Annotated in this window: 63 protein-coding genes (2 of these 63 running past the window's edge); 11 read left to right on the forward strand and 52 right to left on the reverse strand. The window is 66.8% G+C overall.

Annotated elements, in window-relative coordinates; translation table 11 throughout:
* Positions 1-932 carry the end of a transglycosylase domain-containing protein gene (locus ACFU9P_RS07435; protein ID WP_384078172.1) on the forward strand. It extends 1,312 nt beyond the left edge of the window, so 932 of the gene's 2,244 nt are visible here — the last part of the coding sequence; its start codon lies off the left edge, out of view; it ends in the stop codon at positions 930-932.
* Between the two features lie 111 nt (positions 933-1,043).
* On the opposite strand, the gene ACFU9P_RS07440 is transcribed toward ACFU9P_RS07435, so the two are convergent.
* From ACFU9P_RS07440 to ACFU9P_RS07460, 5 genes are all read right to left on the reverse strand, one after another.
* On the reverse strand, positions 1,044-2,507 hold the full coding sequence (locus tag ACFU9P_RS07440; RefSeq protein ID WP_384078173.1) for a catalase: 1,464 nt from the start codon (positions 2,505-2,507) through the stop codon (positions 1,044-1,046).
* A gap of 245 nt (positions 2,508-2,752) precedes the next feature.
* Complete coding sequence (locus ACFU9P_RS07445) at positions 2,753-4,627, reverse strand: SpoIIE family protein phosphatase (RefSeq protein WP_376378145.1); 1,875 nt, start codon at positions 4,625-4,627, stop codon at positions 2,753-2,755.
* Between the two features lie 593 nt (positions 4,628-5,220).
* A complete protein-coding gene (locus tag ACFU9P_RS07450; protein ID WP_384078174.1) occupies positions 5,221-5,895 on the reverse strand; it encodes a DUF402 domain-containing protein in 675 nt (224 codons plus the stop codon).
* Between the two features lie 72 nt (positions 5,896-5,967).
* A complete protein-coding gene (locus ACFU9P_RS07455; protein ID WP_376378151.1) occupies positions 5,968-7,371 on the reverse strand; it encodes a class II fumarate hydratase in 1,404 nt (467 codons plus the stop codon).
* A 187-nt stretch (positions 7,372-7,558) separates the two neighbouring features.
* Positions 7,559-9,226 carry a fumarate hydratase gene (locus tag ACFU9P_RS07460; protein WP_384078175.1) on the reverse strand — a complete coding sequence of 556 codons (1,668 nt, stop codon included), beginning with the start codon at positions 9,224-9,226 and terminating at the stop codon, positions 7,559-7,561.
* Between the two features lie 225 nt (positions 9,227-9,451).
* On the opposite strand from ACFU9P_RS07460, the gene ACFU9P_RS07465 reads away from it, so the two are divergent.
* Together ACFU9P_RS07465 and ACFU9P_RS07470 are read left to right on the forward strand one after the other, a co-directional pair.
* Positions 9,452-10,135, forward strand: coding sequence for a DUF1707 domain-containing protein (locus ACFU9P_RS07465; protein WP_384078176.1), 684 nt, complete (start codon positions 9,452-9,454; stop codon positions 10,133-10,135).
* Between the two features lie 185 nt (positions 10,136-10,320).
* Complete coding sequence (locus tag ACFU9P_RS07470) at positions 10,321-10,689, forward strand: WhiB family transcriptional regulator (protein ID WP_046507567.1); 369 nt, start codon at positions 10,321-10,323, stop codon at positions 10,687-10,689.
* 199 nt (positions 10,690-10,888) lie between these two features.
* On the opposite strand, the gene glpX is transcribed toward ACFU9P_RS07470, so the two are convergent.
* Positions 10,889-11,920: a class II fructose-bisphosphatase gene (gene glpX, locus ACFU9P_RS07475; protein WP_376378162.1), complete on the reverse strand. Its 1,032-nt coding sequence runs from the start codon at positions 11,918-11,920 to the stop codon at positions 10,889-10,891.
* Between the two features lie 132 nt (positions 11,921-12,052).
* Here glpX and ACFU9P_RS07480 point away from each other — a divergent pair, with 132 nt between their 5' ends.
* Entirely contained in the window at positions 12,053-12,583 is a 531-nt protein-coding gene (locus tag ACFU9P_RS07480) for a DUF4245 domain-containing protein (RefSeq protein WP_384078377.1), read from the forward strand.
* 285 nt (positions 12,584-12,868) lie between these two features.
* Here the strand turns inward: ACFU9P_RS07480 and ACFU9P_RS07485 are convergent, their stop codons facing one another.
* Both ACFU9P_RS07485 and xseA read right to left on the reverse strand, forming a co-directional pair.
* Positions 12,869-13,102, reverse strand: a complete 234-nt coding sequence (locus ACFU9P_RS07485; protein ID WP_384078177.1) for an exodeoxyribonuclease VII small subunit — start codon at positions 13,100-13,102, stop codon at positions 12,869-12,871.
* 75 nt (positions 13,103-13,177) lie between these two features.
* On the reverse strand, positions 13,178-14,386 hold the full coding sequence (gene xseA / locus ACFU9P_RS07490) for an exodeoxyribonuclease VII large subunit (RefSeq protein WP_384078178.1): 1,209 nt from the start codon (positions 14,384-14,386) through the stop codon (positions 13,178-13,180).
* Between the two features lie 219 nt (positions 14,387-14,605).
* Here xseA and ACFU9P_RS07495 point away from each other — a divergent pair, with 219 nt between their 5' ends.
* A complete protein-coding gene (locus tag ACFU9P_RS07495; RefSeq protein WP_384078179.1) occupies positions 14,606-15,652 on the forward strand; it encodes a 4-hydroxy-3-methylbut-2-enyl diphosphate reductase in 1,047 nt (348 codons plus the stop codon).
* 137 nt (positions 15,653-15,789) lie between these two features.
* The gene (ppgK, locus tag ACFU9P_RS07500) at positions 15,790-16,527 is read left to right on the forward strand and encodes a polyphosphate--glucose phosphotransferase (protein WP_376378177.1); all 738 of its coding nucleotides are present in this window, start codon (positions 15,790-15,792) and stop codon (positions 16,525-16,527) included.
* Positions 16,528-16,635: 108 nt separating this feature from the next.
* Here ppgK and ACFU9P_RS07505 read toward each other — a convergent pair whose 3' ends face one another.
* Entirely contained in the window at positions 16,636-17,154 is a 519-nt protein-coding gene (locus ACFU9P_RS07505; RefSeq protein ID WP_384078378.1) for a DUF6542 domain-containing protein, read from the reverse strand.
* A 544-nt stretch (positions 17,155-17,698) separates the two neighbouring features.
* On the opposite strand from ACFU9P_RS07505, the gene ychF reads away from it, so the two are divergent.
* On the forward strand, positions 17,699-18,787 hold the full coding sequence (gene ychF, locus ACFU9P_RS07510; RefSeq protein ID WP_376378180.1) for a redox-regulated ATPase YchF: 1,089 nt from the start codon (positions 17,699-17,701) through the stop codon (positions 18,785-18,787).
* Positions 18,788-19,801: 1,014 nt separating this feature from the next.
* On the opposite strand, the gene ACFU9P_RS07515 is transcribed toward ychF, so the two are convergent.
* The 10 genes from ACFU9P_RS07515 to ACFU9P_RS07560 all read right to left on the reverse strand — a co-directional run bounded on the left by ACFU9P_RS07515 (position 19,802) and on the right by ACFU9P_RS07560 (position 26,888).
* Positions 19,802-20,218, reverse strand: a complete 417-nt coding sequence (locus ACFU9P_RS07515) for an NUDIX domain-containing protein (protein ID WP_254407323.1) — start codon at positions 20,216-20,218, stop codon at positions 19,802-19,804.
* An 83-nt stretch (positions 20,219-20,301) separates the two neighbouring features.
* Positions 20,302-20,628 carry a hypothetical protein gene (locus ACFU9P_RS07520; RefSeq protein ID WP_384078180.1) on the reverse strand — a complete coding sequence of 109 codons (327 nt, stop codon included), beginning with the start codon at positions 20,626-20,628 and terminating at the stop codon, positions 20,302-20,304.
* Between the two features lie 51 nt (positions 20,629-20,679).
* A complete protein-coding gene (locus ACFU9P_RS07525; protein ID WP_384078181.1) occupies positions 20,680-22,014 on the reverse strand; it encodes a UDP-glucose dehydrogenase family protein in 1,335 nt (444 codons plus the stop codon).
* Between the two features lie 98 nt (positions 22,015-22,112).
* Entirely contained in the window at positions 22,113-23,339 is a 1,227-nt protein-coding gene (locus ACFU9P_RS07530) for a hypothetical protein (protein WP_384078182.1), read from the reverse strand.
* A 70-nt stretch (positions 23,340-23,409) separates the two neighbouring features.
* Complete coding sequence (locus ACFU9P_RS07535) at positions 23,410-23,913, reverse strand: NUDIX hydrolase (protein ID WP_384078183.1); 504 nt, start codon at positions 23,911-23,913, stop codon at positions 23,410-23,412.
* 86 nt (positions 23,914-23,999) lie between these two features.
* On the reverse strand, positions 24,000-24,539 hold the full coding sequence (locus ACFU9P_RS07540; RefSeq protein WP_217308854.1) for an NUDIX domain-containing protein: 540 nt from the start codon (positions 24,537-24,539) through the stop codon (positions 24,000-24,002).
* Between the two features lie 3 nt (positions 24,540-24,542).
* Entirely contained in the window at positions 24,543-25,007 is a 465-nt protein-coding gene (locus ACFU9P_RS07545) for an ATP-binding protein (RefSeq protein ID WP_384078184.1), read from the reverse strand.
* Between the two features lie 128 nt (positions 25,008-25,135).
* Complete coding sequence (locus tag ACFU9P_RS07550; RefSeq protein WP_217308856.1) at positions 25,136-25,984, reverse strand: helix-turn-helix transcriptional regulator; 849 nt, start codon at positions 25,982-25,984, stop codon at positions 25,136-25,138.
* A gap of 21 nt (positions 25,985-26,005) precedes the next feature.
* On the reverse strand, positions 26,006-26,530 hold the full coding sequence (locus tag ACFU9P_RS07555; RefSeq protein WP_384078185.1) for a DUF6879 family protein: 525 nt from the start codon (positions 26,528-26,530) through the stop codon (positions 26,006-26,008).
* Positions 26,511-26,888 (reverse strand): hypothetical protein, encoded by a 378-nt coding sequence (locus ACFU9P_RS07560; RefSeq protein WP_384078186.1) that lies wholly within the window; start codon positions 26,886-26,888, stop codon positions 26,511-26,513. Before ACFU9P_RS07560 ends, ACFU9P_RS07555 begins: the two co-directional genes overlap by 20 nt.
* Before the next feature lie 68 nt (positions 26,889-26,956).
* Here ACFU9P_RS07560 and ACFU9P_RS07565 point away from each other — a divergent pair, with 68 nt between their 5' ends.
* Positions 26,957-28,135 carry a helix-turn-helix domain-containing protein gene (locus tag ACFU9P_RS07565; protein WP_384078187.1) on the forward strand — a complete coding sequence of 393 codons (1,179 nt, stop codon included), beginning with the start codon at positions 26,957-26,959 and terminating at the stop codon, positions 28,133-28,135.
* On the opposite strand, the gene ACFU9P_RS07570 is transcribed toward ACFU9P_RS07565, so the two are convergent.
* From ACFU9P_RS07570 to ACFU9P_RS07580, 3 genes are read right to left on the reverse strand one after another with little or no spacing between them, the layout of a single operon-like run.
* Positions 28,125-28,553, reverse strand: a complete 429-nt coding sequence (locus tag ACFU9P_RS07570; RefSeq protein ID WP_217308860.1) for a hypothetical protein — start codon at positions 28,551-28,553, stop codon at positions 28,125-28,127. The genes ACFU9P_RS07565 and ACFU9P_RS07570 overlap by 11 nt on opposite strands.
* Complete coding sequence (locus ACFU9P_RS07575; RefSeq protein WP_384078188.1) at positions 28,550-28,897, reverse strand: hypothetical protein; 348 nt, start codon at positions 28,895-28,897, stop codon at positions 28,550-28,552. The genes ACFU9P_RS07570 and ACFU9P_RS07575 overlap by 4 nt, the downstream gene beginning before the upstream one ends.
* Positions 28,894-30,090, reverse strand: coding sequence for a hypothetical protein (locus ACFU9P_RS07580; RefSeq protein ID WP_384078189.1), 1,197 nt, complete (start codon positions 30,088-30,090; stop codon positions 28,894-28,896). The genes ACFU9P_RS07575 and ACFU9P_RS07580 overlap by 4 nt, the downstream gene beginning before the upstream one ends.
* Before the next feature lie 2 nt (positions 30,091-30,092).
* Here ACFU9P_RS07580 and ACFU9P_RS07585 point away from each other — a divergent pair, with 2 nt between their 5' ends.
* Positions 30,093-30,248: a hypothetical protein gene (locus ACFU9P_RS07585; protein ID WP_384078190.1), complete on the forward strand. Its 156-nt coding sequence runs from the start codon at positions 30,093-30,095 to the stop codon at positions 30,246-30,248.
* A 53-nt stretch (positions 30,249-30,301) separates the two neighbouring features.
* Here ACFU9P_RS07585 and ACFU9P_RS07590 read toward each other — a convergent pair whose 3' ends face one another.
* The 11 genes from ACFU9P_RS07590 to ACFU9P_RS07640 form a co-directional block, all read right to left on the reverse strand.
* Positions 30,302-30,652, reverse strand: a complete 351-nt coding sequence (locus ACFU9P_RS07590) for a hypothetical protein (RefSeq protein ID WP_384078191.1) — start codon at positions 30,650-30,652, stop codon at positions 30,302-30,304.
* Entirely contained in the window at positions 30,649-31,266 is a 618-nt protein-coding gene (locus ACFU9P_RS07595) for a topoisomerase (RefSeq protein WP_384078379.1), read from the reverse strand. The genes ACFU9P_RS07590 and ACFU9P_RS07595 overlap by 4 nt, the downstream gene beginning before the upstream one ends.
* A complete protein-coding gene (locus ACFU9P_RS07600; protein WP_217311321.1) occupies positions 31,148-31,453 on the reverse strand; it encodes a CHC2 zinc finger domain-containing protein in 306 nt (101 codons plus the stop codon). The genes ACFU9P_RS07595 and ACFU9P_RS07600 overlap by 119 nt, the downstream gene beginning before the upstream one ends.
* 199 nt (positions 31,454-31,652) lie before the next feature.
* Positions 31,653-31,799, reverse strand: a complete 147-nt coding sequence (locus tag ACFU9P_RS07605) for a hypothetical protein (RefSeq protein WP_217308866.1) — start codon at positions 31,797-31,799, stop codon at positions 31,653-31,655.
* Positions 31,796-32,176 carry a hypothetical protein gene (locus ACFU9P_RS07610; protein ID WP_384078192.1) on the reverse strand — a complete coding sequence of 127 codons (381 nt, stop codon included), beginning with the start codon at positions 32,174-32,176 and terminating at the stop codon, positions 31,796-31,798. The genes ACFU9P_RS07605 and ACFU9P_RS07610 overlap by 4 nt, the downstream gene beginning before the upstream one ends.
* Positions 32,177-32,188: 12 nt before the next feature.
* Positions 32,189-33,052, reverse strand: coding sequence for an AAA family ATPase (locus ACFU9P_RS07615; RefSeq protein WP_384078193.1), 864 nt, complete (start codon positions 33,050-33,052; stop codon positions 32,189-32,191).
* 69 nt (positions 33,053-33,121) lie between these two features.
* Positions 33,122-33,559 carry a hypothetical protein gene (locus ACFU9P_RS07620; protein ID WP_384078194.1) on the reverse strand — a complete coding sequence of 146 codons (438 nt, stop codon included), beginning with the start codon at positions 33,557-33,559 and terminating at the stop codon, positions 33,122-33,124.
* A 118-nt stretch (positions 33,560-33,677) separates the two neighbouring features.
* A complete protein-coding gene (locus ACFU9P_RS07625) occupies positions 33,678-34,127 on the reverse strand; it encodes a hypothetical protein (protein ID WP_384078195.1) in 450 nt (149 codons plus the stop codon).
* Positions 34,128-34,202: 75 nt separating this feature from the next.
* Positions 34,203-35,123 (reverse strand): hypothetical protein, encoded by a 921-nt coding sequence (locus ACFU9P_RS07630; RefSeq protein WP_384078196.1) that lies wholly within the window; start codon positions 35,121-35,123, stop codon positions 34,203-34,205.
* A gap of 19 nt (positions 35,124-35,142) precedes the next feature.
* Positions 35,143-35,409, reverse strand: a complete 267-nt coding sequence (locus tag ACFU9P_RS07635) for a hypothetical protein (RefSeq protein WP_217308871.1) — start codon at positions 35,407-35,409, stop codon at positions 35,143-35,145.
* A gap of 244 nt (positions 35,410-35,653) precedes the next feature.
* Positions 35,654-36,124 carry a hypothetical protein gene (locus ACFU9P_RS07640; RefSeq protein ID WP_384078197.1) on the reverse strand — a complete coding sequence of 157 codons (471 nt, stop codon included), beginning with the start codon at positions 36,122-36,124 and terminating at the stop codon, positions 35,654-35,656.
* 123 nt (positions 36,125-36,247) lie between these two features.
* Between ACFU9P_RS07640 and ACFU9P_RS07645 the strand changes: the two genes are divergently transcribed.
* Positions 36,248-36,601, forward strand: a complete 354-nt coding sequence (locus ACFU9P_RS07645) for a hypothetical protein (protein ID WP_384078198.1) — start codon at positions 36,248-36,250, stop codon at positions 36,599-36,601.
* A 46-nt stretch (positions 36,602-36,647) separates the two neighbouring features.
* Here ACFU9P_RS07645 and ACFU9P_RS07650 read toward each other — a convergent pair whose 3' ends face one another.
* From ACFU9P_RS07650 to ACFU9P_RS07740, 19 genes are all read right to left on the reverse strand, one after another.
* Positions 36,648-36,800, reverse strand: a complete 153-nt coding sequence (locus tag ACFU9P_RS07650; RefSeq protein WP_384078199.1) for a hypothetical protein — start codon at positions 36,798-36,800, stop codon at positions 36,648-36,650.
* A 62-nt stretch (positions 36,801-36,862) separates the two neighbouring features.
* Entirely contained in the window at positions 36,863-37,666 is an 804-nt protein-coding gene (locus ACFU9P_RS07655; protein WP_384078200.1) for a CHAP domain-containing protein, read from the reverse strand.
* 66 nt (positions 37,667-37,732) lie between these two features.
* A complete protein-coding gene (locus tag ACFU9P_RS07660; RefSeq protein ID WP_217308876.1) occupies positions 37,733-38,068 on the reverse strand; it encodes a DUF2746 domain-containing protein in 336 nt (111 codons plus the stop codon).
* Positions 38,065-39,174, reverse strand: a complete 1,110-nt coding sequence (locus tag ACFU9P_RS07665) for a tail fiber domain-containing protein (protein WP_384078201.1) — start codon at positions 39,172-39,174, stop codon at positions 38,065-38,067. The genes ACFU9P_RS07660 and ACFU9P_RS07665 overlap by 4 nt, the downstream gene beginning before the upstream one ends.
* Positions 39,175-39,393: 219 nt before the next feature.
* Positions 39,394-41,352, reverse strand: a complete 1,959-nt coding sequence (locus ACFU9P_RS07670; protein WP_384078380.1) for a siphovirus ReqiPepy6 Gp37-like family protein — start codon at positions 41,350-41,352, stop codon at positions 39,394-39,396.
* Position 41,353: 1 nt separating this feature from the next.
* Complete coding sequence (locus ACFU9P_RS07675) at positions 41,354-42,196, reverse strand: phage tail family protein (protein WP_384078202.1); 843 nt, start codon at positions 42,194-42,196, stop codon at positions 41,354-41,356.
* Entirely contained in the window at positions 42,197-45,511 is a 3,315-nt protein-coding gene (locus ACFU9P_RS07680; protein ID WP_384078203.1) for a hypothetical protein, read from the reverse strand.
* A gap of 3 nt (positions 45,512-45,514) precedes the next feature.
* The gene (locus ACFU9P_RS07685; RefSeq protein WP_384078204.1) at positions 45,515-45,823 is read right to left on the reverse strand and encodes a hypothetical protein; all 309 of its coding nucleotides are present in this window, start codon (positions 45,821-45,823) and stop codon (positions 45,515-45,517) included.
* Positions 45,824-45,888: 65 nt separating this feature from the next.
* On the reverse strand, positions 45,889-46,227 hold the full coding sequence (locus ACFU9P_RS07690) for a phage tail assembly protein (protein WP_384078205.1): 339 nt from the start codon (positions 46,225-46,227) through the stop codon (positions 45,889-45,891).
* Between the two features lie 51 nt (positions 46,228-46,278).
* Positions 46,279-47,019, reverse strand: coding sequence for a hypothetical protein (locus ACFU9P_RS07695; protein ID WP_384078206.1), 741 nt, complete (start codon positions 47,017-47,019; stop codon positions 46,279-46,281).
* 73 nt (positions 47,020-47,092) lie between these two features.
* Positions 47,093-47,593, reverse strand: a complete 501-nt coding sequence (locus ACFU9P_RS07700) for a hypothetical protein (RefSeq protein ID WP_384078207.1) — start codon at positions 47,591-47,593, stop codon at positions 47,093-47,095.
* Positions 47,593-47,961, reverse strand: a complete 369-nt coding sequence (locus ACFU9P_RS07705; protein WP_384078208.1) for a DUF5403 family protein — start codon at positions 47,959-47,961, stop codon at positions 47,593-47,595. The genes ACFU9P_RS07700 and ACFU9P_RS07705 overlap by 1 nt, the downstream gene beginning before the upstream one ends.
* Positions 47,961-48,296 (reverse strand): phage head-tail adapter protein, encoded by a 336-nt coding sequence (locus ACFU9P_RS07710; RefSeq protein WP_384078209.1) that lies wholly within the window; start codon positions 48,294-48,296, stop codon positions 47,961-47,963. Before ACFU9P_RS07710 ends, ACFU9P_RS07705 begins: the two co-directional genes overlap by 1 nt.
* The gene (locus tag ACFU9P_RS07715; RefSeq protein WP_384078210.1) at positions 48,293-48,748 is read right to left on the reverse strand and encodes a hypothetical protein; all 456 of its coding nucleotides are present in this window, start codon (positions 48,746-48,748) and stop codon (positions 48,293-48,295) included. The genes ACFU9P_RS07710 and ACFU9P_RS07715 overlap by 4 nt, the downstream gene beginning before the upstream one ends.
* Before the next feature lie 72 nt (positions 48,749-48,820).
* A complete protein-coding gene (locus tag ACFU9P_RS07720; RefSeq protein WP_384078211.1) occupies positions 48,821-49,822 on the reverse strand; it encodes a hypothetical protein in 1,002 nt (333 codons plus the stop codon).
* Positions 49,823-49,959: 137 nt separating this feature from the next.
* The gene (locus tag ACFU9P_RS07725; RefSeq protein ID WP_384078212.1) at positions 49,960-50,316 is read right to left on the reverse strand and encodes a hypothetical protein; all 357 of its coding nucleotides are present in this window, start codon (positions 50,314-50,316) and stop codon (positions 49,960-49,962) included.
* Between the two features lie 147 nt (positions 50,317-50,463).
* Entirely contained in the window at positions 50,464-51,582 is a 1,119-nt protein-coding gene (locus ACFU9P_RS07730; RefSeq protein ID WP_384078213.1) for a hypothetical protein, read from the reverse strand.
* Positions 51,579-53,012 carry a phage portal protein gene (locus tag ACFU9P_RS07735; RefSeq protein WP_384078214.1) on the reverse strand — a complete coding sequence of 478 codons (1,434 nt, stop codon included), beginning with the start codon at positions 53,010-53,012 and terminating at the stop codon, positions 51,579-51,581. Before ACFU9P_RS07735 ends, ACFU9P_RS07730 begins: the two co-directional genes overlap by 4 nt.
* A gap of 35 nt (positions 53,013-53,047) precedes the next feature.
* Positions 53,048-54,685, reverse strand: coding sequence for a terminase (locus tag ACFU9P_RS07740; RefSeq protein ID WP_384078215.1), 1,638 nt, complete (start codon positions 54,683-54,685; stop codon positions 53,048-53,050).
* A gap of 205 nt (positions 54,686-54,890) precedes the next feature.
* Between ACFU9P_RS07740 and ACFU9P_RS07745 the strand changes: the two genes are divergently transcribed.
* Positions 54,891-54,917: the start of an endonuclease domain-containing protein gene (locus tag ACFU9P_RS07745; protein ID WP_384078381.1), read on the forward strand. 348 nt of this gene lie beyond the right edge of the window; only the first 27 of its 375 coding nucleotides appear in the window; its start codon is at positions 54,891-54,893; the stop codon falls past the right edge of the window.

Here is a 54,917-nt window from a genome sequence, read left to right on the forward strand (position 1 = left end):
ACGAGGACGACCAGGACTACGGCCGGGTGACCGTCCAGACCGCCATGAACAAGTCCATCAACGCCGTCTTCGCACAGATGGTGGTCGATGTGACCCCGGCCAAGGCCAAGCGCACCGCGCTGGACCTCGGGATGCCGGACGGTGACGACTTCCCCGCGCGCCCGGCCATCTCCCTCGGCACGATGACCGCCTCCACGTGGGACATGGCCGGCGTGTACGCGACGCTCGACAACCACGGCAGGAAGGTCACGCCCACCATCGTGAAGGCCGCCTCGCACAAGGACCGTACGGTCGAGCTGCCCAACCCGGTCGGCAAGCAGGTCATCAGCCGCGAGACCGCCGACACCGTGACCCATGTGCTCCAGGGCGTCGTGGACCGCGGATCCGGCTTCGAGGCCGACAGCTCCGCCTATGACGCGGCGGGCAAGACCGGCACCTCGGAGGAGAACAGGTCCGCGTGGTTCGCCGCGTACACCCCCCAGCTCACCACGGTCGTCGCGCTCTTCGGCGAATCCCCCAAGCAGGGCGGCAAACAGGTCTCCCTCACCGGCACCGCCAACAGCGGCCGAGCCAACGGTGGCGGTTTCCCCGCCAGGATCTGGGCGGACTACACGCTCGGCGCGCTGAACGGCGGCTCGGACGCCCGGTTCGATCTGGAGATCCCCGAGCCGGTACGGGAGGAGCCGACGGTGCCACCCAGCGAGACGGCGCCGGAGGAGACCCCGACCACCGAGGCGCCGCCGCCCACGCCCACCCAGGTAGAGCCCCCGCCGACGGAGAGCCCGAGCGAGAGCCCTTCCGAGACGCCCGAGGAGAGCCCGCCGGCCACCGACCCGGGCCCGGGGGAGACGAGCAGCAGTGACCCCGGCGGCGCGGAGACCGGTATCCCCACCGCGGGGGCCGGCCATCCGGGAGGCCCGCCCACCCGCTGACGAAAGCCGACGCGCTGACAGCCGAGGGCGGCCCCACCGGGGCCGCCCTCGGAAACGCGCCAGGCGGACGTGCCAGGCGCACGCGCTGATCAGCAGCCTCAGCAGCTCTGATCAGCCGCCGTTCATGTTCTTCGCGATACGGTCGCCGATCACCTTGTCGATGTTGCGCCAGTACTGGAGCGCCCGGTCGAGCACCGGCCGGGACACGCCCTGCGCCAGATGCCCGCTGACGTTCGACACCAGCCGGTCGCGCGCCGCGTCGTCCAGGACCTCGCGCACCTGCGTGCCCGCCTGGCCCCAGTCGTCGTCCTCGCGGTGCAGCTTGTACGCCTCGCGCACCATCTCGCCCGCCGCGGCCCACCCCGCCGGGTCGCCGAAGCGCTCGGTGTCGGCCGCCGGACCGCCGTACGAGTTCGGCGCGTACGGCCTGGCCGTCGCCGACGGCTCGTACCGCATCGGTCCGTCCTTCGCGTACGAGCGCACCGGAGTCCGCGCCCGGTTCGGCGGGAGCTGGGTGTAGTTCGGGCCGATCCGGTACCGGTGGGTGTCCGGGTACGAGAACAGCCGGCCGAGCAGCATCTTGTCCGGCGACGGGCCGACGCCCGGGATCAGATTCGAGGGCTCGAACGCGGCCTGCTCGATATGGATGAAGTAATCTTCCGGATTCTTGTTGAGCGTCATCCGGCCGACATCGATCAGCGGATAGTCGCCGTGCGGCCACACCTTGGTCAGATCGAACGGATTGAACCGGTAGTCGGCCGCGTCCTCGAACGGCATGATCTGGACCTTCAGGCTCCAGCTCGGCGCGTTGCCGGACTCGATCGCCCCGTACAGATCACGCCGGTGGCAGTCCGCGTCCGAGCCGGCCATCGCATCGGCATCGGCCTGCGGAAGGAAGTCGATGCCCTGGTCGGTCTTGAAGTGGTACTTCACCCAGAACCGCTCGCCCGCGCCGTTCACCCACATATAGGTGTGCGAGCTGTAGCCGTTCATATTCCGGTACGTCTTCGGAATACCGCGGTCGCCCATCAGCCAGGTGACCATGTGCGCGGACTCGGGCGACAGCGTCCAGAAATCCCACTGCATGTCGTTGCTGCGGAGTCCGGTGGCGGGGTGGCGCTTCTGCGAGCGGATGAAGTCCTGGAACTTCTGCGGATCACGGACGAAGAAGACCGGCGTGTTGTTGCCGACCATGTCGTAGTTGCCCAGCTCGGTGTAGAACTTCAGCGCGAAGCCGCGGGGGTCGCGCCAGGTGTCGGGCGTGCCCATCTCGCCGGCGACCGTGGAGAAGCGGGCGAGCATGTCCGTACGTTGGCCGGGCTGGAACACCACGGCCTTGGTGAACTGGCTGACGTCGTTCGTCACCTCGAAGACGCCGTACGCGCCCGCGCCCTTGGCGTGGACGACGCGCTCGGGGACCCGTTCGCGGTTGAACTGGGCCATTTTCTCGATCAGATAGTGGTCTTGCAGCAGGATCGGCCCGTCGGGGCTGATGGTGAGCGAATGCTCGTCGCTCTCCACCGGGATGCCGACGTTGTTCGTCGTGTAAGCCGTCCTGGAGGATGACCCGGTCACGAAACGTCCTCCCGTCGATAGAAGGCCCGGGGAACCGGGGGCGACCCGGGGAATGGCAGCGGTCATTGAGCCCGCCTTCCCCAGTCAAGCCCTCCCACTCGATGTCGGCAACATCTACATTCGAGGGATTTGGTTGATTTGCCGGATTTTGCCGGACCGGGCTCTTCTGGGACTCTGCCGGTCCGGATCCTTCCGCGCGGTCACGTCCCGGCCTCTCCCGCGGTCACGTCCCGGGCCCTTCGCGCTCACATCCGGGTCGGCAGCTCGAACCAGACCACCTTGCCGGTGGACAGCCGTGTCGCGCCCCAGCGCCGCGCCAGCCGGTTGACCAGGAACAGTCCCCGGCCGCCCTCGTCCGTGTCACGGGCCCGCCGCTGCCGGGGAAGCTGCGGCGAATCGTCCCCGACCTCACAGCGCAGTACGTCCGTACGGAGCAGCCGCAGCGTCACCGGCCGCTCCGCGTACCGCACGGCATTGGTGACGACCTCGCTGATCAGCAGCTCGACCGAATCGCTCAGATCCTCCAGGTCCCAGCGGGCCAGCGCGCGCCGGGCCAGCCGCCGGGCCCGGCCCGGAGCGGCGTCCTCCGGTTCCAGGAACCAGTACGCCACATCACTCGGCGCGATTCCGTCGAAGCGGGCCGCGAGCAGCGCGATGTCGTCGTCACGGTCGCCGGGACCGAGCACATCGAGGACGTCGTCGCAGAGCGCCTCCAGCGGCGGCGAATGGTCGGGCCCGGTGAGCTGCGCGGTGGCGGCCAGCCGCTCCCTGAGCTGCTCGATCCCCGTCCAGACATCGCGCAGCCGCGACTCGACCAGCCCGTCCGTATAGAGGAGCAGCGTCGCCCCGGCGGGCGCGTCCAGCTCGACGGCCTCGAAGTCCACCCCGCCGACCCCGATGGGCGCCCCGGGCGGCACCCGGAGGACCTCGGCCCGGCCGCCGAGATGCAGCAGTATGGGCGGCGGATGGCCCGCGTTGGCGATGGTGATCCGGTGCGAGACCGGGTCGTACACCGCGTAGAGACAGGTCGCCATCCGGTCCGAGCCGAGCCGCTGCGCCTGCTCGTCGAGATGGTGCAGCACCTCCTGCGGCGGCAGATCGAGACCGGCGAGGGTCTGCGCGGTGGTGCGGAGCTGACCCATGATCGCCGCGGAGGTCATGGAGTGGCCCATGACATCGCCGACCACCAGCGCGACGCGGCTGCCGGGCAGCGGGATCGCGTCGTACCAGTCACCGCCTACCCGGGCGGTCTCGGCGGCCGGGAGATAGCGCGAGGCCAGCCGGACACCGGTGGGCTGCGGCAGGTTCTCCGGCAGCATCGTGCGCTGCAACTCGTCCGCGATATACGCCTCGCGTCCGTACAGCACCGCCTTGTCGATGCCCAGCGCGGTGTGCGTGGCGAGCTGCGCCGCGACCAGCAGATCGTTCGGCTCGAAGGCGGCGCGGTCCGGCCTGCGCAGGAACACGGCCGCGCCGATCACCCGCCGCCGACCGCGCAGCGGCGCGAGGATCGCCCGGTGCCCGGTCGGTACGGCACGGTCGGCGCCCAGCAGCTCGGGCAGCGCGGCACGGGCCGCCGCGGAGTCGCCGAAGACCGGCCGGACCCCGCGCAGCACCTCGGAGAGCGCGCCGCCGGAACCCACCTCGCACAGCTCGGCGGCCGGCATCACATCGGACTGCGGGTCCAGGATCGGCAGCCGCAGACCGTCGGCGGCCTGGAGCGGGATACCGCCGGTCTCGGTGTCGTCGTCGGTCAGCCGCAGCCGGTCGGTGCGCCGCAGCCGCAGCACGAACGGCGACACCGGCCGCTCGTCGCCGACGGGCAGCGGATCGCGCAGATAGACGAGTATGGCGTCGGAGAAGGTCGGGACCGTCGCCCGGCAGAGCCCGAGCACGATCTCGTCGAGGTCTATCCCGCGTGCGATCCGGCGGGTCGCGGCGCCCACGAAGCGCAGCCGGTCGCCCTCGCGCCGCGACGTGGCGGCGGGGTCGGGCGCGGGCGCAGGCACGGCGGGCCCGGGCAGGCCGGGGACGCCCGCCTCCTGCCGCGGCCGGGTGCGTTCCTGCGGCCGGGCAACCAGGGGCTGCCGGCCTTCGTGGGAAGGAGGGTGCTCCGTCACGCGTGGGGTTCCGTCCGTCCGGGCCGGTGGTGCGCTGCGATCGCTTCTACTGGGGCAGGTCCCGGCAGTGCCGTTCCCTGCCGGGGTCTGTGTCCAGGCCGTGTCCGGTACCTGGTCGGGACGCCCGGGGGCGTCTTACGGTTCCTGCTGGGCCCGCAACGCACGGCTCCACCCCCTCGTAGTGACTCGGTCGTCATGACGTGCGGTCGTAGCGGCTGACGGTGTGACGTCTGGTGACATGCAAGGTGACTAGCGTGTGTCGAACAGTGTGACTAACGGTCAGGCCGGTTGCTGCGCTCACCCGTTGCCCCGGTGCAGTCTTCCGGAGGACGATCCTACGTTTGAACCCCTGGGGCACATCAAGGGTCTCATGACGTCGGCGGCGGCGCCCCTGCGATCACGGCCTTGGTCAGCACTGTTCCGGCCACTCGTTGACGCTTCCGGCCATCTTCCGGACATGACTTCGCCGGTGCGGGCGACGATGTGAAGAGCTGTACGGGGAGTTGTACGGGGAGCCGTGCCGGTGCTGCGCGGGGCCGTGCCGGTGGTGCGCGGGGCCGTGGAGCGGGCTCTCCGTGCGGGGCCCTGGCCGGTCAACGGGCCCCGGCCCCGGTACGTACCGGCGCCCGGTCCCAGTCGTCGGGCAACTCCGGCACCGGCCAGTGCGGTTCCGGCCGCCAGTGCTCCCAGCCGTCGCGGAACGGCGCGCCCCAGGCGGTGATGGCCTCGACCGCCGCCAGCCCCGCCTCCCTGACCCGGCGCGCCTGGGCGGGCGCCATCAGCCCGTCCTGCTGGGCCTGGGCGAACTCGTCCTCGTCGCGCCACCGCCAGCTCCGGTCGGGAAAGACGTCGATGTCGAGGAAGTGGTCCTCCGAGTCGACACCGCCGGCCCAACGGGTGAGCGGCTCCTCCAGGTTCACGTACCAGTTCTGGAACTGCCAGCCGTGCTCCCACCACAGCCACACCGACCATGGCTCACCGGGCCGGGCCAGCTTGAGCACACCCATGCCGTACCACCGGTCGCGCACCACCGTGCGCGGTGTGGTGTAGCGGGTGGCCAGCGGCTCCTGCTGGATCGGCGAGCCGTCGGCGAGCGCGGGCTTCACACAGGGGGTGTCCGGCGCCAGCCAGGCCGCGAGCAGTTCGTCGGAGTCCTCGACGACCGTGACGGGACGGCAGATATGCACACGGTCCCCGGCGTTCTCCCGGTACCGCCACAGAATCTGTGTGCCAGGCGCCCAACGCCCGGCTGTCGCCGTCTCTGTCATGCGCAGATCCTAGGCCGTCTTCCGGAAGACATACTGTCCGTCTTCCGGATCGCTGTGTGGTGTGATGCCCGTTCACGGGCGGGTCATCCGCAGGACGTCCAGCGCCTCGTCGAGCTGCGCCAGGGTCAGGTCGCCGCGCTCCACATAGCCCAGCTCCAGGACCGTTTCGCGGATGGTGCGGTGGTCGGCGAGGGACTTCTTGGCGACCTTCGCGGCCTCCTCGTACCCGATGTACTTGTTCAGCGGGGTGACCACGGAGGGCGACGACTCGGCGTACGCACGGGCCCGTTCGGCGTTCGCGGTGATGCCGTCGACCGTACGGTCCGCCAGCAGCCGGGACACATTCGCCAGCAGCCGTACGGACTCCAGGAGGTTCTTCGCCATCACCGGGAGCATCACATTCAGCTCGAAGTTCCCCGCCGCGCCGGCCGCCGCGACCGTGGCGTCATTGCCGGTGACCTGCGCCGCGACCATCAGCACGGCCTCCGGGATCACCGGATTGACCTTGCCGGGCATGATCGAGGAGCCGGGCTGCAGATCCGGGAGGCTGATCTCGGCGAGACCGGTGCGCGGCCCCGAGGCCATCCAGCGCAGGTCGTTGGAGATCTTCGTGAGCGAGACCGCGACCGTACGGAGCTGTCCCGAGGTCTCCACCAGCCCGTCGCGCGCCCCCTGCGCCTCGAAGTGATCACGGGCTTCTGTCAGCGGCAGTCCCGTGGCGCGGGCGACCTCGGCGATGACGGCGGCGGAGAAGCCCGGCGGGGTGTTGATGCCGGTGCCCACCGCCGTACCGCCCAGGGGCAGTTCGGCGAGGCGCGGCAGCGAGGCGGTGAGCCGCTCCACTCCGTATCTGATCTGCGCGGCATAGCCGCCGAACTCCTGGCCCAGCGTGACGGGTGTGGCGTCCATCAGATGCGTACGGCCCGACTTGACCACGGAGCCGAACTCCTCGGCCTTGCGCTCCAAGGCCGCCGCGAGATGCTCCAGCGCGGGGATCAGCTCGCCGGTGACCGCGGCCGTCGCGGCGATGTGGATGCTCGAAGGGAACACGTCGTTGGAGCTCTGCGACGCGTTCACATGGTCATTGGGATGGACCTCGCGGCCGGGGCCGAGGCGCTCCGTGGCAAGGGTGGCGAGCACCTCATTCGTGTTCATATTCGAGGAGGTACCCGAGCCCGTCTGGAAGACGTCCACCGGGAAGTGGTCGTCCCACCGGCCCTCCGCGACCTCGGCCGCCGCGTCCTGGATGGCGTCCGCGATGTCCTTGCCGATCACCCCGAGGTCGGCGTTGACCTTGGCCGCGGCGGCCTTGATCCGGGCCAGCGCCTCGATGTGGGCGCGCTCCAGCCGCTGTCCCGACACCGGGAAGTTCTCCACCGCGCGCTGTGTCTGGGCACGCCACTTGGCGTGCGCGGGGACCCGGACCTCGCCCATCGAGTCGTGCTCGGTGCGGTACTGGTGCTCATCGGTCGTCATCGTCGTCGTACCTCCTGCTGGGAGAGCGTCCGGCAGGCCCGCTGTGTTCCCGGGACATTCCCACGAAAGTGTTCATTCCCACGAAAGTGTTACGGCGAAGAGGACGTTGTGCGGAGCACGGGTGACGAGGCCCGGGGCCGGGGCCCGTTGGCGGAGAGCCGGGTACGTACGGGCCCCGGGGCCGGCGTCAGGCGAGGCCGGGGCCGCGCACCGGGATGGAGGTGAACGTCGGCGCCGGGGCCGGTTCGGTGAAGAAGTCGTTCCCCTTGTCGTCCACGACGATGAACGCCGGGAAGTCCTCCACCTCGATCCGCCAGACCGCCTCCATGCCCAGCTCCTCGTACTCGACGACCTCGACCTTCTTGATGCAGTCCTGCGCGAGCCGCGCCGCCGGGCCGCCGATCGAGCCGAGGTAGAAGCCGCCGTGCGCGGCGCAGGCGTCGGTGACCTGCTTCGAGCGGTTGCCCTTGGCGAGCATCACCTTGGAGCCGCCGGCCGCCTGGAACTGCTCCACGTACGAGTCCATGCGGCCCGCAGTCGTCGGGCCGAACGACCCCGACGCGTACCCCTCGGGCGTCTTCGCCGGGCCCGCGTAGTACACCGGGTGGTCCTTCAGGTACTGCGGCATCTCCTCGCCCGCGTCCAGCCGTTCCTTGATCTTGGCGTGCGCGATGTCGCGGGCCACGACCAGCGGTCCGGTGAGCGAGAGCCGGGTCTTGACGGGGTACTTCGTCAACTCGGCGAGCACTTCGTCCATCGGACGGCTGAGGTCGACCTTGACGACGGCACTCGCGTCGTCCAAGTGCTCGTCCGTGGTGTCCGGCAGGAAGCGCGCCGGGTCGGTCTCCAGTTGCTCCAGGAAGACGCCCTCCGCGGTGATCTTCGCAACGGCCTGGCGGTCGGCCGAGCAGGAGACGGCGATCGCGACCGGCAGCGAGGCGCCGTGGCGCGGCAGGCGCACCACACGGACGTCATGGCAGAAATACTTGCCGCCGAACTGCGCGCCGATACCGATCCGCTGGGTCAGTTCGAAGACCTTCTGCTCCAACTCCTTGTCACGGAAGCCATGACCGGTCGGAGAACCCTCGGACGGCAATTCGTCCAGATAGTGCGCGGAGGCGTACTTCGCGGTCTTGAGCGCGAATTCGGCGGACGTGCCGCCGACGACGATCGCGAGATGGTAGGGCGGGCACGCGGCGGTCCCCAGGGAGCGGATCTTCTCCTCCAGGAACTTCATCATGGAGGTTTCGTTGAGCACCGCCTTGGTCTCCTGGTACAGGAACGACTTGTTGGCGGAACCGCCGCCCTTCGCCATGAAGAGGAACTTGTACGCACCGCCGTCCGTCGCGTACAGCTCGATCTGCGCGGGCAGGTTCGAGCCGGTGTTCTTCTCCTCCCACATGGTGAGCGGAGCCATCTGCGAATAACGCAGATTCAACTTGGTGTACGCGTCATAGATACCGCGCGAAAGGGCTTCCTCGTCCCCGCCCCGCGTGAGCACGTTCTGTCCGCGCTTGCCCATCACGATCGCCGTGCCGGTGTCCTGGCACATGGGGAGAACACCCGCGGCCGCGATATTCGCGTTCTTCAGGAGATCGAGCGCCACGAACTTGTCGTTCGACGACGCCTCGGGGTCGTCCACGATCCTGCGGAGCTGGGCGAGATGGGCCGGGCGCAGATAGTGCGAGATGTCGTGCATGGCCTCCGCGGCCAGGGTGCGCAGCGCCTCGGGCTCGACCTTGAGGAACGTACGCCCGTCGGCCTCGAAGGTCGAGACACCCTCGGCGGTCACCAGCCGGTAGGGCGTGGTGTCCTCGCCCAGCGGAAGCAGATCGGAGTACGCGAACTCTGGCATTGCGGCCATTCCTCACTCGACAGACGGCGGCGCGGCCTCCATCGGCGGCGCGGCCTCCAGCCTAGGGCGCCGCACTGACAGCGCACCTGTGAGGTCAGGTGTGAGCTAGGGCTCAGTCGGTGGTGATGGTTGCGGGGCCGGTCGCGAGGCCGGTCGCGCGGTTCGCCCGGACTTGTCGCCCGCTGCCACTAGTCGCGATCTATCGCGTTTCGCTACCCTGGGTCCGTGGACCTCGAAAAGCACCCCCAGAAGCCGGCCGTGCCGGCGGAGCCCGCCGGTATCCGGGCCTCCGACGCCGACCGGGACCGGATCGCTGACATCCTCCGGGAGGCCCTGGCGGAGGGCCGCCTGGACGCCGAGGAGCACGGAGAGCGGATCGACGCCGTCTACCGGGCCAAGACCCTGGGCGAACTGGAGCCGCTCGTACGGGACTTGCCCGCGACCGGCGCCGACGGCAGGCCGGCCGCCCCGGCCGCGCACTCGTCGGCGGGGTACGGATACGGCCCGGAGGACCCCACCGCCCCCGCCGAGAATCTCGTCGCGGTCTTCAGCAGCTCGACCCGCAAGGGCCGCTGGCGCATCGGCAGCAGGACCAACGCCTTCGCGCTCTTCGGCAATATCGAGATCGATCTGACCGAAGCGCTCTTCGGGCAGCGCGTCACGGTGATCAACGCGACGTCCATTTTCGGCAATGTCGAGGTCCGTGTACCCGAGAACATCTCGCTGCGCGGCAACGGCACGGGCATCTTCGGCAATTTCGAAGTCCTCACCCTGGAGGCCCCCGACGTGGACGCCCCGGCCGTTGTCGTGAACGGATACTCCGTGTTCGGCAATGTCGAGGCCAAGCCGAAGCGCGGCAAGCGGGTCGCGGACCTCCGCGACCGGTTCCGTAAGCACCTCGGTCACTGAGCCCGGCCGGCGGCCCGGGCGCTGGTTTTTTCCGGCCAAAGGCGCCCGCCGGTGATTGAACGTCCGGAATTCAGGGCGGTGTTCCGGACTCCGAACTCGGTGCCACGCAGTGCTTAGGAGCGCGCACAGCGGGTAGGGAAAGCTGCATCGTCTCTCGCTCGCGAAGCCGTCGTCAGGAGTAGACCGTGCTGCAACTGCCGCATCAGCCCCTGCAGGTCGCCGCCGTACCGTCCCAGCGGAGTCCCGCTCGGGAGGATCAGGCCGGCCCCTGGCATTCGGAGGCGGTGTGCCGCCGGGACGAAGCCGCGTTGTTCTTCGCCCCATCGAAGGAGCCGACAGCCGCGAGGCTGGCGCGGGAGGAGGCCGCGAAGCGGGTCTGCGCCCGCTGTCCGGTCATGGTGGACTGCCGGGAGCACGCGCTGCTCCAGCCCGAGCCGTACGGAGTATGGGGCGGGCTGACGGCGGCCGAGCGCCGGGTGGTGCTGGCCCGCCGGAGACGGCGTGAGGTGGAGCTGCGGAAGGCCGCGGCGGCGGGCGAGCGGATCGCCGGCTGACCGGCCGCACGGCCGACTCGTACCCCCGTAACCACGCACTCCCGTACTCCCGTAATCCCGCGGTCCTGGCGCGCACGCGGATTCGGATACGGAAAGGGCGCCCCGCCGCACAACGGGGCGCCCTCTCCGATGTCCGCGTCCGCGCGGCGGCCTGCGTGCCCGGGCCGACTGAGCCTGCCGGGCGCGCAAGCCGGCGCGGCTACTTGGCGCGGTCGAAGTCGATCGTGCTGTAGGCCCTGAGCTTCGACAGCCGGTGGGTCGAGTCGATCTGCCGGATCGTGCCCGACTTGGAGCGCATGACCAGTGACTGGGTGGTCGCGGTCTCCGAGCGGTAGCGCACTCCGCGCAGCAGCTCGCCGTCCGTGATGCCGGTGGCGACGAAGAACACGTTGTCGCCGCTGACCAGGTCGTCGGTGGACAGGACGCGGTCCAGATCGTGCCCCGCGCCGATCGCGCGCTCCCGCTCCTCCTCGTCCTTGGGCCAGAGCTTGCCCTGGATCACACCGCCGAGGCACTTTATGGCGCACGCCGAGATGATCCCCTCGGGCGTACCGCCCACGCCCATCAGCAGATCGATCCCGGTGCCCTCGCGCGCGGCCATGATCGAACCGGCGACATCGCCGTCGGAGATGAACTTGATCCGGGCCCCGGTCTCCCGGATCTCCTTGACGATGCCCTCATGGCGGGGCCGGTCGAGGACGACGACGGTGACGTCCTCGGGCGAGGAGCGCTTGGCCTTGGCGACCCGGCGGATATTGACGGCGACGGGCGCGTCGATGTCGACGAAGTCCGCCGCCTCGGGCCCGGTCACCAGCTTGTCCATGTAGAAGACCGCGGACGGGTCGAACATGGTGTTGCGGTCGGCGGCGGCCAGGACCGCGATGGCGTTGGGCATGCCCTTGGCGTTCAGGGTGGTGCCGTCGATCGGGTCGACCGCGATGTCGACCTCGGCGCCGGTGCCGTCCCCGACCCGTTCGCCGTTGTACAGCATCGGGGCCTCGTCCTTCTCGCCCTCGCCGATGACGACCACGCCGTTCATCGACACCGTGGAGACAAGGGTGCGCATCGCGTTCACCGCGGCGCCGTCCGCGCCGTTCTTGTCACCGCGCCCGACCCACCGGCCGGCCGCCATCGCGGCTGCCTCGGTGACTCGGACCAGCTCCAGGGCGAGATTGCGGTCGGGTGCCTCGGGAGACACCTCAAGTGGGGGCGGCAGGTGATGTTCGGTCATCGGATCGCACCTTTCTGTACGGCGACGGCCGGAAAAGAGGGTGATACGACTGTATCCGCACCCCGCCAGATTGAGCAGAGGGGCCCACGGATGAGCGGGGAGCCCTGATGCGACGATGGTGGGGTGGCAGGTATGCGAGGCAGGCAGACGGTGCGGGACATGTTCCTGTCGATGGCGGTCATCGGGGTCGTTGTCGCGGGCATCTATGTGTTCATTCCGCATGACGACAAGGCGGTCCCGGTCAAGGCGGTCGACTACCGCGTCGAGCTGCTGACCGCGCGCCGCGCCGCGCCGTATCCGGTGCTGGCGCCGGCGGGCCTGACCGGTGCGTGGAAGCCGACGTCCGTCTCGTACAGCGTCCAGGACGGCGACGCCTGGCACCTGGGGTTCCTGGACCCGGACGGGGAGTACGTCGCGGTCGAGCAGTCCACGGCGCCCGCGCGGAAGTATGTGCCGGAGGTCAGCCAGCAGGCTGCCGACACAGGCAGCTCCCAGCAGGTGGCGGGCGAGGCCTGGCGGCGCTGGGAGGGACCGAAGTACGACGCGCTCGTCCGTACGGAGGGCAAGGCCACGACGGTGGTGACGGGCACGGCCTCGTACGAGCGGCTGGCGGAGATGGCGGCGGCGCTGGAACCGGGACCGGAGGAGGGCCCGGCGTCCTGACGCGAACGGTTGACGGCCGCCATCCTCATGGGGACGGCGGCCTTTGCTGTGCGGTGACTCGCTCGTGCGTACGGCGACTCGCTTGTGCAGCGATGGCGAGCCGCGAGGCTTGTGGAACGAGTCACCGGCAGGTACGTGAGCGCCTGGCCCCGCACATGTCCGAGGGCAACCGGGCCACGACCGGCACGGCGCCGCTCGCTGCGTTCCTGTCCGAGCGGCACCAGGCCTCGACAAGCCCCGCATCGCCCGGGTCCACCGCTCCGGGCCGCGACCCGGCGCGCCCCCTCAGGCTTCCTCCCGCTCCCCCTCCCCCTTCTCCTCGGCCAGTGACGCGTCCAGCCGTGCCCGCGCGCCCTCCAGCCAGCGGCGGCAGATCTTCGCCAGCTCCTCGCCCCGCTCCCACAGCGCCAGCGAGTCCTCCAGGGATGTGCCGCCCGCCTCCAGCTTCCGTACGACCTCGATCAGCTCGTCCCGCGCCTGCTCGTACCCGAGCACGGCCGCTTCGTCCGTACCGGCCATCTCAATCACTCTCCGTACCCGCGCCCGTGCGCGCTCCGACCCACTCCGCCCGCGGTCCCGCGGCCCGCGCCGCGCTCACCGCGCGACCCGTACCGTGAACTCGCCCTCCGCCACCCGCGCCCGCAGCTCCTCGGCCGGGGCGACCTCCTCCGGCGACCGTACGACCGACCCGTCCGGCCGTTGCAGCACCGCGTACCCCCGCTCCAGCGTCGCCGCGGGCGACAGCGCGACCACCCGCGCCAGGGTGTGCGACAGCTCCGAGTCCGCGCGGTCCAGGAGATGCCGCAGCACCCGCCGGCTCCGGTCGGCCAGGGCAGCCACCTCCGCCGCCCGCTCGTCCACCATCCGGTGGGGCCGCTCCATCACGGGCCGGGCCAGCGCGTGCGCCAGCCCGCGCTCCTCCCGGTCCAGCAGCCCCCGTACCGTCCGCAGCGCCCGGTCGCGCAGCGCCTGGACCCGGTCCAGCTCCTCGCCGACGTCCGGCACGATCTTCTTCGCCGCGTCCGTCGGCGTCGACGCCCGGAGATCCGCCACCAGATCCAGCAGCGGCGCGTCCGGCTCGTGCCCGATCGCCGAGACCACGGGCGTACGGCACGCGGCCACCGCCCGTACCAACTGCTCGTCCGAGAACGGCAGCAGATCCTCCACACTGCCGCCGCCGCGCGCCACGACGATCACATCCACCTCCGGCAGCGCGTCCAGCTCCTTCACCGCCTGGACGACCTGCGCCACCGCGTTGACCCCCTGCACCGCCGTATTGCGCACCTCGAAACGGACCGCCGGCCACCGCCGCCGCGCGTTCTCCAGTACATCCCGCTCGGCCGCCGACGCCCGCCCGCAGACCAGCCCGATGAGCTGCGGGAGGAAGGGCAGCGGCTTCTTGCGGGCGGCGTCGAACAGCCCCTCCGCGCCCAGGGCCTTCTTCAACCGCTCCAGCCGCACGAGCAGTTCACCGATCCCGACCGGCCGTATCTCCGTGGCCCTCAGCGAAAGCTGCCCCCGCGGCGCGTACCACTCCGGCTTGGCCTGCACCACGACCCGCGCGCCCTCGGACACCACATCCGCGATCGCGTCGAACACCTGCCGGTAGCAGGTGACGCTCACCGAGATGTCGTACGACGGGTCGCGCAGCGTCAGGAAGACCACCCCCGCGCCGGGGCGGCGCGAGAGCTGGGTGATCTGCCCCTCGACCCAGACCGCGCCGAGCCGGTCGATCCAGCTGCCGATGAGCCGCGACACCTCGCCGACCGGCAGCGGAGCGTCCGCGGATGTTTGGAGAGCCATACCGAGGAGCGTATCCGCCGCCTACGACATCACTCCTGAATCGGCCCGGGGCTGTGGCGGTTACAGGGGCCGGCTGCGACTCCGGTTTCCCGGCGGCCAGTTCCGGCCGTGCGCCTCTTCTGTCCCGTGCGCCTCTTCTGTGCGGTCCGTCCAGTTCGCGTCCGGATCCGGGGGACGCGGGAACTTCCGCGCCTTCAGGGCGGCCTTACGATGGGACACATGACTGCCACGTCCCGCCCGTCGCCCGCTCCTGCCCCCGGCGGAGATGCTGCCCCCAGTGGAGACGCCGCGCGCCGCGCCGGCAAACGCGTCCTGCTCGCCGCTCCCCGGGGCTACTGCGCGGGTGTCGACCGCGCCGTGATCGCCGTGGAGAAGGCCCTTGAGCAGTACGGGGCGCCCGTCTACGTCCGTCATGAGATCGTCCACAACAAGTACGTCGTACGGACCCTGGAGAAGAAGGGCGCGATCTTCGTCGAGGAGACGGCGGAGGTGCCCGAGGGGTCGATCGTGATGTTCTCGGCGCACGGAGTCGCGCCGGTCGTCCACGAGGAGGCGGCGCAGCGGCGGCTGGCCACCATCGACGCGACCTGCCCGCTGGTCACCAAGGTCCACAAGGAAGCCGTACGGTTCGCACAGGAGGATTACGACATCCTTCTGATCGGCCATGACGGCCATGAAGAGGTCATCGGCACCTCCGGCGAGGCTCCCGACCACATCACCCTGGTCGACGGCCCGGACGATGTCGCGAAGGTCCAGGTGAGGGACGAGTCGAAGGTCGTCTGGCTCTCCCAGACCACGCTTTCCGTCGACGAGACCATGGAGACGGTCGGCGCGCTGAAGGAGAAGTTCCCGCAGCTCATCTCGCCGCCCAGCGACGACATCTGCTACGCCACCCAGAACCGTCAGATCGCGGTCAAGCAGATGGGCACCGCGGCCGATCTGGTGATCGTGGTGGGCTCGAAGAACTCCTCCAACTCGGTACGGCTGGTCGAGGTCGCCCTCGGCGCTGGCGCCGGCGCCTCCCATCTGGTCGACGGCGCCGAGGAGATCGACGAGGCCTGGCTGGAGGGCGTCTCCACGGTCGGCCTCACCTCGGGCGCGTCGGTTCCGGAGGTACTGGTCGAAGGTGTCCTGGAGTGGCTGGCGCAGCGCGGCTTCGAGGATGTCGAGATCGTCAAGGCGGCGGAGGAGTCGATCACCTTCTCGCTTCCCAAGGAGCTGCGGCGCGACCTGCGCGCGGAGGCGGCGGCCCTCGCGGAGAAGTGACCGTACCGAAGGTACGTACTCGAAGGTACGTACTCAGGGAACGTACGGTGTGAACGTACGGGGGAGAGGGGGCGCGGCGGGTTCATGAGCCGTTCCCCCGGAAGTCGGTGTCAGTGTCTGGCCGTAACGTTGTGTCCATGAACGTCTTCGGAGTGGACATCGGCGGCTCGGGCATCAAGGGCGCGCCCGTGGATCTGGAGCGCGGCGATCTCGCCGAGCCGCGGCACAAAGTACTCACCCCGCATCCGGCGACGCCCGAGGGCGTCGCCGACGGTGTGGTCGAGGTCGTACAGCACTTCGGCTGGTCGGGCCCGGTCGGTATCACCTTCCCCGGGGTGGTCACGGGTTCCGTCGTCCGTACGGCCGCGAATGTCGACAAGTCGTGGATCGATACGGACGCGGGACAGCTTCTCAGCGACCGGCTGGGCCTCCGGGTCACGATTCTGAACGACGCGGACGCGGCGGGCGTGGCCGAGATGGCCTTCGGCGCCGGGCGCGGTCGCAAGGGCACGGTCTTTCTGCTGACCTTCGGTACGGGCATCGGCAGCGCGCTGTTCATCGACGGCAAGCTCGTGCCCAACACCGAGCTGGGCCATCTGGAGCTGCACGGCCACGAGGCGGAGAAGCACGCGTCGTCGAAGGCCAAGGAGGACGCGGAGCTGAGCTGGCACCACTGGGCGCACCGCGTGCAGAAGTATCTGGAGCATGTGGAGATGCTGTTCTCGCCGGAGCTGTTCATCATCGGCGGTGGCGTGAGCCGCAAGGCGGACAAGTTCCTGCCGCTGATCAAGGGGGTCAGGGCGGAGATCATCCCGGCGGAGCTGCAGAACAACGCGGGGATCGTGGGCGCGGCGATGATGGCGTCGGGGAGGTAGGGGCGGGGAGCGACTGCTCCGGGTGGGACGGGACGGGGCTGGACCTGCGGCGAGTCCGCTGGTCTCCGGCGTGGTGGTACGGGGCGCAGAGGCGAGACGTGGACGTGGCTAGCCGCGTCGCACCGCTCGGTACGCGGTGGCTCCGTTGGCCCGGGGCCGTGCCGTACGAGCCGTACGGGAGGACGACCCGGCGTCCCGGAGCGCGGCCTCCTCCCGGGCGCGCTGGCGGTGCGCCATCTCCCGTACCTTCCGTACGGTGGCGATCAGCCCGGCGACGAGCGTGCCGCCGTACAGCCACCCCGCGTGCACGGCCAGCGCCGTGACCAGCGCCATCGCGTGCCCGCCGAAACCGCCGGAGCCCTCGGCGAGGGGAAAGGTGCCGACCGCGAAGGCGATCGGCACGCTGATGGGGGCCGTCACCAGATCGGCGGTACGGACCCACAGCGCCGTCACCGCGCTGACCGGCAGGAACAGCACCCCGTACACCAGGGGCGCGCCGTCGAGCAGGAGCCGGTCCAGGAATGCGATGCCCAGCATGGTCGCGGCGGCGAACAGCCCGGCGCCGAGCCCGGTGAACCGCGGATTGGGAAGCCGGCGCAGCTTCCGCAGGCTCCCGGATTTCGGCAGGCCTCGGGGCTTGCGCGAACTCTGCGGCCCGCGCGTACCGCGGGACTTCTGGGCCTCCCGGAGCTTGCGCAACTGGTGCACGACGGGTCGTACGCGCCGCCGGGGCGCCGTGGGCAGCCGGTACACGCCGACACGTTCCGTTACGGCGCCCTGCGGGGGGTACGGGCGCTGCTGCGGCGGCCGGCGCCCGGGCTGACGTGTCCTGTGCTGCTCCACCGCTCCAACGTAGGTGCGGCGAGGGGAGGAATCAGGCGATGGACACGCTCTTTGGGCGAGCTTGGCGTTGCGTTCGACGTTGCCGGGCGCGGCGTGTGCGCGGCGTGTGGTGCCCCGGACCCGTCGTCGGCCGCCGCGGCCCGCCCGTAAACTGGGCAATCGGCCCCCGGGTCACCGGGCCACCAGACCGCCGGGCCAAGCTGACCGGGGCCTCAGCAGCCTTCAGCCCCCAGCCCGGCCCAGCTCGTCCCGTCCCAGCCCCGGCCCCGACCCCCGGCCCCGACCCCCGTCCACGTCCTCCCTCTCCTCACTCCAGGAAGTCGCCACCGTGTCGCTCACGATCGGAATCGTCGGCCTGCCGAATGTCGGCAAGTCGACCCTGTTCAACGCCCTGACCAAGAACGACGTGCTGGCGGCCAACTACCCGTTCGCCACCATCGAGCCCAACGTCGGCGTGGTCGGGGTGCCGGACCCGCGGCTGAACAAGCTCGCGGAGATCTTCGGCTCCCAGCGGATCCTTCCCGCCACGGTCGACTTCGTCGACATCGCCGGTATCGTGCGCGGCGCCTCCGAGGGCGAGGGCCTGGGCAACAAGTTCCTGGCGAACATCCGTGAGTCGGACGCCATCTGCCAGGTCATCCGGGCCTTCAAGGACGAGAACGTCGTCCATGTCGACGGCAAGGTCTCGCCCAAGGACGACATCGAGACGATCAACACCGAGCTGATCCTCGCCGACCTCCAGACGATCGAGAAGGTCCTCCCGCGCCTCCAGCGCGAGTCGCGGATCAAGAAGGAGGTGCTGGGCCAGGTCAAGGCGATCGAGGAGGCCCAGGCCATCCTGGAGACCGGCGAGACGCTCTTCTCCGCGGGCATCGTCCAGGGCACGGAGAAGTCGGAACCGCTGCGCGAGCTGCACCTGCTCACGACCAAGCCGTTCCTCTACGTCTTCAATGTCGACGAGGAGGAGCTGACGGACGACACCTTCAAGGACGAGCAGCGCGCCCTGGTCGCCCCGGCCGAAGCGATCTTCCTCAACGCCAAGCTGGAGTCCGACCTCGCCGAACTGGATGACGAAGAAGCCCTCGAACTCCTCCAGTCGGTAGGCCAGGAAGAACCGGGCCTCGCCACCCTCGCCCACGTGGGCTTCCGCACCCTGGGCCTCCAGACGTACCTCACCGCGGGCCCCAAAGAATCCCGCGCCTGGACCATCAAACAGGGCGCCACAGCCCCCGAAGCCGCCGGCGTGATCCACACCGACTTCCAGAAGGGCTTCATCAAGGCCGAGGTCATCTCCTTCACCGACCTCCTGGAAACAGGCTCGGTCCCAGAAGCCCGCGCAGCCGGCAAGGCCCGCATGGAGGGCAAGGACTACGTGATGCAGGACGGCGACGTGGTCGAGTTCCGCTTCAACGTGTAATGGGTGACATAGCACCACATCACTGATCTGGCAAACATGCAGGTCAGAAGGGGTCCGACCCTCCGGGGTCGGACCCCTAGGTTTTTACGGTGCTGGATACGTGCTGGATAATCTGACACCTCGTCACCCCTCATCACCCCTCTTCATCCCTCCCGTGCTGGATCGGTGCTGGATCTCAAGGTCTCAGCCTTCGTCGCCGCCAGTCGCATCCCAACCGGTCCTTCGCATCCCTCTACTGGTCGGGTCCTGTACAACCAGGGGAGGAGTTTCAAGATCCGAAAAATCGCCCTACTCATTGCTTTAGTTTGAATGGTTTACTAAACGGAATTAGTCATTCCGAACCCACAGGGGGGTACCTGTGTCCGGTCGCCGTAGATCTTCGTCCCGAGCGCTTCACAGGAGTGTGCCGACGACGAAGCGGACGCTACTTCTTGGCCTGGCGGCCACGATGATTGCCACGGGCGGTGCCATAGGCATAGCGGCCAGCGAATCGATGCACGAGGCGAGAGACGGGGCCAGACCCGAGACGTCCGGTAATGATCGTGTCAGTTTGTCGCAGGACCAAATTGATGCTCTGATCGCGGCTGCCGTGCGGAGTGGAATGACTCCGACTGAGGCCCGCACGTACATCATTGAGGGCGCCGCTGGGAAGGCCGGAACTCAAGAGGCTCAGAAGGGTGGAGGGCGCAGTCTGTTGCACCTTGACGAGGACGACGACGGAAAGATCGGTGACGACCTGGTGGATATGATCCCCGGGGCCCCCGACCTGCCTCCAGTCTTCGCGCCCTTCCCGGGCAGCAACGATGACGTGACGCCGCCAAATAGTGGAGCGTTGCCGCCCGGTCCGGCAGGGCCGTGCGACCCTACCGGCGATTTCCCTGCCTGCACGCCCGAGCCCGACCCTTCCGGAGAGCCAATGCAATTCCCGGCTCCCGCGCCATCCGCTGTCCTCGACCCCGTTCCAGCCCCTGAGTCCGTACCGGAGGCCGATCCGGTCTCGGACCAACCTCAGGTTCAGGAAACGGCGGCCGTGAGCTGACGAATGTAGTGCCGGATATGGGGCGGGACCTTCTCCGGAAGCTTGTCCAACGGGAAGAGCCGTAGGGCCTGGCCCTCGCCAAGGACAAGATCACTCTCCCGTCCATCCCAGGTGCCGTAGAACACATGAGGCGGATTCTTTTCCGACCCGTGAGGGACGACTGCGGCTTCTTCGATGGTGTCCGGTGTGATGCCGGCCTCTTCTTCGATCTCCCGGAGTACGGTGTCCATCCAAGATTCGCCCAGCTCCTGTCCGCCACCGAGGAGTGACCAGTACCCGGGCCAGCAAATATCGGGCTTCTCGTCTCGGAGGTGCAGAAGGATCTCACCACGGCTGGTGACGATGACAGCGACGCATCCAGGATCCTTCTTCACGGGCTCATCGGTGGTCACGGCAATCCTTCTTCGGTGTGCACGACAACGGCGGCCCCTACCGTAGTGGCAGGTGCCGCCGTGTCTCAGGATTGCGATGTGCTCTAGGCGTTCTCTCGCTTCGCGCGGTCGTAGCCGTAGTCCAGGTACCGCTTCCACACCTCGTCGGCAGTGCTGTCGGGAGAGATGCGATCGAGTGCGACCATCCCCGCCATGATCGCGGCACAGATCTCGTCCTGGACCTCGGGGAGGGTCGCGTTCACAGCCCCGTTGGTACCCCACCCCTTGTACCGCCGGTACAGCTCCGCGGCCTCGTTGGACTCCTCGGAGACCTTCGTGATGAGGAGTAGCTCCTTAACCGGCTCCTCGGCGCCGCTGCGGCGCTCGTCCCGGCCGCGCAGTTCTCGAATCTTGGTCCACAGGTCTGTCATGTGAGTCTCCAATCTCGGGAATGCCCAGCGGGTTTGCCGGGGCAGGTGGCACTACACCTTGGGGAGCTGCTCAGGTCGGCCTAGCTGCCAGACCTCCCAGCCCGCCGCGACCCACGCATCCGAGTCGACGGCATTGCGTACATCGACAAGAACCCTGCGCTGGACGACTTCGCCCGCCGATGAGGGGAACTTGGTGTCGTGGGTGAACTGCGGCCACTCGGTGGCCAGTACGACGACTTCGGCCCCTTCAAGGGCCGTCGCTGCGTCATCCGCGTATGTGTATTCCGGGTGGAGACGCCGGGCGGCGTCGTTGGACTCGGGGTCATAGATGACTGCGCGGGCGCCAGCTTCGTGCAGTCGGCCTGCAAGGCGGAGCGCCGGGGAGTTGCGGACATCACTGGTCCCGGCCTTGAAGGACGCGCCCAAGACGGCGATCCGGGCGCCGTCGACCGGGGCACCGTGGGCCCGCTCGACGAGCCTGGTGGCCGCGTCCAGCCGTGAGTGATTGACGTCTTCAACGGCCTGGAGCAAGGCGTGGGCACGCGTGGCGCCGAGGTCGCCCACGCGCCAGGTGAAGGCCCCGGTGTCCTTGGGCAGGCAGCCCCCGCCGTATCCGATGCCTGGCCGCATCCCGCCATGCCCGATCCGGGGATCGATACCGAGGCCATAGGCGACGGTGCTCACGTCGGCACCGACAAGCTCACAAACCTCGGCCATGGCGTTGATGTAGGAGATCTTCGTGGCTAGGAACGCGTTGGCGGCAGACTTCAGCACCTCGGCGGTGGGCGGGTCAGTGACGATCAGCGTTACGTCGTTCCGAGCCAGGATCGGCGCGTATACCTCTTCGATCGCCTTCTGTGCCGCGGATGAGGTGAGGCCGGCAACGATGCGGTCGGGGTACAAGCTGTCCTCTACAGCATGTCCCTCGCGCAGAAACTCGGGGTTCCATACGAGGTCGACGCCATCAGCCGCCTCAGCGGTCACGATCTCCTGGAGGCGGGCGACGGTTCCCACGGTCACCGTGGACTTTCCGACGATCGTGCACGGACGCCTGAGCAAGGGGGCAAGCGACCTGACCGCGCCTACAACCTGGTCCACGTCGTAGCCTCGGCCGTCTTCGCGGAGTGGCGTGCCAACCGCGATGAAGTGGAGGTCGGCGAACTCGGCGGCCTCGGCCAGATCGCTGGTGAATCGCAGACGACCTGTTGGGACGTGCTTTGCCAGCAGGTCGTCAAGGCCCTTCTCGTAGAAGGCGCCACGTCCACTTTGCAGAATCCGGCACGTCTCCGGGTTCAGTTCGACACCGATAACTTCGTGCCCGAGTTCCGCCATCGCAGCGGCGTGCGGAGCGCCAAGGTGGCCGCAGCCAATCACCGAAACGCGCATTGCTGTCCTGTCTTTGGATTCGTGGGGCGCACTTTGCTCGTGCGCCCCACGACGCTACCGCGCCCCGAACTCCTGTCTGTGCGGCCTCTGTTGGCTGGTCAGACCTTCAGTAGCTCGCACAGGTGCGTCAGAGCCGGGATTGCCTCTTGCCGGACGACGACATCGCCCTCCCTGGCCCCTTCGATGGGGTACGCCTTGAAGACGCCGTTCTCCACCAGCCCTTCCGGATCGACGAAGAAGACCTTCATGCCCCTCGCGCGAGCCCGCGCCTGGACCGCCCTCCGATCCGCGTGGAGCCCGACGACCAGCAGCGCCTTCGCGTCGTCCAGGAGCGGAACCGGCGGAATCTTCTGGTCGTACCGGCGTACGAACACCTCTTCCAGCCCAGCACGCGCCGACAGTACGTCGAAGTTGTGGGTGATGACGGGCCCGACCATGTGTCCGGCCTCGTGGAGGGCCTTCAACGACTCATGGGCGGGGGTGGGCCGGGCAACGACGCACGCCGCGAACATCCGCGTCAGGTCGTGGGCCTTGCTGGGAGCATCGAGGAGCATCTCCTGAACAAGGGTGTCCGCCTGGGGACTCAGAGTGAACGCGTGAGACTGCGTGAGTGAGTTGTCCTTCCTCTCGGTCACCCGGTAGACCTCGTGGAGGTAGTGCAGGGGTGGTATGCCTGCCTCGATCGACGTGCCGCACCCGACCTCGACTTGGAAGGGCAGGAAATCGAGCAAACCGCTGAGGTCTTCGGCCATGGTTGGAGTGCCGCGCTTCTCCTTGACACGCATGCCGCCGGCCAGCACGTCCCAGGGCAGATTTCGCAGTGCGCGCGGCACCTTGAAGCCCTCGGAAGTGATCTGTACGTCAAGCGAACGGAAATCCTTGGGCGTCTTCCGGTCCGCCCGTTCGTCCTGTGGGTGGATCTCATGGTCAGCGATGTTGACCACCAGGTCACCCTTGTGCCAGCCGTCCGACCTCTCGCGCCAACGGCCCTCGATGAGCAACGCGTTGATGTGCTTGGCGTACGAGTCGATCTCGCTGGACGGAGCGAGGTGCGATACGAAGAGGTACAGGTCGGACAACACCAGCCGCGGAACCGGGTGGGTGTAATCCAGGTCGTACCCGTACCGATAGTGGACGACTCGACGGCGGCCGGCACTGTCCTTGCTCCATCCCGACTGTTCGGCGTTGGCCGGGTCCTGAGTGCGACGCCAGATGCCTTCCTCGACTGAACGGGGCCGCTCGTGGCCGTTCCCGGCGAAGTGCCTATTCCAGGTCTCTACTTGGCGGTCGGACATCTGCTCGATCACGGGGTAGGGAAGAAACACGATCGTTCTCCTCACGGTTGATGGTGCGAAGAGGAAGAGCCGAGGAGTTTGCGGCGAACTACGGGGTTCGCTACACGCTCGGTTGTTCGTACATCGGCAGCCCGAGCAGCAGCTCCTTGAAGGAGTTCGTGCGTAGGCACTCGATGGATTGCTGGATACGCAGAAGTTCGTGGTCGATGGCCAACTCGCCGATCGCTTCAGGGGCGAGCCACTGAGCCTCGGTGTACCCGCTTGAGGCGGCCACGGCGATCTCTTGGCCAGGCGGTAGCCGAGCGTGGTAGATGAAGTTGGAACCCTCGTGGAACCAGCCGGGCCGCTCCGGAGAATGGTCTACCGCGATCAGTGCACCCACCGAGACCCGCACCCCCAGCTTTACTGCCAGAAGCCGGTTCGCGGCCCTCCTCGACAGTTCATTCGGCTCCGCCGAGCCACCCGGGAGCCCGTACTCCGAGATGGCGGTCCAGTACGAGCGGCGAATGACGGCGAACTCGCCATCCCGCTCAAGCAGTACTAGCGCGCCGACCCGGCGCGGCGGTGGGTTCTCGAAGTAGTCGGGCTTCGTGTCGTTTGTCAAGCCTGCCTCCCTTCCAAAAGTGCGGGTCGGATTTCAGACGTTGCTCTGCCGATTGCCGACGTGTGTGAATTGCTGGGAATGAGGGCTCACACGGCGCTCCCGAGCCGAGTGGTGATCCGCTCCCGGAGGAGGGGGTTGCCCACGCCCGACAAGGGGAGCCAGGTTGCTTCACCCGTTTCGATCAGGCTGGGCGCAAGCGCACCCGAGTGAGCGCAGAAGAAATAGCGGAAGCCCACGCGTAGTCGGGGTCCGTCCTCCGGGGCGGCTCTCGACACGTCGACTACCAGAGGAGTCGGTTCGCCGGGCATTGTCCACACGTCGTAAACGCCAGCGAATTCCTCCAACACACGAAGGGCTGTCCGACTCAGAGACTCGTCTTCGCTATCTGGGACGCCCTCGGCGAAGGCCCAGCCACCACCATTCCTCAAGACGAGAACACGATCCTGCTCGTCCAAGAGCAGTGCTCCCGCCTTCACCACCGGGCACCGCCCGTTGTGGAGACAGCGCCCCTGCCTCGAATGTTCTATGGCTGCGTCATACAGCGGCATCAAGGCCATCGTCTCGCCGGGATGGAGATGCAGGTACTGGTTGAGTTCCTTCACGATTTTGCTGTCTACGACGCTCACGAGTCACGCTCTCGCGACTCTGTCGTGCTGCGTCAACTCGGTGACGTCGTCGAATTCGAACCAGACGAACTTGCCGAACGGGCGGGAGCCAACACCCCACCGAGATGTGAGGGCTTCTACGAGGAAGAGGCCCCTGCCCCCCTCGTCGACGGCGGATGGGGCCCGAAGCTTAGGCCTCTTGCGTACGGGGTCGTGGCACTCGACTCGGACGTTGAACCGCTCGACTTGGATGGCCAGTTGAAAGCTGCCGTCGCGCGGAGTGCCGTGCTGAATGGCGTTGGTGGCGAGTTCTGAGACGCACACCACGATGTCCTCGATTGTGTCAGCCGAGAACAGGCCGGCAAGAGCGTGTCGAGTGAAAGCGCGAGCTTCGCTCACGGACTCGTTGCTGGGCTTGAATACTTTGACCGCGCTCACCCCGGCGAGCGCGTCGTCACGCTGCCGCGGATTCAGCCCCGTGCTTGCCATGGGCGAAGCCATAGGTCCCCTCCGAGTGCTGGAACCCGCGGCCGAGCCGCGAGTCGTCCGATCCGTACCAACGACGCTAGGAAATCGCGAAGTTGAGGGTCCACTCGGTTGCACGTGGTTGCACGATTTCATCCAAGGGCATCGATGGCGCGCGTGATACGGGTACGGGCTTCTGGCCCACGCAGGGCGTGTTGGGATAGCTGATTGAACGCTCGAAGGTAGGTCTGGATCTCGCCCGGACTACTTACGTTGATCTCTGCCGTCAGAGTCTCAACAGCCACCTGAGCTTCGTCGAAGGCGTAGAACGCCTCCAGCGGCCAGACCGTACGCCGAGCTTCGAAGGGGATGATCCCGAGTGACACGTTCGGCCTGGCCATGACGGACAGAAGCGATCCGAGCTGGGCGGCCATGGCGGCCTCGTCGCAGACGCGGTAGTACAGCACCGTCTCTTCGAGCAGCAGAGCGAAGCGATGCTCCCCCTCGAAGATGACGCGAGAGCGGGCGAGGCGGGCGGCCACTGCCTGCTTGACGTCGTCGGGAGTGCCCTGAAAGGTCGTGATCGAGCGCAACAATCCCGTGGCGTACTCGCCGATCTGGAGCATTCCAGGTACGAGATTCGAGGCGTACACGCGGAAGGTACGGGTGCGCTGATAGAGCGGGGTGGTCTCCTCGTGCACCCGCCGCATGCCGTCACGGTGGAGTTGGCGCCACTCGACGTACATCGATTCGGCAGTACGGGACGCTGCGATGAGGTCGGCGGCCAGCTCGGGGACAGAGCACGCGTTGCACCAGGCGCGGATGTCATCGTCCGAGGGCGGCGTGATGCCTCGCGCGATGCGCGAGGACTTCGACTTGTGCCAACCGCAGAGATCAGCCAGCTCCAGCCCCGTCAGGCCGGCATCGAGCATCGCCTGTTTCAGGCGTTCGGCAATCTTCGCGCGAGCTGCCCGAGCTGACGAGAGGGGGGACTTGGACATGAGCTGGCTGATCGTCCGCCGTCAGATGCTGTACTTCTCGTGAGGGATGGCGCGCTCCCACACGTCCTCGAATGCCTTGGCGCATCGGGTGGCGGCAGTCGAGTCTTCGGTCTGGTCGGTCCGGATCCAGCGGCCGGCATCGTCGAAGACGTTGAACTGGACGAGACGGCCGTCGAAGAGCCAGAAGTCGTGCTCCGGGAGCACGATGTCCGACGCACTGCCCCTCGGCAGCCAGCGCACCTCTTCGCCTGCGGCTACGTTCGTGAAGGTGAACGAGTGCTCGTAGCGGATGTACTCGCTCGGAGGCTCCGAGATGACGCGAGCGCGGCGGATGAGCACACCCTTGGCGGTCACTTCCTGCACCAGGTCGAGCCAAGGGCGCCACCACGATGCACGGTCGGACGGGTCGAGCCTGTGTCCCTGCTTCCAGGCGTCGAAGCCCGCTGTCTCGTTCCCCATGTCGTAGGTGTCGCGCAACTCCAGATGAACCGCAGTGTGCTCGACAGCACGGAGCAGGTCTGCAAAGCTACTCAAGCTCTGCGACATCAAGCGCCTCCCTGAGAAGCGGGATCATCCGCTTCGGTACTCGGACGATCCCCTCATAAGAGGGCATCGCAACATCCTTATTACAGGTCGCCTCCGTCTGCGAGTCGACCTTCACACCCTGAAACAGCAAGTCCTTGGCGTCCTCGTCCACCCAGACGGCCGGGGAACCGTGGTCCCCGGATTCCGGGTCCTTCCCGACGAACCGTAGTGCCACGCTGACCTCCGATGTCGAGCGGGTTGCAGTCGGTTGCACGGGCGTTGACATGCGGGCCAAGAACGTCAAGGCCAGCAGCATCCCGTGCAACGCGGCTTTACCCGGCGTCACGTTGTTGGGACAGTAAGTGAACTCTCTTTGCATCAAGATCAGTTCACACAAGACCCGCACAACCGGCCGACGACCCGCCGCAGCCTGGAACAGTGGGAGCCATGGACAGCACACCTGCCGCCGGTGAGAACATCTCGGTACTGCGCAAGGCCCGCGGAATGGGCCAGACGAAACTGGCCCGTCTGTCCGGGATTTCGGTTTCGTATCTGAGCAAGATTGAGAACGGCAACCGCCCGGCGACGCCCCCCGTGGTCGCGGCCCTCGCCAAGCCCCTGCGCGTATCGACCGCACGGATCTACGGGCAGCCCTTTCTCGGCCTCACGGAACAAGCCGATCTGCTCAATGATCTCCGGGACGCTGTTCGACGACACACTCTTCCCAGGGAAGACACTCCGGCCCCCGAGGAGTTGGCGGAGGGACTGCGCAGGGCTGCTCGGCTGCGGTCGGACACGAAGTACCTCGAACTGCTGCGGGAGTTGCCGACACTGCTCGGGCAGGCCACAGCCACAGCACTCGATGCCGGGGGAGACGCACTCGCTTGGGGGCAGCTCGCTGACCTGTACGGCTGCGCATACACAGTGACACATCGCTTTGTGCAGCCCGATTTGGCTGACATCATCGTTGCTCGGCAACAGTGGGCGGCACAAAGGACATGGAACCCTGCCGCCGAGGCAGCCGCCGCCTGGAACGAAGCGGGAACGTACCAGAGTGCCGGTGCATATGAAGACGGCTTGGCGATCGTCGAGCGGGCTCTAGGCCAGTACAGGGGCGGGCGAAGCAGCGGGCCTGAATCGGTCGTCGTTCTTGGATCACTGCATCTGCGTGGGGTTGTGCTCGCCTCGCGGCATCGGGACAAGAATGCGACCGAAGAGCACCTTCGGCACGCCAAGCGATACGCCTCTCAGATCGACGGGGACGTGCTGATGCACAACCTCACCTTTGGCGTGGGCAATACGGCCCTGTACGAACTCGCGGCTCACGTCGAACTGGACCAGCCGAACAAGGCCGTGGAGATGTCGACCACGCTTGTTGAGGAGCCGCCCCCTGGGCTGAAGCCGAACCGGCTCGGGCGACTCTTTATCGACCTTTCGCGGGCCCGGCTGGCGGTGAAGGATGTGTCAGGAGCGGAGGAGGCGCTTAAGGCCGCCTTCCGGGTGTCGCCGCAGATGGCGGAGATTCACCCGATGAGCCGCGAGGTCTTGCGGGTGCTGTTCGTCATGCACCAGCGCGCCCGGCCTGATCTTCTGGCCATGGCCGAACGCGCTGGTCTCACCGCGTGAAGGCTGTCGCGAGTTCGCGTGACTCTGAGGCGAGCATGGCGGCAGCCGACTCCAAGGCGTCATAGCTGTCAACGTAGTTCGTGCCATTCAGGTGTGCGGCGAGCTTCCCGATGCCACGCTCGCAGCGGTAGCGCACGGCCCTCCCCGTGACGCCCTGAAGTGCTCCGGACTCGTCGTCCGGTAGGTCCGCGCCGAAGCGCAGAACGAGGGCCTGGCGCTCGCCGATGGAAAGAGGAGCTGTTGCCCAACCCCGCCGGATGTCGGCGAGGTGGGCGAACAACGTTCCCGCGGCCTTCGCGTCGACGCTGCCCTTGGGCATGTCCGCGTCCGGAGCGATGGGGCTGCGGATGCCGTACGCCGCCTCCGGGTCCCACACCGCTGTTAGAAGGTGCTCGACGAGGCGTCGGTCGTAGGTCATAGGCCGCTTCTTTCGACCGCATGCCGGGCAGCCTCGTATGAGATATGCCCAGTTCGGCGCTTCGCCTCCGTCAGCCATCGGTCGCGCAGCCGTTGAGACATCCAGCGGTGCAGCATGCCGGCACCCGCCTCTGCGAGGATTCGACGCACCTCACTGGCTCGTTCCGCAGTCACCATGACCGCTTCCTGGAAGGCGTCCTCGTACTCCAAGGTCAGGCCGTAGTCCCGGGCGAACCCGCGGGCAACGGCCTGGGCGACGCGCTCGACCTGCGGCTCGGTGAGGACGGACCAGTCGACTGCCGTTACGGCTTCGGCTGGTTCGACATGACCGAGTTGTGGGGTCATCGGACCACCTCCTTGACCGGCACCTCGCCGTCCTTGGTCACAGCGACGACCAGGCCCGGCGCTCCGGTGGTGCCCCGGGAGTGCCGCCACCAGGTGGATTCGCTCTCCATGGCCGGGGGCTGGATGAAGGTGCGGGGGCCGTCCGTGTCGACGAACTCGTGATGCAGGTGTCCAGCAATCAGAAGATCGGCTTGGTGCATCGCGCTCGCCTTGTTGAACGCCTGGCCCTTCCACCATTCGAAGTGCTTGCCAGGGCGCCACTGGTGGCCGTGGGCGTGGGCCACGACGGTGCCGGAGCAGTCGACGACGACCGTCAGTTCATCCGTGTCGGGCACGTAGCACTCGACGTGGCCGTACAGGTCTGGATTCAGTTCTAGGGCATCGCGCACCGAGATCAGGGCTTCGGTGTCGTGGGAGTCGTCGTACCTCGTCACGCCTCGGCCCGCGAAGCGCACCGCCTCGCCATGGTTGCCCGGCACTGCCGCCATGGTGAACCTCTCCGCGAGCGGAGCCATGGTCATCGCGCCGTGCAGCATCACTCGGCGGGTGAGGCGGATCTGTTCGGTAAGGGTGAGCTGGGTCCGCCACGCGTTCGCGCCGCCCTGTGACTGGAAGCCCTCGACGTGATCGCCGAGCCAGGCCAGGTGCACATGCCCGATGGCGAAGCGTCTGCGATAGACCTCCAGCAGTTCAGCCGTCTGGTTCAGGCAGTCGATCGTGCGTTGAAGAGTGCCGGCCGGGCCGTCTCCATCGAGCTTGCCGAACTGCATGTCGCCGATCGCGACAACGAGAGTGTGATCGCCCTGGGGCAGCCCGCCCGCAGGCCAGCGAGGCTTGTACACCTCGACGGCTTCGAGCAGCTCGGTGATGTCCGGGCGCTCGTCTTCCGGGGCAATCGCGTTGCGGGCGAAGGAAAAACGGGTGCTCAAGCCGGTGTCGCCGTTGGGCATCGTCCACTCCGAGGAGCGGAAGCCCTTCACCTCCCACTCGGTGGGGTCGAGCCCTTGCGAGCGCAGGACGGTGGCCGCGGTGCCCTTCGGGTCCATCTCGACCGGGCCTCGTACGGTGACCTCGGCCGCGTCCCCGGACACCTCGATCTGCCGGGTGAAGTCGCGGTCGGGGTCTGTCTGTCGGGCCGGTACGGATGGGCCCACAGGCTTGGAGAGAAGCTCATCGAGCAGGGTGTCACTCAAGCGTGGTCGCTCTCTTTCTGGCGCAGTCGGCGCCGGTACGTGCGGATGGTGGATGCGGACACGCGATGCCCATAGCGGTCGAGGATCCAGACGAGATCCTCGGCGGCCGTGCCCTCAAGGAGGTGCCGCTCGAACGCTTCTCGCTCGCGTTCGCCTAGGGCCTTCCAGATCCGCTGAAGACGAGGTCCCGGATTGCCCGGCAGGACTTCGCTCACGGGGCGGCCTGGTCGAGCGACTCGGCCGCCGCGACGGCGACCGCTGCGAGACGGACCAGGCCGGAGCGGTTGTGCTCCGGGTCGGTCTCGGCGAGCGCGCCGAACGCGGCAGCCAGGACGGCGGAGTCCCAGCCGGAGGTCTCCGCGAGCGTGCGGCTGTGCTCGATGGCACGCCATCGGTTGGACTGGCGCTGGTGATACGCCCGTCCCTTCGCTGGGCGCTCGCCTCCCGCGACCGGCAGGTGCCGGGTGCCGAGCACCTTGCGTGCGGCTTTCACCTCTGCCAGGACGGCCGTGGTCGGATCGGCCTTGCGTGCCGACTGCTTCGCCGGCGTCGTCTCGGTCAACTCACCATCTCCTTGCTCATCAGGCTGTACAGGGCTTCGGCTCCGCCCCGCATATAGGTCTCGGTCACGTCACCGCCGCGCAGGCGGATGCCTTTAGCGCGCCGCAAGGCCCGGCAGATCCTGTTGGTGAGTTCGGCGCCCGAGTCATCGGGGTCGCCCCACACCCAGATCTTCGAGAACCCGGCGAGCATCCGGCGGTGCCGGCCGAGCCAGAGCGCGGCTCCGGGGATGGCGACGGCGTGGAAGCCGACTTTGCGAAGGATGATCCGGTCCAGCTCGCCTTCGGTGACGTGGATTTCCTCACCGGCCGCGTGAATGGAGTCGACGCCGTACATGCGGGGCGGGTCGTCTTTGACGGTGTAGTACTTGCCGTGCCCGAGGGCCCGGTGATCGTGGTCTTCCAGGCAGCGGAACCGGATCGTCAGCGGCTGGCCGGTGCGGTCGAGGTAGGGGATCGAGAGCATCCCTCGGTAGCGGGCGTGACCGGGAGCGGGGTCAGCGACGACGCCAAGCCGGAACGTATCCACCTCGGCTGGCCCGATCCCGCGAGCGAGAAGGTACCGAGCGGCGTCTGCCGTAAGCGCTGCCTGATAGGTGCTCGTCGCCTCCTCCAGCGTCGCGCACTGCGAGGGCGAGAGAGGCCGCAAGGGATTTCGCTCCGACAAAGGTGGTCGGCTCCTTTTCCATGATCAGTTCGTAGCTGTCCCCGCCCTTGTGGCAGGAGTGGCACTTCCACACCTGCCGGTCGAGGTTGTAGGAGAGTGAGGGGGTGTTGTCCTGGTGCAGGGGGCAGCGGGCCATGCCGTAGGACCGGTGTGGGTTGAAGCCGACCCCGTAGTGTTCGAGCACTGCTTCCAAGGTCGGCCTCGTGCCGTCCTCGTCGTCGAAGGTGCGGCGCCCCGGGTGGCCAAACCTCACGGGAGCATCCAATCCAGGTCGTGCGTGTTGATGTCGAAGAAGAACTCCTCTTTGGCGAGGAGGAGTTGAGCGTCGAATTCGGTCATGCGACCCGCCGACCCCTGAAGCAGTCGCTCTCGCTGTCCCAGCCCAGCTCGGTCAGACCGTCCGGTTCGTTGGTCTCGTCCAGGAGTTCGGCCAGCTCGCGGGCCAGTCGCCTGTGCTCGGCGATTTCCTCGAAGAGCCTCATGCCGCCTCCGGTGGCAAGTCGAAATACTCCTCGACGGTGGTCAGGACGTACGCCCGGCGCCAGTTCGCTCCCCGGCGGCGGACGATCACGATCACGTCCACGTCCTTCGGCTCCAGGCCACGGTGGAGCGCGAAGTTGTCGCGCTCCCGGACGGCCTCTTTGATGAACGCGCCCGGCTCGAAGGCGGCGTTCTTGGCCTCGATGACCAGGTGTCGGCCGTCGTCCCAGCGCACGACGTGATCGCCCTCGTCGTCCTTGCCGACCAGCCGCAGCCGTTCGATGTCGACCCTGGCCTCTCGGAGCCGGTCGCGGATTTCCGCTTCCCAGTCCGCACCCCTCCGCTTGCTCTTGCGGTTCCGCGCTGCTACGTCGTTCAACTCTTACAATCCTCACTGCCTCAAGGCGTCGAGCGGCGACCACGCGCGGGCCGCGGGCTGGGATGGGAGGTGGGGTTCCAGCTTGGAGAACCTCGTGGTCTCCGGATGGCACCGCAGCGTCGCGTACCGACGCGCGGTCGGGTCACTCGGGCCCATCCTTTGTTTGATCACAGCGATCTTGAATTCGAGCGAAGTTGGGTCGAGCGCGACGGAGAGCGACAGCTCGGGCTTCTCGCTCAGGCCACCTTTCACCTGGTCCCGGCTGGGCGGGGTCCACGGATCGCTCTTGGCTTCCCATGACTTGTCGGATGCGTGATGGAGGACAATGACCGTGGACTCGGTGGCACGAGCCAGCTCAGCCAGCCCGCTCATCACCGCCATCTGCTCGTTGTAGTCGCTCTCGGCGCCCTCGAAGTCCATCAAGTTGTCAAAGACCAGCACGGCCGGATACGCGTTCCACAGCTCGACGTACGCTTCCAGTTCCTCGTCGACGGCCCGCCAGGTGATCGGCGAGCCGAACGAGAAGGTGATCCGGCTACCACTCAGCGCGTTGAGGTACGTCTCGCGGTACCGGCCGCCCTCGGCCATCCCCGCCTCGACCATCTCGGTCGTGTCGCCGGTCGCCAGGCTCGCGAGTCGGGAGGACGCAGTGAAGGCACTCATGTCAGCGCTGAAGTACAGCGTCGGCAGGTTCATGCTGGCGACCCAGAACAGGGCCAGCCCGGACTTCTGGGTGCCGCTTCGGCCAGCGATCATCACGACTTCGCCGTGCCGGGGCCGGCAGCCGAGGTTGTAGAGCGCGTCGAACGCCTCGACGCGAGGAAGTTCCTTGCCCGACTCCGAGTGCAGAGTCAGGGACCTTGCAGGGGTGAGCACTCCGCGGTGCCTCCTTCCATCGGTGAAGCCGGGGGCGGCCAGGGCGACCGCCCCCGTACTGGCCACTGCTCAGTCGAAGTCGGGAGCGTCCGTCACGGCCGCGTCGACCGCCGCGTCCCGCTGAGAGGCATAGGTGACGACCTGATTGCGAATGCCCGAGTCGGTTATCTGCCTCCAGACCCACGCCGGGTGCGCGCCCGGCTTTGTCGCGGGTATTTGCGCCACGGTGACTAGGACGGCACCACCGACGACGGTTTCGAGATCGCGGGCAAGAACGGTCTGCTCGATGCGCTGCCCCTTCGAGACCTCGGGCGCGAGCCTTTCGAGCTGTTCCGGGGTCTTGAAGACGGTCACATCACACAGAACTGAGTCCTTCGGTCCGTTGGGCGTCGGCCGCTGCCGGTCGAATGCCTTGACCTCCACGAGAATCGCGACCGCATCGGCTACTTCCTTTGGCTTGAACCAGCCACCGTTAGCGGTTGGGATGTCCATGAGGTTCAGGGGCACTACTGGTCTCCACTCTGTCGGTGAACGGGGTACGGGTGGTGCTGCGCGGGAGCGCGAAGTATGAGCGAGCCCGCTGCGATGCAGGCGGCTACAGCCGCACTGAGGATGCGGCGGGCCATTACGAACCCTTGAGGGCCCGACCGCGCGCCTTCCAGACGTCCATGACGGCCTGGTCGCCGAAGGCGGTCTGGTTCGTCGCCCACAGCCGCCGCAGCTCGTCCGTGTTCTTGCAGGCCGCGATCTGCTCAAGTACCGCGCTGACCGTCGACTGCGCGGCGGCTGGGGCCGCCTCTGCCGCCTTCCATGCGGCGGTGGGCTCCGGGGTGGTCTGGGGCACGATCCGTGCGTTCAGCCCCTTCACCACGGTTGTCGTGCTCTGCGCGATCTGGCCGGCCTCGACGACGAGTTCGTGTAGCGAGAGGCTCGCCACACTATTACCATCGAGGCTGAAAAAAGCCGTGATGTCCTCGCGGACCTCGATCGGGCTGCCGCGAAATACGGCCCACGAGTCGTCGTGGCCCCGGCCGTACTTGATTGTGACGGTGGTAGATCGACCTTCGTCGGCCACTCGCTGTGCCCCTCTCTGTTCTCGCCGCGCGGACTCTGCGGCTAATGCCACACTATCTCAATCGTCGAGCAGAAGCTAGCGTTGGTTGAACTGAACCAGGGCACTCTTCGCGGATCGCATCCGGCGGAGGTCCAGCGCCAACCGCGCGGCCTCCCAGCCGAGGCGGAGATCCGCCCAGTACAGGGTGCAGCGCGCTTCCCCGGCGGGCAGGTGGATGATGATGCCCCAGTCCTTGTTCACGGCCGGGACGGGGGCGTACGCGGCGGATGCCACGTTGGCCGGCACCACCGACTTCTTCCAGGCCGCGAGCGCCTTCTTGTCACCGTCGTCCACGGGGCACAGCGTGTGGTCGTACAACTCTCCGCGCGAGTAGACGGCGAGCTGGGCTGCCATCTTCAGGCGGCCGTGCCGCACCGATCCGGTCTTCAGGTCGCCGATGAACAGGCCCTCGATGTGCTCTCCTTCGGGGCCGGGTCCGGAGTACCGGAGCATGCGGTCGAACGTGCCCCCCGCTCCGAGTTCATCGACCACGACGAACTGTTCGACCGCCACCACGTCGAAGTCGACGGTCTCCACCTTGTAGGCGGCCATGTCCGCAACGTCGCTTGGCGAGCTGCTGGCGGGCAGCTCCTCGCCTCGGTCGACGTACTCCGACAGGGTGTGCAGGTGAGTGCCTCTCTTCCGCTTCACGCTGGCCCCTGCGATGTCGGCCGCCTGTTCGGCGAGGGTGTTCAGGCGACGCTTGTCACTCGCGTCGTCCGGGTCGAGTTGCCTCACCATGTCCAGGAGGGCGGGGCGCCTCGCGGTCCCCATCAGTGTCATGCGTTGGCGCCAGTCGGACAATGCCGACTTGTCTTCGATGCAGTCGATGAACGTGGTGGTACGGGTCAGGCTCCGCGGCTTCCCTCCGCCCTTCGGGACGACCAGGGGGCGACCCCATCCGTCGCGGGGGACGCTCGGACTCGCGGTCGGTAGCTCTTTCAGGTCAAGCGGCACTCTCGGTACCTCCGGATGGTCAGGCGATGGACTTCAGGTAGAGACGAATCGAGTCGTCCGGCAGGACTTCCGGCTCACAATCGTCTTGGTCGAGCAGGCTCAGGCCCAGAGCTTCGGCGGCCCGAAGGACTTCGGTGAGGTCCTCCGTCGTGTGGTCGGGGCTCGCCGTGATGTGGAAGTCGAGCTGCTCCTCGTCGACGTAGAGCGTGACACCCGGGCGACAGATCAGCCGAGCAGTCCTCGGCTGGTCGACAGTCCCGGAATCCGCCCCACGGCCGTGCGTCATGCACTGGCTCCTCTCCCTCGCCGACGCGTCCCCAGCCCCGGCGTTCGTTCGATTTCTGTTCCCTAGTTGTCTCGCCTGTCGAGGACGGCAAGGTCAACCCTTTCAAAAACTACCGGAAGCATCCCCTCCGCCTAGTGTCGTATGGGAGGGTTGACGCTCCACCTCGGGTACGACGAAGCCCCAGGGATGTCATCCCTGGGGCTGATTTCGGTGTAACGAGAAAGGGCCCCGTAGTGGGGCCCTTTCAGTCTTCCGTCTCCACCTCGGCCGCTTTCTCTTCCGCCTTGAGTTCCTTCGGCGCGCGAATCAGGTCAGTGTCCGTCTCTTCGCGCGGCACGAGAAAGAAACCGGCCTCAGTGTCGGGGTCGTAGTAGACGACACGGTTCTTCTCTTCCAGCGTCGCCTTCCAGTTGTCGAGGCGTTCTCGCTGGTCAGGCTTAAGTTCGTGCCCCGCTCGGCTCCGCGCTTCATAGCGCAGCATTGTCAGCGGATACTTCCAACGGTGCTTAGCATCGACAGCCCACGGAATCAAGTCGGTGTCCCTGGTGATCTGCCGATCGAGTCCCTGGCGGTGTCGGAAGGTTGCCCACATTGAGGTGGTCGTTTCAATGCCGTACTTCTCAAGGTACTTCGCGACAATCCAGGAGTAGGACTTGCCCTCCTCGATCCAGCGGACGGCTTCGCCCGTGTTCTGTACCTTGGACCTGGCCGGCATGTCGTCCTTCCCTTGATGGCGTCGTCAAGCAGCGTGAATGGGATGGTCCGATCACGCTGGCTCTACTGTGCCATGTAAGAGTTGAGCCCGTCAAGCAGAGACCAGTGAGCAGGTGTAAGGGTTGTGCTCGTCGAAGTGAAAGTTCGGGTGTGCGACACGTGCAAGCGTGTCGGAGTACCCACCAAGATGTACACCATTACGGACGACGATGGCCGCGCGGGCGAAACCGACCGGTGCATCGACCACGCCGAAGCGTTCGAGGGCGTGCTCACCGAGTCCCGGCCGGAGGACACCCCCGCTTCGCCTGCACCCGCCGCCAAGGCCACGGTGAAGAGGGCCCCGGCGAAGAAGACCGCTGCCAAGAAGGCCCCGGCAAAGAAGGCCCAGGCGAAGAAGTCTGCGTCTCGCGGGCACAGCAAGACGCCGGAGATGACGATCGACGAGATCAACGCCGCCAAGGCGGCCGGCAAGGCGTAACGACGAGAAGCCCCCGCCAGCCAAGCAGGCCAGCGGGGGCTACGAGTCAGCTTCCGTCCTCGACGCCCTCGGAGGCGTCCGGGGCGACCACACCGATCGCGGTAAGAAACTGCACGATCACGGCCACTTCCGGCCGATCCGCGAAGACGACGGCCGCGATGCTGAAGAGAACCCCGAGCGCGGCTGTGACGGCGCCCACTCGGGTGCGGTACCGCACCGGGAGAGCGTTCACAATGGCTGCGATTGGGCCGCGGATCTTGCTCACTTGCGTCCCGCCTCCTTCTGAAGCTCCTTGAAACCGCTCGGCCCGATCGCCGGGTCGTACGACTTTCCCTTACTCCGGTACTTGGGGTTCTTGTTGTGGAACCGCCCCACGGCCTTCTGGGTCTCGGGCCCGTACAGATCGGTTACAGAGCCTGGGATCGGGCCGTACCCGGCCTTGATGAGGAGCTGCTGAAGCTCCTTCACCTGCTTGTGCCGAGCGCCGGGCTTCACTGCGGACGCCAGCGCGACGATGGTCGAAGCGGGCTTCGCCGGAGTGCTCGGCTTGGTGGGCTTCGGGGCCTGCGTCTTCCATGCGGGGTCAGCGGATGTGATGCCCTCGGCGAAAGCCGGGTAGCCGTATCCGAACACGTATGTATCCCGGCGCTTCCGCTTCTTCAGATAGACGCCGTCACCCTCGGCAGAGCCGTTCGCGTTGGTGTTGCCTTCCACCGTGTAGATGTAGGTGTCGTCGTAGTTGTAGACAAGGCCGGTGTGCGATCCGCCTCCCGAGCCGTAGAAGACCTGGGCCCCCACCGCCGGATATGCGCTGAACCGCTTGCGCTGCTTGAACCAGGCCACCCCGCTCTCGCACGAAGCCGTACGCGGGTACAGGCCAGCGAGGCCGGCCTTCATCGCGCACCACGAAACGAACGTGGCGCACCAGGGCTGGAAGTCACTCCACTCCAGTCCGGGGACCTGATCCGAATACTTCTGGTTGTTGTTCCAGTGGCCGGACTTCTGGCCTTCTCGGTAGCCGTTCTCGGCCTTGGCTATGCCAATGATCTTCTGGGCTTCGCCCATGCTTTTGCTCCTTAGGACACACGAAAGGCCCTGCCACCGTGTGTGGCAGGGCCAATGAGAATGGGGCTAGTTGGCTATGTGCTCGTCCAGTCGTTCGGCGACGGCGAGGCGTTCGGCGCGTTCGTGCGCCAGCTCGGTGCGCAGGGCGGTGATGCTGCGGCTGTGCTCGGCCTGGCCTTCGAGTACGCGGCCGAGGTCCGCGAGGACTCGGTCCAAGTCGTCGCGGAGATTCGTCGAGTGGGTGTTGACGACCTGCTCACGGGCTTCCTGCGCGTGCTCGGCAACTTCGGCGATGGTGCTGCCCTGGCGGCGCAGCAGCTCGACCAGGACGCCGAATCCAGCGGCAACGATCATTCCGCCCGCCGAGACGGCAGCGACTTGAACGGAGGGGTCGAGACTCACTGCCTCAGCTCTTCGACGAGGGCCTCCAAGCGCTCGATCCGCTTCGCCTGGTTTTGGACGACAGGCAGGAGCGCCACCCCGAGGAGGTCGTACCGAAGGGCGTCGACTATGCCGTTCTCGTCTCGGGTGACGATCTCCGGGAGATGCTCGGCGACTTCCTCAGCGATCAGACCGAACTCGTTCCGCTGGTAGTCGTCCGAGCCCTCCTTCGGGCGCCGGTCGTAGATCCGCGGGCGCAGTGCAAGGACGGCCTTGGGGGCGATGTCGTGGTCCCGCACGTTCTGCTTGAACCTGAGCGAGCTGGTGTTCCGCGCGAAGGTTCCGTCCCCCTGCACCCATACGGCGTAGTACGTGCCCGAGCCGCTCACACTGTCGTTGTGAACCCGCTTGGTGCCGTTGGCCCAAGAGATGGTGTCGCCCGCTTCCAGATACGAACCGTGGGAGTGTGAACTCGGCGCGAAGGTAGAGGGACGGCCCGTGATGGACGACCACGAGTGCGAGTGGGTGACGGGCGGGAAGGTCGTCGGCTTCCCCGATACCGCTCCCCAGTCGTGCGTATGACTCGATGGCGGAAAGGTCGTCGGTTTGTCGGTGAGATCGCTCCAGCCATGAGAGTGCGCTGCGGGGGCGAAGGCCGTGGGACGGCCGGAGATGTTTGACCACGTAACCGTGGGCGCGAGGTCGGCCCAGGCCGCGCCATCCCAGTACTCCCACGCCTTCGTGGTCCGGTTGAGTCCGAGCTGACTGACGCGAGGAGTGGTCGGCCGAGTGTTCGTGGTCCACGTGCCGACGCGTGAGCCGGAATAGCGTCGCCCCTCAATGATGGCGTCAGCCGCAACGTTCGTGACACCGGGCGAAACTCGGACGAGGCCGAGTGACAACTCGTAGATGCCGGTGTCGGTCTGTGTCACATCGATCGCTTCGCCACCGGCCACCCCCTCCAGAACCGTCAGGGCGATGCTGTTCGCGGTGGGATCGAGCCGGAGCACCACGCGATCCCGGCGCTCCGAGCTGCCGGCTGCCGCGATATCGAGTGGCTCGATGCCCGTGGAGAAGAAGGCGTGCCCGCGCAGAATCGCGAAGCCGGGCTGCACGAAGACCTTCATGCCGGACCCGTCCGCGAAGACTTTGAGATCGGTGCTTTCCGCCGACCCGACGACTCCCGAGTCCTGAAATTCGCGGAAGAGGCGGCTGTACTGGGATTCGGTCGCGGCCTGCCCATCGAAGGGGTACGAGCTTTTTGCCACTAAGCAGTTCCTTTCTGTGGCAACGGAAAAGCCCCCGGCATGCGCGGAGGTCGGTGGAGGGGCGAGGGGTTGGCGGGCTCATGCTGCAAGGGCGACCCAGAAGCGGTTCGGGCCGCCTTCGAACGCAGCGAAGTTGAGCGTGCTCGGGAAGCTCGACACGGAGCCGATCACACCGAACCGGTGGATGTTGTTCAGCCCGAACCGGCCCGGTGGAGCGCTCGCGGCCGAGTCGGCAACGAGCAGTGCGGGGCCGTCGATCGGGCTCGTGGTGTATTTGAACCACCAGGCCACGTAGTAGATGCCCGGGGGCAGTGACACGCTCGCGGTGAGTGGGACGGCGACCGTGCCGCCCCCGATGTTGTGGACGCCGGGGAGCTTGGTCTCTCCGACCATGTCGCCGACCTGCGCAACGCGCGTGCCGGCCGAGTTGAAGATGCCTGCGTTGCTGCCTACTTGAAGGCCGCCCGCGTACCCGAAGACGTGCCAGACGATTTTTGACACCGTGGCGGTGGCGTGGATCGGTACGGCTGTGACGCGGAGCGACCCGGACGAGGGATACTTGTAGTCGGACATGCCGAGGCCGGGGTCGAACGCCCAGGTCTTGAGGCCGAGGTCACTCGGGAGGAAGACCTCGGGTAGCTGCGTGAGCGCGACCTTGCCTCCAGCGTCAAGGGACGCCACGCCATTCGCAGTGCCCCTCGCGGTTGTAGCGATGGCTCCTACCTGCGCGGCGGTGTGCGTGTGCGCAGCAGGCGAAGCGCCGACATCGGTCGCGGTGAGCGTAATGCTCGGCGCACTGAATCCGTTGACGGATTGGATGACACCGGGATCGCCCTTGGGCCCCTGCGGCCCGGGAGTGCCGCCCGTCCCTCCCCCCTCGGATGTCCTCTCCAGCGCGGAAACGCGCTGTTCGGTGCTCTGCGAGCGTTGCCCGGAAGCCGAGTTCGGGTCGAAAGCACTCGGGTCACCAAGCAGGGCTCCGGCCTGGAAGCCACTGTCATTGGCCTTGATGACCATCCCGGTGACGGGTGCTGTCAGCTCCTCGCCTCCCGCGATCACGGTCACGCGATCACCGAGGCCCCAGTCGACGCCGAACTCGGCTGTGGAGTCCTCGACCGGTACGGCCTGCACGGCGGTCGCCGTGAAGCCTTCGTCGGCTAGGACTTCATTGCCGGCCTGGGTGAGTTCATCGAAGTTGTCGGTGTTGCGCTGGTCGACGAAGCGCTCAATGCGGCGGCCCCAGTCCTCCTCGGCGCCGACCGAGGTCGCGTTATCGACGGGCACAAACGTCCGGTCTACCTGTGCGCCCTGGCCTGCGACGATCACTCGGGTTGCCCCGGGCGTCGAGACCGAGACGCGTTGACCGGCGAGGCTGCCGGCCAGGACGTCGAGCCGTACCTCCTTCGTCCGGTCGATTACCTGGTATGTCTCGAAGACGAGTTGGCTCCCGCGCTGGACGATACGGAACCCGAGGTCCGCGACGACTGCGATGGCTGTGAGCAGTTCGCCCAGGGTGGGGAAGCGGGCCGACTTGGAGATGACCGGGCCTCGTCCCTGGTCCACGCCCGTGATCAACCCGGCCTTTCGTCGAGCCGCAGGTGCGAGGGGTCCGCAGTTCGCGGAGACATAGGCGTGCATCAGGGTTTCGGCCGGTCCGGTGCGCTCGTCATGCCCGGCCGCCTGAGTGGTTACGTCGGGATTGGAGGGCTGGGGCCAGGCGAGTATGTCGGCGAGGATCACCGAGTCGGAGACCCCGTCGAAGACGATGCTCCCGCGCCGGTCCTCCGGGGTGGCCGCGTACTGGGAAGAGACAACCGGCCCGGATATCAGCACGTCGCCGGGGCCTGTGACGATCAGCCCGGCCCCCGGTGTGCGGAGCACGCTCGCGAGCGGGTGTTCCGAGGCCATTGTGAGTTTCCACGTACCGACGTTGTTGAAGGCGTCTGCGACCTCGAAAGCGAGGTCTTCGGGGCGGATGAGGCCGATACGGGTCAGGGTCTTGTCCCTGACCTCGACTGTGAGATCCGCGAGTTTCAGTTCAGATCACCAACCATCGCCGCGGCCTCCAGGAACACACGATCTTCGAGGCCGCCGTGGTGTCGAGGAGTTGCACGTTGGCGGTCGACAGTCCAGGCGGCACCGTCCAGAAGCGAGGCGCCGACGCGAGATCGGCGTACCGGTTCACGCCCTGGCCGTCCGTGACCGTTCCGGCGCGCGTGTCGACCGTGAGCCGCTCTGTCGAGGTGAGGACTCCAGCCCACCGCAGGACATCGCCGTTCGGTGCTGTCAGGGTGAGGTCCCGGCCCGGCCCGTAGATCTCCCACACCGGGTAGGCATCGGCGTCTCCGGTGTTGTCGAGCTGTATCTCCCCAATGGCCTGCGAAGCGGCGAGCGGAAGAGAGGCCATCGCGGACAGGAAAGGCGTGCCGACGTCGCCGCCGACCGCCTGCCTAGACACCTTGTCGGCCGTGAAGAAGGGGTCAGGTGCCCGCCAGGTGATCACCGTCTCAACGTCGTACCCGCCGTCCAGCTCTATGTCTCCGCCGCCTGTGCGGACAATCGATGTGGACCAACGTGCTCCCTCGTCGTCCACCACGACGAGCGCGCAGGGGCTGGCGACAGCCCGCGCCAGTCGGGAGACGAGTGTGCCGAGGTGTCGTCTGTCGCGACCCACGATGTCGAGGGGCATGTCGAGGGTCCGGGACAGGGCCCGTTGGCCTCGGTAGCGCGCGCCGTCCCCGGCACCCTCCAACCACTGAACTGCGACGGGCGGCAGGCCAAGACCGGTGAGCCCTGTGGTGGCTTGGTACCCGACACCGGTTTTGGCCACCTCGTTGAGGTCGAGCTGATCGCCTGGGGTTTCCAGCAGGAGCGCAGTCACTCACCACCCCGCCATCCGTGCCCTGTTGGCTGCGGCGAAGAGGTCCTCCTCGGAGTCGAGGGAGGAGCCCGGGGCCGCGTAGTAGTTGAGAACCCGCGTCGTGCCGCCCCCTTCGGAGCGGGCGTTCAGCGCACTGGACAGGGCCGTGTTGATGGCATGCGAAGCACCGGTCTGCCTCACGCTTGGCAAGGCGAACGAGGTATCCGCCACCTCGTCGGTCAGTCCGCGGAGTGACTTGCGAACGGCGTCGTACCGGGATTCGAGGCCCTTGATGAACCCGTCGATGACGAGTTGGCCGGCGCTCACCAGGAGCACCCGGTCGAGGGACTCCGGACCTTTCCAGTCGGTCAGTTTGGACGTCAGCGACCCGAGCTTGTCCTTCACCGTGCCGAACATCGAGGTGATGCCGTCGATGAAGCCGCGGATCAGGGCTTTGCCCGCGCTGACGAGCGTGGAGCCGAGGCTCGAAAGAGCAGCCCTCGCCCGTCCGGGCAGTTCCCTGACGAATCTGATCGCGTTCGTGACGCCGGTAGAGATGGCCCGCCCCAGGGCGGACATCGCCGAACCGGCCGCCGACTTGATTGCTTCCCAGCCCGCCGAGAAAAGCCGGCCGAGGCCGGACATCATCGAACTGCCGAGGCCCGACAGAGTGGAGCCGAATCCGGTGAACGCTGACTTGATGGCGTCCCAGATGACGACGCCTGCCATACGGATGCCGCCCCAGGCCGCATCCCAGAGCGCGCGGATGGCTTTGAGTGCCTTCCCGGCGATGCCGAGGATTCCCACGTTCAAAAAAACTTCAAGGGCTCCGAGAATTACATCCCAGATTCCCTTCAGTATTCCTAGAATTCCATCCCAGAGATCGGAGAAGCCCTTCTTGAAGGTATTCCAGTTTCCGGTAAATATTCCCTCGAAAATCCCCCAGGCGATTTCGAAGACGCCCTTGATCGTCGACCAGATTCCCTTGAAGATCTCGACAAGACCCTCAAGGACCAGGCCCACCCCGTTGACTGCCGCGACCAAGGCGCCACCCAAGATCTCGATGACGAACTGAAGCGCAGGGACCAGGACCGGCATGGTCACGTTCACGACCGAGATCAGTGCCTGAATAAATGGCTGAAGGGCTTCAGCCACTCGGGTAACCGCGTCCGCGAGCGGAGGAAGAATCGCCTCCACTACAGATTGCAGCAAAGGGATAAGCGGAAGGATGATCGCCGAGACGAGCTGCAAAGCCAGGGCGATAAGGGAAGTCAAGGCCGTTATGACATTGGTCCCAATGATTTTCGCCACGACCGCCAGAATTGGAGTAAGTCCGGTGGCGAGTTGTGAAACGAGTGGAGCGACCGCGCTTACAGCTTCCATAAAAAGCGCGGCTACCGGAGGTAGAATTGTAGCGAGTGTCTGGAAGGCGGAGCTGAGAAGTTGACCGACGGTCGGAACGAGCTGCTGGGAAATTATTGGAGTAAGTTGAGAAATTGCTCCAGTAAGGGTTCCGCCGAGCAAATTGATAATCGGGGTGATCGCCGGGAGAAGTGCTGTAAAAGCGTTCGAAAGCGGAATCAAGGCGGCGGCAACGAGTGGGCCTAGCATGGCCGCGAAGGCACCGACGACAGTCATCAGCGCGCCGAGGGCTCGGCCCAGTGGGGCCATCGCGGGAGCGAGTCCGGTCACTGCGGCCTGAAGGCCGTCGAACAGGGCATGTACACCGCTCATGACGCCGGGCTGGTTCAGCCCGTCCGCAACGGCCGACAAGGCTGTTCCGATGATCTGCCCGACCTGCGGAAGAATCGTTTCTGCAAGCTGGGCAACCTGCGAGAGCAATTCTTTGACCGCCGGGCCCGACCGGGTGGCGATGGCGTTCATCGCCGCATGGGCGCCCTGGAAGACGCCGATCAGGCCCGCTTGGAAGCCTGCGCTGTCCACAGTGCTGTGAATGCGCTCCAGCGTGTCGGCCATCATGCCGAGCGAAGAGCCACCCGCAGCCTCGGCAGCCCGCGCGATGCCAGCCAGGATGCCGCCGACATTCAGCAGAACCGAGCCGAGATCCTTGAGAGCCTGAATGCCCTCGTCGATCCAGCCCTTGAGGTTGCCGTTCCCCTCGGACTTCGTGAGGAAGCCGGAGAACCGTGTACTGATGTCGACGAACCACTGAGCCAGCGCGGGCAGGTAGGACGTGCCGACCTGGCCGAGGACAGCGATGATGTTTGCGAAGGCGCCCGTACCTGTGGTCGCGACGGTGATCGACGCGGACAGGTCCGTGAACATCTGCGTCAAGGCCGGGTTCAGCGCGCCCTGTAGAGATGTGGAGAAACCAGCGAAAAATCCACCGAGTTGGATGGAGGTCTGGGCGACCCCGGCCGTGAACTCCGGGAGGAGTTCGTCGACCATCGTGCGGATGGGCTCCGCGGCTTTGGCCCAGAAGTTCTCGCTGATCGAGTCTTGAAGACCCGACAGAGCCGCCTTGACCTCGGGAAGGATCTTGTTGAAGTCTCGGAAGGCGGCGATGGTGACGCCGAGGCCGACAGCCATGCCGCCGAGCAGGCCGGGCAGAAGGAGCGCGGTCGCGCCGATCGAGGCGAGCGACGCCGACAGGGCAGCCAAGTTCGAGGCCGCCGAGAGCCCCCACCCAGCGAGGCCGGCAATCGCGAGCGAGAGCGAACCGATGATCGGGACGCTCTTGTCGAGGTTCTTGAGAGTGTTGCCGAGCTTCTCGAAGATGCTGTTCAGGACCCGCGCGCCGGACAGCGCGGCCAGGGCTGTCGCCACCTTCAGGACGGCAGTGTTGTCCAGTTCGGGGACGATCGGCACCGTACGGGGGCGGGTGAGGACTTGCAGCCGCGCGGACACGGCGGCACCGGTCCCGTTGGCGATGTCAAGCTCGACTCTCACCTTCAACGGCGAGACGCCGTCGAGCCAATCCTTGACTTTCTGCTTGGCCTGATCCGCAGAGCGCTGGTCGAGTTCCAACTCGATCCTGCCGGTGGCCCTGAGGTCGTCGACCTTGAAGGCGACCTTCTGGCTGTTCGCCCGGTGCTGGAGTTCACGGGCCGCTTGGCGTACGGCCGTTGCCATGCCATCGGTAGCGATCTTCGTGTAGAAGCGGATCTTCCGGGAGTTGACCTTGTTGTCGCGGTTGATGTCCCGGACAGCTTCGAGGACGCCTCTCCGCGCGCCGGTCGTGTCGATCTTCGTATTGATCGTGACCGTGAGCTGTTGCTCGATACGGCGGAGCTGCTTCTTCGCCTCTTCTTTGAAGTCGGAGGTGTCCGGCAGGACGCGCACAGAGATGCGCCCGATCACCTGGCCCGCAGGCATGGGCTACCTCCCCGTGAACCGCTTGTAGATCTCGGCCACCGACATGGGGCGGCGTTCGCCGACCCTGTTCGCCGTGGCCTTCTTGGGGCGCGGGTAAGGGGGGATCTTCGGGGCCTTGCTCCTGCCCCACTGGCCCGTGGCCCGGGTGTTGGCGTTGACGGCGTCGTAGAGGTCAGCCGCGAGGTGGCGGTCCTGCCCCCAGCCGAAGAACTCCCTGCCGCCCGACGCCAGGGCAACGGTCAGAGATGTGTCGGGCAGCCTCCGCACAAGCGCGAGGACCAGCGCGGGAGAGGGTCCCTGTCCGGCGATCACCTTGGTCAGATCGACGCCGAAGTGATGCAGCAGATCGGGGTAGAGGCCCTCCCCGTACTGGTCGATCAGGCGGCAGAGGCCGAGGCTTCCCCCACCTGGGTTCCCTTGCCGTACCGGTCGAAGATCTCCGCCAGAACGGCGAGGTCACCGCCGACCGCGCTGAGCAGCTTGTCAGCGGCCTCGCCGGAGTCGGCGACGAGCCGGATCGCCTCGGACATGAGCGCTTCCTGATCGGCATCCTCGGCACTGAGCTTGTCCTGTAGGTCAGTGAGGTCGTCGCGCTTCTGCTTCGGCAGTCGCAGCGGGTTGAGCAGCCGCACCGTGCTGGCGCCGAGCACGATGTCCGTGCTGCCGTACCGGGCCTCGGCTGCGGCGCGGATTTCGTCGAGAGAGTAAGAAGCCATGGTCGCGGAACCTCCGGGGGAGTGAAGAGAACGGGAAGCGGACCCGGGAGGTCAGGCCGCGGGGTCGGTCACCCAAGCGGAGCCAGACCAGGACGCCTTCGAGGAGTCGCCGAGGACGACGTATTGTCCGGTCGCCCATGCGGTCGAAGGGGTGGCGATTACCGACGCCAGTTCGGCAAGGTTCGCCGGGGCAACTGCGCCGGCCGGAGTGAAGGACCCGGGAATGCCTGCGGTCGCACCGGTCGCGACTGTGCCGCCCAGCGGAGTGACCGCGTACGTCCACGAGTTGGATCCGAACGTCATCGGCTTGACGCCAAGGGGCAAGCCTGCAAGGGATTCCGTGTCGCCGATCGCCATGTCGTCGTTGCGGTAGATCTCGGCCTTCGGCACGTAGAACGCGAAGTGGTTCTCGCCATCGATGAAAACCGCCATGAACGCGGCCTGTGTAGGCTGCGGATTGGCTGGGACACCCACGCTGCCGTCCGGCAGGATCGGCGCGTTTGCGCCGAAGTAGAGACGCAGTGCCGCAGCGTCGAGCTGTTGCAGCGTAAACGTCATTGTTTCGGTTCTCGCGCTGTATTTCGTGCGTAGAGACTTGTTCTGAAGCGTGCCGATCGTGGTTGCCTCGCCACCCTCGGAGGTGATTCCGAAGACGTCTTCAAGGCTGGTGTGGCCGACGTTCTGCCACGGCGACACCGGGACCAGAAGGTCATCCGGCATCGGGGTGCCGGTCGGGGCGGTGAGGTAGTTACCGGAGCCGACGACAAGTGTCGCGGCGTCGTTTATGGGCAAAGAGGGAGTCCTTACTCGCGCACGCCAAAGACCCCGGCCGCTGGAAAGCTGACCGGGGTCCTGTGCGGAATGGTTACTGAGAGAGGGGATAGGGACGCGTGCGCGGCTTCCTGATCTGGATGTCGTAAATCGACTCGTACCTCCACACGCCCGTGGGGAGATTCGCGTATTGCACCGGCCCCGTCGCAGTGGCCCAGTCCGAGGCGCGTCGCGGCGAACTGTTCATATCCACGCGGGTGATGTGGCCTCGCCCGGGTACAACCACGTTGTTCAGCCAGGCGTCCCGCAGGACGACTCGCACGGCCTCGGAGAGGATCGCCGCGTCCTCGTCTCCGTCTGGGTCCTGCGCGAAGCAGTTGATGACGACCCGGGCCGCGTCGGTGAAACGGGTATCTCCGCTCCAAGCGCCGAACGAGGGGTCACGGCGGATAAGGACCAGCGGGAACATCTCATGCTGGTCGACGAGAGACTTTACGCGGATACCCGGCAACCTGCTGCGCAGGATGGAGAGCAACAGGTCTTCGACTGGGCTGAGTTCGGCGAGCGCTTTGATGTGATCGGGAACGCCGGCCACTAGTCGAGCTTCACCCTGCCCTTGCGCTTCTTCGGAAGACCGGAGGCCGTCGCCAGTACATACAGGCCGTCCATCCCCGGGACTTCGACCTCAAATTCATTGCCGAAGCTGTCCTTGCGGGTCACCCTGGAAGCCGCGCGGCCGTACTCGATACTGAGGGCTGCCTTCTGGCCGCGTTCGTCGCTCAGAACGACGTATTTATCCACGTCGCCCTCTTCGACCTCGATCGACGAGTCACCATCGGCGCGGTGCTGAATGAGAATCTCCTCGGCCCTGACAGCGATCTCGAACGCAATGCGTTCCAGCTCGTCTTGCACGTCCTGGTGCCGGGACAGAACGCGAGGAGTCTTGGCGTATATGAAAACCATCAGGGGCGCTCCCGGATGTCGATCGACCAATGTCGGGTCCGGCGGTCGCCATGGTGATAGGCGGGCGGAGAAACTACGTCCCACTGACGGCCCGCGTATTCGACCAGGGACCAGAGAGAAACGCCTTCGAGGTGGGAGTCCACGATCATCCGCGTCACATTGATCTGTTGCTGACCGGGCACCTCGGCCCGCGCGCTGCGCTGGGGAATGAAGGCCGCGGTGACCTCGATCGGCCCGGCCGGGTCCGCGACGATCACCGCGTTGCCCCGGTTGTCGACTATCTCGGCCGTCTTCCAGACGCGGGCCTTCTGACCGCGCCTTCGTTGGACGCTCACCAGGGGCTCACCTCGTCGGAGAACATCGGGAACGCGTCACCCCCGTAATCGACGGGCACGCGTCCGGCATCCCTCGGCTGCGGCTTGGTGCCCCACGAGCTGACGACGACGCTCACGAGGCCGGGTTTCTGCCCGGCGATTCCTTCAAGGAGCCGGATCTCCTCGCGGGTGAAGTACACGGTCCCCGCGTCCCGGCCGATGTCCGACCAGCCCAGCGTCTCGTCCCCGGCGCGGGACTGGGTGTATCCGTTGGGGTTGCGCATGTAGCGGGCTGCGGCCTTGAGGACCAGCGTCCGTACCAGGCGGGGTGCCGACTCTTCGGGCCAGTTACGTCCGTAGGTGGCGGCCAAGTCGGACGCGTCTTCGAGCGCCCCGCCCGCGATGCGGAGTTCATCGTCGTCGAGCTGCCAGTCCAACCGGCCCTTCAGTTCGTCGAGGGTGGCGTATGCCATCGCTCGACCTCCCTTCCAAAAGGCCGGCGGGCCGCGCGCCGATGTAGGCCAGTTCGCGCGGCCCAGCGCTTATTACGCGTTGGCCGGGTCGGTCTCGGCGGCGCGGCCGGTCGGGGTCCACACCTTCGCGTCCGAGATGCCGGTGATCTTCGCCAGCTCCGAGGCCGCAGCCGGGTAGTCCGATGCGCCGTCGAGCTGAAGCTTGATGCCCCGCACGAAGTGCTCCTGCGAGCTGATGACTTCCTTCTCGTTAGCCTCGTCCCAGCCGACGAGAATGTCTGTCACAGACCGGAAGCCGTTGTACGTATTCACGACGGAACGATCCTGCAAGTACAGGGAGTCGTAGTCGCGAATCCAGCGCAGGGCGATTCCCTCAAAGGATGTCGTCGCGCCGTAGGGAACGGACTGCGGTACGGATGGGGCGCCGGAAAGGAAGATGAAGCCGGAGCTGGCGAAGGCGTAAGCCGCATCGCTCGGAATTGTCTGGTCGACGACGATGCGGAAACCGAACCGTTCACCCAGCGTCGCGGTTCGAAGGGCAGATTCAGCCTCCGAGTCACCGACATTCTGCGCCAGGTTGAGCTTCTCATCGTTGAGCAGCGCCGACTCGAAGTCGGAGCCGACGAGGAGGTAGCGGCCCTCCTTCGGCGCGTGGAACGCATTGAGAACGCGCCGCGCCTCGATCAGCGCACTGCGAAGGTTCTGCCCCGCGTTGCCGATAGTGACGGCGTACTGCTGACTGGTCAGAGTCTTCACGGCTCTGCGCTGGAGGCCGCGTGATACGGCCTTGACCTGCGGGCGGAGCAGCTTGCTCCACTGATCGATGTCGAAGTCGTTCTGCTCGTCGGTGAGCTTCACTGCGCTGTATGAGTTGCCACCGAAGGTGACGGCGATTTTGCGTTCGCTGTACTCATCGAACTGGATCGGCGTGCTGCGGTCGTTGCGCCACGCGTAGTCGTGGAAGGGGAGGATTCCCTCGACCTTCATGCTGATGGTGTCGTTGTCGGCACCCTTGAACTGGTCGACCCCCTGCTTTTGGAAGAGGTTCGGTACGATCAGTTCCTGTTCGAGCATGCCGACTGCCGTGTTCACGAGCTTTTGGGGCTTAACGACCTGGTGCTGTGCGGTTGCCAATTAGGTACATCTCCGGGGGCATAAGAAAACCCCCGGCCAGTCGGCGCGGGGGGCGGGGGAATGTTTGGTCACTGCGCCTAAAAGCGCCGGGAGCGACGCGCGAGGACGCGCGGGTCCATTTCTCCGTCGTCCTCGTCGGACGGGGTGAGGCCACCGCCGAGGGACTCTGGAGCAGTCGGGGCGAGGAGGGCTTGCAGGGCCTTCGCGTCGGTCTCCAGCTCCTGAGGCGTTGAGCCACGCAGTCGGCCGGCCAATTCGTCGGGAAGTTCGAACTTCCGGGCCACCGAGGCGACGACGAGGGAGTGCTCCAGTTCGGCGTTCTTTGCCTTGACCTCGGTGAGCGCGGCCTCGAACTCCTCAGGACTCTTCGCTTCGGAGAGCTTCGACTCGGCATCGCGTAGCCGAGTGCGGTATGAGGCGGCTTCGCCACGCACCTTGGTCAGCTCCTTGCGGGCCCACTCAGGGAGGGCGTCTTCCGGGGTGCCGGCCGGTGTCTCCGCCGACTCCGGCTCGCCCTGCGGCTGCTCGCTTTCGCCGGTCTTCTGGTCATCGTTCGGGGCAGGGGTCTGCTCGGACAGGGGTCACGCCTCCCGGGCTGTGATCGTGGATTGCCGCGCCTCCTGGGCTGCGGCTCGTTGCTTCTGGCGGATGAAGCGCCGCCAGGCGCTCACGGCAGACTTGCCGCTCAGGCCCTTGGTGACCTGGGGCCACAGGGCCTCGTACTCGCGGGAGAGGGCGGTCAACTCCGAGCCTTGGTACTGCTGCATGGAGAAGACCGGGGCCGCGTAGCAATGACAGTTGTCGTGGTAGCGGTCGCCGTCGACGAACGTCGCGGACTCGCGCGATTTGTAGACCGGGCCTCGACTGATCAACATGGCGCACCAGCCGCACGGAGTGCCCGTACGGGACAGCCGTACGTACCCCAGTGCTCGGCGGTCGCGCCGCATATGGTTCCAGGTCGTTGACCGGCCCCCGTTCATCGCAACGCGGGAAGCCGCGGCTGCTTGCTGAGCGCCCGCCTGGCGGTGCGCTTCCTCACGGGCCTTGTCGGTGTCCCTGGCCGGCTGCTCGTCGCCGATCTCGTCCAGGCGGCGATTCAGGTTCTGCGAACCGAGGGCGTCGAGGACCGTACGGAGTTCTTCCTCGGCCTCCCGCTCGATTCGCTCCTCGTCCTCGCGGAGCCCTTCGAGTTCCTCGACGAGGATGCGATCCCAATCTTCATCCTGGTCCTGGCCCTCGTCGGCGTGCGTCACCTGGACGCTGTCGGCGACGGGGCTGGAGCTGTCCCGCGAGTCGGGCGCAGCGTCTCTGGACTCGTCGGTCGCCGTCTGGCTCGTACTGCTGGCGGAGGGCGGGGCCTCGTATGTGCCCGCCAGCTCGGCGAACTCGCGGCGGAGGTCGGCGAGGGAGACGTACTCCGGCTCCGGGTGGTACGGGTCTGCCACTGTGCTGCCCGTTTGCAGAGCCCGCGCAAGTCGGTAGTACGCGCGGGCCAGATCGCGGGACTGCCGCCTGCGTCCCATCACGAGGGAGATGGCCCGGCGCAGCCAGCCAGATGCCGTAGTTGCCCGTTGTACGGCCGGGACCTCGTGCCACAAGGACAGCGCATCGGTCACGGTCGCGGCGCCGATCTGTGACAGCGCGACGTGGAAGGCGGTCGACGCCTGGTCGATCTCCCTCTGTCGTGCTGGGCTGGTCACGCTGCGACCCCCAGTTCCGTCCTGTGTTGAACGTCGGGCGTTGCCCGTTGTAGGGCGCTCGCGAGCTGGCCCACTGAGTCGTCGTCCTCGGCGAGCTGCTCCCAGTCCTCGAACTCGTTCTGCGTAACGCCGGGCACCCTGCGCCACAGCCCCTTCGCCGGGATGCCGAGCTGCTCGCGCAACTTGCCGAGCGCGTCAGCGGCCTGCGCGAGACTGCGCTGTTCCATGTCGCGCCAGATGACCTCGCCCCGGTAGTCCTCGGCGGAGGTGGCGTTGCCGGACAGCTCGGCGGCCAAACGGAACACCCTTTCCCAGCACTCCCCGAATGCCGTGCGGAACTCCGCGATCTTGCGACTCAACGCAGTCTCCGCAGCTAGGAGGGCCTCGGCGCTCAAGTTGGCGATCTGGCCGAGGAGATGGTGGGGCGGGGTCTGACTGACCGCTGCGAGGTGCCTTATGGACATATCGACCGACTGGATGAACCCGCCGAGCGGCGTTTCGTCCAGCGAACCGAACTTCACGTCCGGGTCCTCGGCGAACAAGAACCTCTTGGCGTTGTGATTGATCGCCAGCGGGATCGGATTGCCCTCGCCGTCGAGGACGGCCTCGCCTGTCTCCGGGTCGCGCTGGACTGGCGGAGCCATGCCGGTCACGGTCCGCACCTTCACCGAGGCGTACGTCTGAGCCACCAGCAGATCGAAGATCGTCTGATTGATCCGGTCCTGCAACGCGATCATCGGCTCGATGACGCCGAGGGTCCGGCCTTCCAGGTCGACGCTCGCGGCGAATCGGGTCACCGGGCATTCCGAGGCGCCGTGCTGGCGCCCGGCCGTCACCGTCATGCCCTTCTCGTCGTCGAGCGACTTGAAGGTGACCGCGTACTCGTACCGCGCGTCCCACATCCGGGCTTTGCCATGCGACTCGCCCGAGGGCCAGGCCGTGACCGTTAGGGCCGCGTACGGGGTGTCATCGTTGGCCGCGTCCTCGTACAAGGCGGCCGTGCGTAGGGAGGAAAGACCCTTCGTGCGCACCGTGCCCGTGCGGGACTTCTCGGTGACGGTGAACGAGTGTCCGTACGTCAGCGCGCCCCGGTACACCGCGGCCTGCCGCGCGTCGAGTCGGGAGCGCTGCCAGTGCGCCCATTCGACCGTGGTCGTCTCGGCTGGCGCCGGGAGGCCCGCGCCTGCTTCGCCGGACCGGAAACCATCGACGTACAAAGCCTGCGCGGGCGTACCGACCAGCAACGGCATCCAGTTCGACACCGAACGGCGCGCGAGGAGCCGGTACTCGTCGTCGGCCTGGGGCGGCATGTACGGGTCGTCATGGTGGCCGTGGAGGTAGTCGTCGATCCGTTTCAGGCGGTCGCCGTCCCGGTTCAGGATGGCGAGGAGTTGACGCGCGAGCGAGGCGGGAGTCAGGGGGGTGGTCAAGCAACCACCACCTTTGCCACACTCTTACAATTGGCTCACAGGAAATAGCCGCGACCGGTTCTCTTCCGAACCTTCTTGCCGTGTGCCCGGAGGTCGACGAGGGCCTCGTGCGCGAGCATCAACGCGGCGTATGCGTCGACCTTGCGCGGGGACTCCCGACCCTCCTTGCCGAAACTAATTCCGTAGTTGTTGGTGCGGCGCCGTGCGTTGAGTGCGTGCCGGCGGAGCTTGCGGTCGCCGTCGTGGACGAGCTTGCGGTCGAAGACCGACCGCATCAGCCGCTCGTGCGCCATGGTTGAAGCTTTCAGGCTCGACCGCATGTCCCAGCCGATCGCGTCCTTACCGGGCGCTTTCACGGCCAGGCCCTCGCCGTACGTGTCCGACCACTCGGATATGTAGCTCTCCCAGAGAGCTACATCGGCGTAGAAGCCTCGCACCTCGAAGGTGCGGAGCGCATCGTGCACGGCACTGTCGACCTGGGCGCGCGGGACGGCCCAGTCGTCACCACGCGGGCCATCCGGCTTCTCCCACAGGCCCAGAACACAGGCGTACATGTCGCTGACGCGCAGTGCCACCAGGGCAGTTGCGTCATCCTTGAGACCGCCATCGAAGCCCATCACGATCTCGTCGCCGGGTTGGAGCATTTTGCTGTCGTCCCGAAGGACGTCCCACTCGGCCGGCCCATACAGGGCGTCCTCGCTCGCGACGATCTGGTTCAGCCACATGCGCCGGGACCGGCTCGGCGCAATCGTGGTGTCGAGGATCGACTGAAGGATGGTCTCGACCCGCAACCAGACCGCGTCACCGCGGATCTTCGGCAGAACGATCCTGATCGCCTCAGGCGTCAGCGGTGTTGCCGGGTGAGCCTCGATCGAGTCGTACATGAAGCCGACATCCGCCGCGCGGCCGTCGAGGATCTTCTCGAAGGCTTCGCGCATTCGCTCGGCCACGGAGTCTTCGCCGGGCAGGTACGCATTCGTGATCGCCAGATACCGCGAGTCCTTCTTCGTCGCGTTGCCGTCGATCGTCTCGTACATGCGGTCGCCGTTGTTGCCGGTGACCCAGTGGTGTGTCTCGTTCAGCACGGTGAAGGTGACTCGGCCGCCCTCAAGAGCGCGGAACGAGCTGGTGACCGCTTCGAGGCGCTGCCGGCCGCCGTTGGCGCGAATCAGCTCGGCCCCGGCTTTGATGCCGTACGTCTCAATGAGCTTGTCGCTCATCAGGCTCGGCATCAAGGTCATGGTGTTGCGGGTCTGGTCGCGGCTGACGGCCGCGATCTGCACCCATGCCTGGGGATGCGGGGCGCCGACCGGCTGTCCGTCTGGACCCCAGTGCGAGAAACGGCTCGGGCCGACGAATTCGACGAGCGAGATCACGGCCAAGAGCGGGTCCTTACCCCAGCCCTTGAGCCTCTGTAGGACCCCCTTGCGGTATACGAAGCGGCCATTGTCGTCGATCGCGTACCACCACAACACGAAGCGGAGTTGCTCACTGGTGAAGCGCCACGGCCCGCCGTGTTCCGCTTCCAGGTACTCGGCGCACCAACCGGCGATCTGCCAGCCGAGCGTGTGCTTGGGTAGCTTCCATGAATCGTCCGGGTTCTTCAGCCATGTCGGACCGAGGAACGTTGGCTCCAGGGCCTCGATCTCCTCGACAGTGAGCTGCGCAGCCAAGGCACCCCCACGAGGTTTCCGCGAGGCTGAGCGAAGCCTGCCTGATCGAGAACGAGCCGGTGTCAGTGCCTCCAGCTACTCTCCGAACATGCTTTACGCGATCCCACTCAATGACGACACGTTGATGAACTGTGAGCAGTGCAGCGCCGTCTACAAGTACGGTGTGCGCGGACGGGTGAGGGGGCATTGCCTGGGCTGTACCCCCATGGCCCGCCAGGCACGGCGGTACAAC

The organism is Streptomyces sp. NPDC057617, from assembly GCF_042800555.1.
Classification (GTDB): Bacteria; Actinomycetota; Actinomycetes; order Streptomycetales; family Streptomycetaceae; genus Streptomyces.

Excerpts from the sequence above, each read along its gene's own strand:
- ACFU9P_RS07450 (WP_384078174.1), bottom strand. The coding sequence starts at position 5,895 with ATGACAGAGACGGCGACAGCCGGGCGTTGGGCGCCTGGCACACAGATT.
- ACFU9P_RS07455 (WP_376378151.1), bottom strand. The coding sequence starts at position 7,371 with ATGACGACCGATGAGCACCAGTACCGCACCGAGCACGACTCGATGGGC.
- ACFU9P_RS07460 (WP_384078175.1), bottom strand. The coding sequence starts at position 9,226 with ATGCCAGAGTTCGCGTACTCCGATCTGCTTCCGCTGGGCGAGGACACC.
- glpX (WP_376378162.1), bottom strand. The coding sequence starts at position 11,920 with ATGACCGAACATCACCTGCCGCCCCCACTTGAGGTGTCTCCCGAGGCA.
- ACFU9P_RS07480 (WP_384078377.1), top strand. The coding sequence starts at position 12,053 with ATGCGAGGCAGGCAGACGGTGCGGGACATGTTCCTGTCGATGGCGGTC.
- ACFU9P_RS07485 (WP_384078177.1), bottom strand. The coding sequence starts at position 13,102 with ATGGCCGGTACGGACGAAGCGGCCGTGCTCGGGTACGAGCAGGCGCGG.
- xseA (WP_384078178.1), bottom strand. The coding sequence starts at position 14,386 with ATGGCTCTCCAAACATCCGCGGACGCTCCGCTGCCGGTCGGCGAGGTG.
- ACFU9P_RS07495 (WP_384078179.1), top strand. The coding sequence starts at position 14,606 with ATGACTGCCACGTCCCGCCCGTCGCCCGCTCCTGCCCCCGGCGGAGAT.
- ppgK (WP_376378177.1), top strand. The coding sequence starts at position 15,790 with ATGAACGTCTTCGGAGTGGACATCGGCGGCTCGGGCATCAAGGGCGCG.
- ACFU9P_RS07520 (WP_384078180.1), bottom strand. The coding sequence starts at position 20,628 with ATGACAGACCTGTGGACCAAGATTCGAGAACTGCGCGGCCGGGACGAG.
- ACFU9P_RS07525 (WP_384078181.1), bottom strand. The coding sequence starts at position 22,014 with ATGCGCGTTTCGGTGATTGGCTGCGGCCACCTTGGCGCTCCGCACGCC.
- ACFU9P_RS07545 (WP_384078184.1), bottom strand. The coding sequence starts at position 25,007 with ATGGCAAGCACGGGGCTGAATCCGCGGCAGCGTGACGACGCGCTCGCC.
- ACFU9P_RS07550 (WP_217308856.1), bottom strand. The coding sequence starts at position 25,984 with ATGTCCAAGTCCCCCCTCTCGTCAGCTCGGGCAGCTCGCGCGAAGATT.
- ACFU9P_RS07555 (WP_384078185.1), bottom strand. The coding sequence starts at position 26,530 with ATGTCGCAGAGCTTGAGTAGCTTTGCAGACCTGCTCCGTGCTGTCGAG.
- ACFU9P_RS07560 (WP_384078186.1), bottom strand. The coding sequence starts at position 26,888 with ATGCAAAGAGAGTTCACTTACTGTCCCAACAACGTGACGCCGGGTAAA.
- ACFU9P_RS07565 (WP_384078187.1), top strand. The coding sequence starts at position 26,957 with ATGGACAGCACACCTGCCGCCGGTGAGAACATCTCGGTACTGCGCAAG.
- ACFU9P_RS07570 (WP_217308860.1), bottom strand. The coding sequence starts at position 28,553 with ATGACCTACGACCGACGCCTCGTCGAGCACCTTCTAACAGCGGTGTGG.
- ACFU9P_RS07575 (WP_384078188.1), bottom strand. The coding sequence starts at position 28,897 with ATGACCCCACAACTCGGTCATGTCGAACCAGCCGAAGCCGTAACGGCA.
- ACFU9P_RS07600 (WP_217311321.1), bottom strand. The coding sequence starts at position 31,453 with ATGGCCCGCTGCCCCCTGCACCAGGACAACACCCCCTCACTCTCCTAC.
- ACFU9P_RS07605 (WP_217308866.1), bottom strand. The coding sequence starts at position 31,799 with ATGAGGCTCTTCGAGGAAATCGCCGAGCACAGGCGACTGGCCCGCGAG.
- ACFU9P_RS07635 (WP_217308871.1), bottom strand. The coding sequence starts at position 35,409 with ATGACGCACGGCCGTGGGGCGGATTCCGGGACTGTCGACCAGCCGAGG.
- ACFU9P_RS07640 (WP_384078197.1), bottom strand. The coding sequence starts at position 36,124 with ATGCCGGCCAGGTCCAAGGTACAGAACACGGGCGAAGCCGTCCGCTGG.
- ACFU9P_RS07655 (WP_384078200.1), bottom strand. The coding sequence starts at position 37,666 with ATGGGCGAAGCCCAGAAGATCATTGGCATAGCCAAGGCCGAGAACGGC.
- ACFU9P_RS07665 (WP_384078201.1), bottom strand. The coding sequence starts at position 39,174 with ATGAAGGTCTTCGTGCAGCCCGGCTTCGCGATTCTGCGCGGGCACGCC.
- ACFU9P_RS07680 (WP_384078203.1), bottom strand. The coding sequence starts at position 45,511 with ATGCCTGCGGGCCAGGTGATCGGGCGCATCTCTGTGCGCGTCCTGCCG.
- ACFU9P_RS07690 (WP_384078205.1), bottom strand. The coding sequence starts at position 46,227 with ATGGCTTCTTACTCTCTCGACGAAATCCGCGCCGCAGCCGAGGCCCGG.
- ACFU9P_RS07705 (WP_384078208.1), bottom strand. The coding sequence starts at position 47,961 with ATGGTTTTCATATACGCCAAGACTCCTCGCGTTCTGTCCCGGCACCAG.
- ACFU9P_RS07715 (WP_384078210.1), bottom strand. The coding sequence starts at position 48,748 with ATGGCATACGCCACCCTCGACGAACTGAAGGGCCGGTTGGACTGGCAG.
- ACFU9P_RS07720 (WP_384078211.1), bottom strand. The coding sequence starts at position 49,822 with ATGCTCGAACAGGAACTGATCGTACCGAACCTCTTCCAAAAGCAGGGG.